The sequence below is a fragment of the Maritalea sp. YIW29 genome (assembly GCF_057219265.1).
The window spans coordinates 401,503-457,873 of sequence record NZ_JBXVVF010000001.1 but is presented as its reverse complement, the minus strand read 5'-3'; the positions used below and the strand labels follow the sequence as shown (position 1 = coordinate 457,873).

General features: G+C 48.9%; 61 protein-coding genes and 1 other RNA gene (2 of these 62 running past the window's edge). 22 read left to right on the top strand and 40 right to left on the bottom strand.

Annotation, left to right across the window (positions count from 1 at the left end; all coding sequences use genetic code 11):
- Window positions 1-159, bottom strand: partial view of an acetate--CoA ligase gene (acs, locus tag AC2D8L_RS02285; protein WP_484683834.1) — the 5' portion only. Its footprint begins 1,785 nt before the window's first position; 159 of the gene's 1,944 nt are visible here — the first part of the coding sequence; it begins with the start codon at window positions 157-159; the stop codon falls past the left edge of the window.
- A 276-nt stretch (window positions 160-435) separates the two neighbouring features.
- On the opposite strand from acs, the gene AC2D8L_RS02280 reads away from it, so the two are divergent.
- Both AC2D8L_RS02280 and nrtS read left to right on the top strand, forming a co-directional pair.
- Window positions 436-1,035, top strand: coding sequence for a GNAT family N-acetyltransferase (locus tag AC2D8L_RS02280; RefSeq protein WP_484683833.1), 600 nt, complete (start codon window positions 436-438; stop codon window positions 1,033-1,035).
- Between the two features lie 6 nt (window positions 1,036-1,041).
- Window positions 1,042-1,269: a nitrate/nitrite transporter NrtS gene (gene nrtS, locus AC2D8L_RS02275; RefSeq protein WP_484683832.1), complete on the top strand. Its 228-nt coding sequence runs from the start codon at window positions 1,042-1,044 to the stop codon at window positions 1,267-1,269.
- Here nrtS and AC2D8L_RS02270 read toward each other — a convergent pair.
- From AC2D8L_RS02270 to AC2D8L_RS02255, 4 genes are all read right to left on the bottom strand, one after another.
- Complete coding sequence (locus AC2D8L_RS02270) at window positions 1,266-2,393, bottom strand: lipid II:glycine glycyltransferase FemX (protein ID WP_484683831.1); 1,128 nt, start codon at window positions 2,391-2,393, stop codon at window positions 1,266-1,268. The genes nrtS and AC2D8L_RS02270 overlap by 4 nt on opposite strands.
- A gap of 172 nt (window positions 2,394-2,565) precedes the next feature.
- Complete coding sequence (gene nagB / locus AC2D8L_RS02265; protein ID WP_484683830.1) at window positions 2,566-3,348, bottom strand: glucosamine-6-phosphate deaminase; 783 nt, start codon at window positions 3,346-3,348, stop codon at window positions 2,566-2,568.
- Window positions 3,349-3,411: 63 nt separating this feature from the next.
- The gene (locus AC2D8L_RS02260; protein WP_484683829.1) at window positions 3,412-4,200 is read right to left on the bottom strand and encodes a GntR family transcriptional regulator; all 789 of its coding nucleotides are present in this window, start codon (window positions 4,198-4,200) and stop codon (window positions 3,412-3,414) included.
- A gap of 147 nt (window positions 4,201-4,347) precedes the next feature.
- Window positions 4,348-4,989: a helix-turn-helix domain-containing protein gene (locus AC2D8L_RS02255; RefSeq protein WP_484683828.1), complete on the bottom strand. Its 642-nt coding sequence runs from the start codon at window positions 4,987-4,989 to the stop codon at window positions 4,348-4,350.
- A 188-nt stretch (window positions 4,990-5,177) separates the two neighbouring features.
- Here AC2D8L_RS02255 and AC2D8L_RS02250 point away from each other — a divergent pair, with 188 nt between their 5' ends.
- The 4 genes from AC2D8L_RS02250 (at window position 5,178) to AC2D8L_RS02235 (ending at window position 8,023) form a co-directional block, all read left to right on the top strand.
- Window positions 5,178-5,645 carry a GAF domain-containing protein gene (locus AC2D8L_RS02250; RefSeq protein ID WP_484683827.1) on the top strand — a complete coding sequence of 156 codons (468 nt, stop codon included), beginning with the start codon at window positions 5,178-5,180 and terminating at the stop codon, window positions 5,643-5,645.
- Window positions 5,646-5,735: 90 nt separating this feature from the next.
- Window positions 5,736-6,590: a mechanosensitive ion channel family protein gene (locus AC2D8L_RS02245; protein WP_484683826.1), complete on the top strand. Its 855-nt coding sequence runs from the start codon at window positions 5,736-5,738 to the stop codon at window positions 6,588-6,590.
- Between the two features lie 75 nt (window positions 6,591-6,665).
- Window positions 6,666-7,043 (top strand): MerR family transcriptional regulator, encoded by a 378-nt coding sequence (locus tag AC2D8L_RS02240; protein ID WP_484683825.1) that lies wholly within the window; start codon window positions 6,666-6,668, stop codon window positions 7,041-7,043.
- A 2-nt stretch (window positions 7,044-7,045) separates the two neighbouring features.
- On the top strand, window positions 7,046-8,023 hold the full coding sequence (locus AC2D8L_RS02235; protein ID WP_484683824.1) for an aldo/keto reductase: 978 nt from the start codon (window positions 7,046-7,048) through the stop codon (window positions 8,021-8,023).
- Between the two features lie 44 nt (window positions 8,024-8,067).
- Here AC2D8L_RS02235 and msrA read toward each other — a convergent pair whose 3' ends face one another.
- The 5 genes from msrA to AC2D8L_RS02210 form a co-directional block, all read right to left on the bottom strand.
- Entirely contained in the window at window positions 8,068-8,667 is a 600-nt protein-coding gene (gene msrA, locus AC2D8L_RS02230) for a peptide-methionine (S)-S-oxide reductase MsrA (protein ID WP_484683823.1), read from the bottom strand.
- A gap of 124 nt (window positions 8,668-8,791) precedes the next feature.
- Complete coding sequence (locus AC2D8L_RS02225) at window positions 8,792-10,351, bottom strand: 2-isopropylmalate synthase (protein ID WP_484683822.1); 1,560 nt, start codon at window positions 10,349-10,351, stop codon at window positions 8,792-8,794.
- Between the two features lie 380 nt (window positions 10,352-10,731).
- A complete protein-coding gene (locus AC2D8L_RS02220) occupies window positions 10,732-11,163 on the bottom strand; it encodes a hypothetical protein (protein ID WP_484683821.1) in 432 nt (143 codons plus the stop codon).
- A 67-nt stretch (window positions 11,164-11,230) separates the two neighbouring features.
- Window positions 11,231-12,136, bottom strand: coding sequence for a PhzF family phenazine biosynthesis protein (locus tag AC2D8L_RS02215; RefSeq protein ID WP_484683820.1), 906 nt, complete (start codon window positions 12,134-12,136; stop codon window positions 11,231-11,233).
- A gap of 96 nt (window positions 12,137-12,232) precedes the next feature.
- A complete protein-coding gene (locus AC2D8L_RS02210) occupies window positions 12,233-12,835 on the bottom strand; it encodes a TetR/AcrR family transcriptional regulator (protein WP_484683819.1) in 603 nt (200 codons plus the stop codon).
- A 121-nt stretch (window positions 12,836-12,956) separates the two neighbouring features.
- Between AC2D8L_RS02210 and AC2D8L_RS02205 the strand changes: the two genes are divergently transcribed.
- Window positions 12,957-13,706, top strand: a complete 750-nt coding sequence (locus AC2D8L_RS02205; protein ID WP_484683818.1) for an SDR family oxidoreductase — start codon at window positions 12,957-12,959, stop codon at window positions 13,704-13,706.
- 81 nt (window positions 13,707-13,787) lie between these two features.
- On the opposite strand, the gene ilvC is transcribed toward AC2D8L_RS02205, so the two are convergent.
- The 9 genes from ilvC to AC2D8L_RS02160 all read right to left on the bottom strand — a co-directional run bounded on the left by ilvC (window position 13,788) and on the right by AC2D8L_RS02160 (window position 21,869).
- Window positions 13,788-14,807, bottom strand: coding sequence for a ketol-acid reductoisomerase (gene ilvC / locus AC2D8L_RS02200; RefSeq protein WP_484683817.1), 1,020 nt, complete (start codon window positions 14,805-14,807; stop codon window positions 13,788-13,790).
- A 53-nt stretch (window positions 14,808-14,860) separates the two neighbouring features.
- Complete coding sequence (locus tag AC2D8L_RS02195; protein ID WP_484683816.1) at window positions 14,861-15,487, bottom strand: TetR/AcrR family transcriptional regulator; 627 nt, start codon at window positions 15,485-15,487, stop codon at window positions 14,861-14,863.
- A gap of 151 nt (window positions 15,488-15,638) precedes the next feature.
- Window positions 15,639-15,923 (bottom strand): putative quinol monooxygenase, encoded by a 285-nt coding sequence (locus tag AC2D8L_RS02190; protein ID WP_484683815.1) that lies wholly within the window; start codon window positions 15,921-15,923, stop codon window positions 15,639-15,641.
- 78 nt (window positions 15,924-16,001) lie between these two features.
- A complete protein-coding gene (locus tag AC2D8L_RS02185; protein ID WP_484683814.1) occupies window positions 16,002-16,322 on the bottom strand; it encodes a DUF1801 domain-containing protein in 321 nt (106 codons plus the stop codon).
- Entirely contained in the window at window positions 16,323-16,712 is a 390-nt protein-coding gene (locus tag AC2D8L_RS02180; protein ID WP_484683813.1) for a VOC family protein, read from the bottom strand.
- 77 nt (window positions 16,713-16,789) lie between these two features.
- Window positions 16,790-17,554, bottom strand: a complete 765-nt coding sequence (locus AC2D8L_RS02175; RefSeq protein ID WP_484683812.1) for a helix-turn-helix domain-containing protein — start codon at window positions 17,552-17,554, stop codon at window positions 16,790-16,792.
- Between the two features lie 50 nt (window positions 17,555-17,604).
- Entirely contained in the window at window positions 17,605-18,873 is a 1,269-nt protein-coding gene (locus AC2D8L_RS02170; protein WP_484683811.1) for an O-acetylhomoserine aminocarboxypropyltransferase/cysteine synthase family protein, read from the bottom strand.
- 142 nt (window positions 18,874-19,015) lie between these two features.
- Window positions 19,016-19,804: an MBL fold metallo-hydrolase gene (locus AC2D8L_RS02165; RefSeq protein ID WP_484683810.1), complete on the bottom strand. Its 789-nt coding sequence runs from the start codon at window positions 19,802-19,804 to the stop codon at window positions 19,016-19,018.
- A gap of 124 nt (window positions 19,805-19,928) precedes the next feature.
- Entirely contained in the window at window positions 19,929-21,869 is a 1,941-nt protein-coding gene (locus tag AC2D8L_RS02160) for a putative bifunctional diguanylate cyclase/phosphodiesterase (RefSeq protein ID WP_484683809.1), read from the bottom strand.
- 264 nt (window positions 21,870-22,133) lie between these two features.
- Between AC2D8L_RS02160 and AC2D8L_RS02155 the strand changes: the two genes are divergently transcribed.
- Complete coding sequence (locus tag AC2D8L_RS02155; protein ID WP_484683808.1) at window positions 22,134-23,054, top strand: DMT family transporter; 921 nt, start codon at window positions 22,134-22,136, stop codon at window positions 23,052-23,054.
- Between the two features lie 3 nt (window positions 23,055-23,057).
- On the opposite strand, the gene AC2D8L_RS02150 is transcribed toward AC2D8L_RS02155, so the two are convergent.
- The 3 genes from AC2D8L_RS02150 to AC2D8L_RS02140 form a co-directional block, all read right to left on the bottom strand.
- Window positions 23,058-24,545, bottom strand: a complete 1,488-nt coding sequence (locus tag AC2D8L_RS02150; RefSeq protein ID WP_484683807.1) for a carboxypeptidase M32 — start codon at window positions 24,543-24,545, stop codon at window positions 23,058-23,060.
- 101 nt (window positions 24,546-24,646) lie between these two features.
- On the bottom strand, window positions 24,647-25,846 hold the full coding sequence (locus AC2D8L_RS02145; protein ID WP_484685138.1) for a multidrug effflux MFS transporter: 1,200 nt from the start codon (window positions 25,844-25,846) through the stop codon (window positions 24,647-24,649).
- A gap of 223 nt (window positions 25,847-26,069) precedes the next feature.
- On the bottom strand, window positions 26,070-26,903 hold the full coding sequence (locus AC2D8L_RS02140) for a universal stress protein (protein ID WP_484683806.1): 834 nt from the start codon (window positions 26,901-26,903) through the stop codon (window positions 26,070-26,072).
- Window positions 26,904-27,035: 132 nt separating this feature from the next.
- Between AC2D8L_RS02140 and AC2D8L_RS02135 the strand changes: the two genes are divergently transcribed.
- Both AC2D8L_RS02135 and AC2D8L_RS02130 read left to right on the top strand, forming a co-directional pair.
- A complete protein-coding gene (locus AC2D8L_RS02135) occupies window positions 27,036-27,425 on the top strand; it encodes a VOC family protein (protein ID WP_484683805.1) in 390 nt (129 codons plus the stop codon).
- Window positions 27,422-27,946 carry a methylated-DNA--[protein]-cysteine S-methyltransferase gene (locus AC2D8L_RS02130; RefSeq protein ID WP_484683804.1) on the top strand — a complete coding sequence of 175 codons (525 nt, stop codon included), beginning with the start codon at window positions 27,422-27,424 and terminating at the stop codon, window positions 27,944-27,946. Before AC2D8L_RS02135 ends, AC2D8L_RS02130 begins: the two co-directional genes overlap by 4 nt.
- Before the next feature lie 135 nt (window positions 27,947-28,081).
- Here AC2D8L_RS02130 and AC2D8L_RS02125 read toward each other — a convergent pair whose 3' ends face one another.
- Complete coding sequence (locus AC2D8L_RS02125; RefSeq protein WP_484683803.1) at window positions 28,082-28,831, bottom strand: pyridoxine 5'-phosphate synthase; 750 nt, start codon at window positions 28,829-28,831, stop codon at window positions 28,082-28,084.
- 179 nt (window positions 28,832-29,010) lie between these two features.
- Here AC2D8L_RS02125 and AC2D8L_RS02120 point away from each other — a divergent pair, with 179 nt between their 5' ends.
- Window positions 29,011-29,592, top strand: coding sequence for a histidine phosphatase family protein (locus tag AC2D8L_RS02120; RefSeq protein ID WP_484683802.1), 582 nt, complete (start codon window positions 29,011-29,013; stop codon window positions 29,590-29,592).
- 3 nt (window positions 29,593-29,595) lie between these two features.
- On the opposite strand, the gene AC2D8L_RS02115 is transcribed toward AC2D8L_RS02120, so the two are convergent.
- Window positions 29,596-30,000, bottom strand: coding sequence for a winged helix-turn-helix transcriptional regulator (locus tag AC2D8L_RS02115; RefSeq protein WP_484683801.1), 405 nt, complete (start codon window positions 29,998-30,000; stop codon window positions 29,596-29,598).
- 111 nt (window positions 30,001-30,111) lie between these two features.
- Between AC2D8L_RS02115 and AC2D8L_RS02110 the strand changes: the two genes are divergently transcribed.
- Complete coding sequence (locus AC2D8L_RS02110) at window positions 30,112-30,996, top strand: SDR family oxidoreductase (RefSeq protein WP_484683800.1); 885 nt, start codon at window positions 30,112-30,114, stop codon at window positions 30,994-30,996.
- A 60-nt stretch (window positions 30,997-31,056) separates the two neighbouring features.
- On the opposite strand, the gene ilvN is transcribed toward AC2D8L_RS02110, so the two are convergent.
- Both ilvN and AC2D8L_RS02100 read right to left on the bottom strand, forming a co-directional pair.
- The gene (ilvN, locus tag AC2D8L_RS02105; protein WP_484683799.1) at window positions 31,057-31,608 is read right to left on the bottom strand and encodes an acetolactate synthase small subunit; all 552 of its coding nucleotides are present in this window, start codon (window positions 31,606-31,608) and stop codon (window positions 31,057-31,059) included.
- Complete coding sequence (locus AC2D8L_RS02100) at window positions 31,583-33,340, bottom strand: acetolactate synthase 3 large subunit (RefSeq protein WP_484683798.1); 1,758 nt, start codon at window positions 33,338-33,340, stop codon at window positions 31,583-31,585. The genes ilvN and AC2D8L_RS02100 overlap by 26 nt, the downstream gene beginning before the upstream one ends.
- Before the next feature lie 360 nt (window positions 33,341-33,700).
- Here AC2D8L_RS02100 and AC2D8L_RS02095 point away from each other — a divergent pair, with 360 nt between their 5' ends.
- From AC2D8L_RS02095 to AC2D8L_RS02080, 4 genes are all read left to right on the top strand, one after another.
- Complete coding sequence (locus AC2D8L_RS02095; RefSeq protein WP_484683797.1) at window positions 33,701-35,098, top strand: dipeptidase; 1,398 nt, start codon at window positions 33,701-33,703, stop codon at window positions 35,096-35,098.
- Between the two features lie 10 nt (window positions 35,099-35,108).
- Window positions 35,109-35,585, top strand: coding sequence for a YbaK/EbsC family protein (locus tag AC2D8L_RS02090; RefSeq protein ID WP_484683796.1), 477 nt, complete (start codon window positions 35,109-35,111; stop codon window positions 35,583-35,585).
- Window positions 35,586-35,716: 131 nt separating this feature from the next.
- Window positions 35,717-37,675, top strand: a complete 1,959-nt coding sequence (locus tag AC2D8L_RS02085) for a serine hydrolase domain-containing protein (protein ID WP_484683795.1) — start codon at window positions 35,717-35,719, stop codon at window positions 37,673-37,675.
- Between the two features lie 169 nt (window positions 37,676-37,844).
- Window positions 37,845-38,366 carry a DUF4329 domain-containing protein gene (locus AC2D8L_RS02080; protein WP_484683794.1) on the top strand — a complete coding sequence of 174 codons (522 nt, stop codon included), beginning with the start codon at window positions 37,845-37,847 and terminating at the stop codon, window positions 38,364-38,366.
- Here AC2D8L_RS02080 and AC2D8L_RS02075 read toward each other — a convergent pair.
- Window positions 38,363-38,677: an ArsR/SmtB family transcription factor gene (locus AC2D8L_RS02075; protein WP_484683793.1), complete on the bottom strand. Its 315-nt coding sequence runs from the start codon at window positions 38,675-38,677 to the stop codon at window positions 38,363-38,365. The two genes, AC2D8L_RS02080 and AC2D8L_RS02075, sit on opposite strands and share 4 nt — an antisense overlap.
- Before the next feature lie 46 nt (window positions 38,678-38,723).
- Here AC2D8L_RS02075 and AC2D8L_RS02070 point away from each other — a divergent pair, with 46 nt between their 5' ends.
- On the top strand, window positions 38,724-39,179 hold the full coding sequence (locus AC2D8L_RS02070; protein WP_484683792.1) for an SRPBCC domain-containing protein: 456 nt from the start codon (window positions 38,724-38,726) through the stop codon (window positions 39,177-39,179).
- A gap of 2 nt (window positions 39,180-39,181) precedes the next feature.
- On the opposite strand, the gene AC2D8L_RS02065 is transcribed toward AC2D8L_RS02070, so the two are convergent.
- Window positions 39,182-40,393, bottom strand: coding sequence for an MFS transporter (locus tag AC2D8L_RS02065; RefSeq protein ID WP_484683791.1), 1,212 nt, complete (start codon window positions 40,391-40,393; stop codon window positions 39,182-39,184).
- A gap of 60 nt (window positions 40,394-40,453) precedes the next feature.
- Window positions 40,454-41,344: a tRNA (adenosine(37)-N6)-dimethylallyltransferase MiaA gene (miaA, locus tag AC2D8L_RS02060; protein ID WP_484683790.1), complete on the bottom strand. Its 891-nt coding sequence runs from the start codon at window positions 41,342-41,344 to the stop codon at window positions 40,454-40,456.
- A gap of 23 nt (window positions 41,345-41,367) precedes the next feature.
- Between miaA and serB the strand changes: the two genes are divergently transcribed.
- Window positions 41,368-42,243 carry a phosphoserine phosphatase SerB gene (serB, locus tag AC2D8L_RS02055; protein WP_484683789.1) on the top strand — a complete coding sequence of 292 codons (876 nt, stop codon included), beginning with the start codon at window positions 41,368-41,370 and terminating at the stop codon, window positions 42,241-42,243.
- Between the two features lie 146 nt (window positions 42,244-42,389).
- On the opposite strand, the gene AC2D8L_RS02050 is transcribed toward serB, so the two are convergent.
- The 9 genes from AC2D8L_RS02050 to AC2D8L_RS02010 form a co-directional block, all read right to left on the bottom strand.
- On the bottom strand, window positions 42,390-43,847 hold the full coding sequence (locus AC2D8L_RS02050) for a Do family serine endopeptidase (protein ID WP_484683788.1): 1,458 nt from the start codon (window positions 43,845-43,847) through the stop codon (window positions 42,390-42,392).
- 47 nt (window positions 43,848-43,894) lie between these two features.
- Entirely contained in the window at window positions 43,895-44,080 is a 186-nt protein-coding gene (locus AC2D8L_RS02045) for a DUF2065 domain-containing protein (RefSeq protein WP_484683787.1), read from the bottom strand.
- Window positions 44,080-44,970, bottom strand: a complete 891-nt coding sequence (hflC, locus tag AC2D8L_RS02040) for a protease modulator HflC (protein ID WP_484683786.1) — start codon at window positions 44,968-44,970, stop codon at window positions 44,080-44,082. The genes AC2D8L_RS02045 and hflC overlap by 1 nt, the downstream gene beginning before the upstream one ends.
- A gap of 2 nt (window positions 44,971-44,972) precedes the next feature.
- Window positions 44,973-46,043, bottom strand: coding sequence for an FtsH protease activity modulator HflK (gene hflK, locus AC2D8L_RS02035; RefSeq protein ID WP_484683785.1), 1,071 nt, complete (start codon window positions 46,041-46,043; stop codon window positions 44,973-44,975).
- 77 nt (window positions 46,044-46,120) lie between these two features.
- Window positions 46,121-46,633 (bottom strand): dihydrofolate reductase, encoded by a 513-nt coding sequence (locus tag AC2D8L_RS02030; protein ID WP_484683784.1) that lies wholly within the window; start codon window positions 46,631-46,633, stop codon window positions 46,121-46,123.
- A complete protein-coding gene (locus AC2D8L_RS02025) occupies window positions 46,623-46,952 on the bottom strand; it encodes a phosphoribosyl-ATP pyrophosphohydrolase (RefSeq protein WP_484683783.1) in 330 nt (109 codons plus the stop codon). The genes AC2D8L_RS02030 and AC2D8L_RS02025 overlap by 11 nt, the downstream gene beginning before the upstream one ends.
- Window positions 46,949-47,743 carry a thymidylate synthase gene (locus tag AC2D8L_RS02020; RefSeq protein WP_484685137.1) on the bottom strand — a complete coding sequence of 265 codons (795 nt, stop codon included), beginning with the start codon at window positions 47,741-47,743 and terminating at the stop codon, window positions 46,949-46,951. The genes AC2D8L_RS02025 and AC2D8L_RS02020 overlap by 4 nt, the downstream gene beginning before the upstream one ends.
- Window positions 47,744-47,800: 57 nt before the next feature.
- On the bottom strand, window positions 47,801-48,259 hold the full coding sequence (locus tag AC2D8L_RS02015; protein WP_484683782.1) for a YHS domain-containing (seleno)protein: 459 nt from the start codon (window positions 48,257-48,259) through the stop codon (window positions 47,801-47,803).
- 140 nt (window positions 48,260-48,399) lie between these two features.
- Entirely contained in the window at window positions 48,400-48,717 is a 318-nt protein-coding gene (locus AC2D8L_RS02010) for a DUF2853 family protein (protein ID WP_484683781.1), read from the bottom strand.
- Window positions 48,718-48,823: 106 nt separating this feature from the next.
- Here AC2D8L_RS02010 and ssrA point away from each other — a divergent pair.
- The 3 genes from ssrA to AC2D8L_RS01995 all read left to right on the top strand — a co-directional run bounded on the left by ssrA (window position 48,824) and on the right by AC2D8L_RS01995 (window position 50,056).
- Window positions 48,824-49,179, top strand: a transfer-messenger RNA (tmRNA) gene (ssrA, locus tag AC2D8L_RS02005).
- Window positions 49,180-49,297: 118 nt separating this feature from the next.
- A complete protein-coding gene (locus AC2D8L_RS02000; RefSeq protein ID WP_484683780.1) occupies window positions 49,298-49,816 on the top strand; it encodes an SspB family protein in 519 nt (172 codons plus the stop codon).
- Between the two features lie 9 nt (window positions 49,817-49,825).
- Window positions 49,826-50,056: a ribbon-helix-helix domain-containing protein gene (locus AC2D8L_RS01995; RefSeq protein ID WP_484683779.1), complete on the top strand. Its 231-nt coding sequence runs from the start codon at window positions 49,826-49,828 to the stop codon at window positions 50,054-50,056.
- Here the strand turns inward: AC2D8L_RS01995 and AC2D8L_RS01990 are convergent.
- On the bottom strand, window positions 50,053-53,739 hold the full coding sequence (locus AC2D8L_RS01990; protein ID WP_484683778.1) for an AsmA family protein: 3,687 nt from the start codon (window positions 53,737-53,739) through the stop codon (window positions 50,053-50,055). The genes AC2D8L_RS01995 and AC2D8L_RS01990 overlap by 4 nt on opposite strands.
- A gap of 216 nt (window positions 53,740-53,955) precedes the next feature.
- Here AC2D8L_RS01990 and AC2D8L_RS01985 point away from each other — a divergent pair, with 216 nt between their 5' ends.
- Window positions 53,956-55,590: a chloride channel protein gene (locus tag AC2D8L_RS01985; RefSeq protein WP_484683777.1), complete on the top strand. Its 1,635-nt coding sequence runs from the start codon at window positions 53,956-53,958 to the stop codon at window positions 55,588-55,590.
- Between the two features lie 2 nt (window positions 55,591-55,592).
- Here the strand turns inward: AC2D8L_RS01985 and AC2D8L_RS01980 are convergent, their stop codons facing one another.
- Window positions 55,593-56,371: the 3' portion of an NAD(P)-dependent alcohol dehydrogenase gene (locus AC2D8L_RS01980; RefSeq protein WP_484683776.1), read on the bottom strand. It continues 193 nt past the right edge of the window; only the last 779 of its 972 coding nucleotides appear in the window; the start codon falls outside the window, past its right edge — the gene reads right to left on this strand; it ends in the stop codon at window positions 55,593-55,595.

The following is a 56,371-nucleotide window of genomic DNA, read 5'->3' as shown; positions in this document are numbered from 1 at the left end:
TTTCGTGGGCGTCTTCATCCAATCAAGACGCTGAGCCGCCTCACCCCAAAAACCTTCTGGGTCGCTGACGGAGCGCTCATACATTTCTTTGTATTTGTCTGCGTCAATTTTGGCGTGTGAGACGATATTTTTAGGTGGATGATAAATGTTGTCACTCATCGAGCCACTCCTCCTCATTTTAAAGTCTACTAACAAGGGCATCACTGCCGGACTTACGGTTGGCGGCAAAAAAACTCGTACCGCACGTTGTCCCCACAACACCGTGATCAAATGGCTAAAGGGTTGCTCGCTCCGGGTCAATATCCTGAATTGGTTTTTTAGCCCCCAATACGACATTTGCGCAATTTAGCGACGATTTGCCCAAGCAAAGATTGTGGAAAGAATTGTGAAAGACACCTGCTGTAAGATGCGATGCGAATAGATGAGGAACATGCAATGCAAACCGCCTCGACGGACCAAACAGCAAATGAGACCGTAGCACCCGCGGAATTATCTGACTTGGGCTGGTTGCACCAATATGTGCACCAAGCAATTGATGAGTTGGATTTTTATTGCGACGAGTTCAAAGCATTTGAAAAAGCTCGGATTAGCCCGAATTTCCTGCGCGCCTTGTTCGATTACAATCCTGATCACCTCACCATCCTGAAAAAGGACGGTGTTCGAGCAGGCTTTATGGTCACGGGACCAGATAATGGCGTCGTGTTCCTTTATTGGAGCTATATTTTGCCGGAATTCAGGAAATCCAAACTCGCCATCTTGGGCAACAAGTACATTGTCGACCTTTTCAACAATGGCAATTGGCACAAATTGGTGACCTTCACCAGAACAGACAATCGCGGCGCTCTTTTGCTGCTCAAACGATATGGCTGGACCGAGGCCGCTCATTTGGAAAAACACATTTTTGGCGAAGACTACAAAATGTTTGAGGTCCAATATGAGAAAACGGTGCCCGGCTATCGACCTTTTATCGTAACCGGCCGTGTGGGACGCGCAGTTAAGCAAGTCAAAAACTGGATTTCGCAGTCCAAAAGGTAGATAGAAATGGCTGAGTTTATCAATATCGCCTTGCGTCCCATGGTTGCCAAACGCGCAGTCATCATCGCCCTAATTGTGGGAACAATCATTGCGATCATCAACTATTACGACAAAATGATGGGAGCTAACCTGTCCGCGAGCGACATTATCAAAATTGGGACGACATTTCTGGTGCCGTATGCTGTTTCAACAATATCATCAGTGCTGGCGATTAAAGAGAATGACTGCTCTTAGTCTTGAGGACCGGTGGTCTTAAGTGATTTTATCTTGCGCAAAATGTTGGCGCGCGCATCACGGATAAAGAACAAGCCATTGCCCAAAATACGCGGCAGCATCCAATGCGCATAATTCATCACTTTTGGCACAGTCGACACCACACCAGCTTTGCCCACCATCCCATTTTTGAATTGGTGTAGACCTAAAAAGCCATCGGTTCCGCCAAGGTCATACCATTTAATGCGTTTTTGTTGGGCCAACCATTTCATGATTTCCCAATGCATAAAATAGCCTGCGCGAAGCGGCAATGCCTTATCGTTGGTCGCGCCATAAAGATATACAGCAGTATCACCAGCGGTGAAAATCACGCCACCAGCAACAGGTTCGCCTTCATGGTGAACAAGGAAAAATTCCGGGCGTGCGCTTGGATCAATATTTTCCATGAGATGATGCAAGGAATTGAACGCAGAATAGTCTGGGAATTGCTTCCGATCCGTCATTTCTTTGTAGAGATCATAAAAAACAGGCATGCGGGAAACATCACAATGCTCAAACACTAGCCCATGTTTCTCACTTTTTTTGAGATGCGCCCGCCACTTTTGATTAAAACTGGCTCGCATCGCATCATCATCAATATGCACATTGACGAAATAGCGGTTTGGGTAAGGTAATCCAGAACCGGGTTCAAACCCGCGGGCACGCAACTGCTCTTCAGCAAAGTTGGTTTCTGCAGGCCGTGGGCGCGGCAAAATTGACAACATCATGCGTTTTTCAACCGCATAGAGCTGATTGAGTTTTTCAATTACGGCGTTGTGGATTTCTTCAGCATCCTCAGCACCAGCTTCCCGAACCATTGGGCCCCACTTGCAAACTGCGAGGCCACCAAGGCCCAACGGCGCGGCGCGGTACATCATCAAACATCCGGCAACCAACTCGCCATCGCGTTTGAAATGCAAACAATCAATTTGCATTTGTGGCCAACGTTCAGCCGCAAAAACATACATTTGCTCTTGGCAAACATTGTCAAACAGATGTGCAGTTTCATCCCAATGTGTGGCCGCGACTATTTCCATTTCAAGCTGATCGCTTGAGATGTGCGCCAACTGTTTTTGTGCCATCATGTCCGCAGTCATATCTGCCATAAATACCAAAGTGTTGATCAAATTTTGTTTTGGGTACTAATGCTCAAACAAATGAAGAGCTTAAATTCAGTATCTATCCAAATCACGAAAGACATAATTTGGAGTAAATCAAAAACAAAAACCCCACACTACTTCTAGCGCGGGGTTTGAAATGGTTGGCAAATTGTTAAAACTACATTTGTTCCAGCGCCTGATGACGCGTTTCCGCCCAGATGGCGTAATCCTTCATCGTCAAATCTTTGGCCGCGGCCTCATCCGCCACAACAATTGCATGTTCATGCATCTGTAATGCAGATGCCGGGCAAGATGCAGTGACTGGTCCTTCAACACATCCCCTTACCGCTTCGGATTTATGTTCACCAGTTGCCAGCATAACCACCTGCTTGGCATTCAAAATGGTGCCAATCCCCATGGTCATGGAGTCTGTTGGTTGAGACTCGTCTGGACCAAAGAAACGAGAATTAGCTTCGATCGTCGATTTGGTAAGCGTCTTCACGCGAGTTCGTGACGCAAGACTGGACAATGGCTCGTTAAAGCCGATATGGCCATTGATACCGATGCCAAGCAATTGCAGATCAATGCCGCCAGCCAGCGCAATCATCTCTTCGTAACGCACACATTCGTCGTTCGGGTTATCTGCAATTCCATTGGGCACAAAGGTCCGTTTCAAATCAATATCAATGTGATCAAACAAAGCTTCATTCATGAAATATCGATAGCTTTGGTTGTGATCGCCGCTTAGCCCCACATATTCGTCCAAGTTAAAACTCGTCGCTGCTGAAAAGCTAACTTCGCCCGCTGTCTGACGCTCAATAAGTTTTTTATAAAGCGTGGTAGGTGAGGAGCCTGTTGCTAGGCCTAAAATGCTTTGGGGTCTATCTTTGAGCTGTTGGACAAATAGATCGCATGCGAATTCTGCAACATCATCAGAATTCGGTAAAATAACTAGACGCAAGGAATTGCTCCATTAGATGATTGTGAACGTTAAAACGCCAAGCGATACATCGCCGCCTGATCGTTATATTTTGCTCTCGTCTCCAACCTCGGTCGAATAGACATATCTATCGCCGCGATAATAGGAGTGAGTAAATTCTACTGGCTTCCCGTCACGATCAAATGACGTTCGCTCCATATCAAGAATGGCAGATCCAGTTTCAACACCGAGATAACCTGCTAATTCTTTGTCGCAGTTGGTCGCCTTAATCGACTGCCGCGCCTTCACGGGGCGAAACCCGCTTGCATCCAAACAGGCGTAAAGACTGTCGCCCTCGGCCACGGCTTCAGCGTCAATCGCTTCAAGTGGAAAATAGGCAAGTTCATAGGCCATGATGCTGCCATCGGCAAACCGGATACGGCGAAAACAGGATACCCGGGTGTGCGGTTCAACGCCGAGCGCTTCGCAAACTTCTGAGATTGGTGCAACAAGCCCTTTGAAAACCAATTGCGAGCTCGGCTCCATGCCACGATTGCGGATATCTTCGGAAAATCCGTTTAGAAATTTCAGCGACTTTTCAAGGGATTGTGGCCTATTGCGGGGAACATATGTACCAAGACCACGTTTTTGAATGAGTTGGCCATCATCCAAAAGCGGCTTAAATGCGCGCCTGATGGTGACACGGCTTACACCTAACTTGTCGGAGAGCTCACGCTCTGCCAGCAAAAACTCTCCAGCGGACAGAATGTCATGATCAATTGCGTGTCTCAATGCTTCAGCAAGTAATTCATACCGAACACCAGGCCGCGCCAACGCTGATCTGAGGTGGACAATCAAATCCGCTTGCGAGACTTCAGACCCAACATTAACCACAGACACCACCACTTTTTTCTAGAAACAAGACTTTGCAAATTGGATTCGCACAGGACCATACACTAACCGGCATACCGATCAAATACCAATACAGCACCATACCGTCCACAAACAATACCAACAGGTCGTGTTTGTTAAAGTCCTGTACTATTTTGCAGAGGCACCGTTTCTAAAAAGTGGAATTGTTCCCGTCCAGAGGATGCGACATTGCTCGCTTCCTTTGTTGGTCCAGCTATGGGTTCGTGTGGAGCGAAAATGTAAGCTGTCGCCTTCATCCAAGACGATCTCTTCATTCTCAACGTAGGTCGTAATAGATCCTTCAAGAATGTAGATCACCTCTTCCCCTTCGTGGCTAACCCGTTCAGAGACATAACCAGGTGGCACAATTACGATGAAAGAAGACAACGACTTTCCTGCGAAATCAGCGCCAAGTCTTTCATATTTAAGAGAAGATTCGTCTACTGAGAAACTTTCGCGATCGCCCTTTTTGGTCCGTCCGCGATGAACCGCAGGCGAAGAAACAAAGAACTCCATTTCAACATCGAGCCCTTTTGAGATCATCGAAAGCGCGCCCAAGGAAGGCGTTGCCTGATCACGTTCGACTTGTGATAGAAACCCAACCGACAGCTTTGCCAACTCGCCAAGTGTCTTCAATGTCATATTCAACGCGCGACGGCGTTCGCGTATCAATCCACCTACGAGAGGTGAGCCCGAAGCACCATTTTTTCGCGTACTTTCAGCCTCATTCTCGAAATTTTCTTGGGATTGATCCAATTCAACATTGATCATTGTTGCATTTCCTGTCAAAATTTTTTCGATGGCGTAAAATAATTTTCACAACCATTGAACAGCCTACCTAAATTCGCTGAAAATCTCAAATTTTCGCTCATCAAATGTGAATAACTGTGTTTGCTCATACTAAGCTGAAACATGACGCACCAAAAAACAGTAAAGATCGCCAGATTTGAGGAATATTTGTGACAAGTTCGAGCCAAAAGTCCCGGATAACCGATGCACAAGCCTTTCAAGACTGGATTGCCGCAGCAAAATTGTCGCCGGGCTACAAGTTATTGACCATCATGGAACTGGATTTTGACGCCGGATTAGCCCGCCGCAGTTTTTCCTCAAACGAAACTGTGTATCCATCAGGCGGCAACAATCCTGGCGAATACAAACCGATCAGCCGAAACCAATGGTATGAAGATACTGTTGTTGGGCAACAGCCTTTCCTGGCGAACAAAGCGAGTGACATGGGCGATCAATTTCCGGATCTTTCAATTATTGAGAGTATTGGTTGCGGCTCTGTTGTGAACGTGCCGGTTGTAAAAGACAGTAAAACAGTCTCGGTCATCAATATTTTGCACGAAGAAGATTATTTTACACCAGAACGTTTTGCTGAAGCATGTGCATTGGCGCAAAAACTACTCGAAGCCAACATTCATTAAACTCCACTCTCGACGAACTTGATTTATGTGCCAATGCTGGTGCAAAAGAGGGTGGAAGTTTGACCCCAACAATCAATTTATGAGAATTTCGTGGACGCTGAAAAAATTATCGACGAAGCCGTGCAATTTCAAAATTACGCGATGTCCTTTTTAGATTGGGGAATGGCCCACGCTCAGACCTGGCTGGTTGCTTTAGTCGTGCTTGTACTTGGTTGGTTCGCCTCCAAATGGCTTTCCGCAATGGCTGGCAAGCTTATGCCCCATTCCAAAGCGCTCGACGAAACAGTCACCCCGATGATTGTCCAGCTCCTCAAATATATGATTTTTATCACCTTTATCGTTATTGCCCTTGGGCAAATGGGCGTGCAAACCAATTCAATCATTGCGGTAATTGGTGCGGCTGGTTTGGCTATCGCGCTGGCATTGCAAGGCACATTGTCAAACATCGCGGCTGGCGTAATGATTATCTGGCTGCGCCCGTTCAATGTTGGAGACTATATTGAATCAAGCGCCGTATCGGGAACGGTCAAACAGGTTGGCCTTTTCGCGACGCGCCTTAGAACGCCGGACGGTCTTTATGTTTTTACCCCAAATGCCAAGATTTGGGATGCAACGATCACCAACTATTCCAAAGAACTGACCCGCCGGCTCAACTTTGATGTTGGCATTGATTATGCGGCGGACATTGACCTTGCTCGCAAAACACTGATTGAAACAGTGAAGGCTGATGAGCGCGTGCTCAGCTCACCAGAACCCGTTGTCTATGTGATGAATTTGGGCGCCAGCTCGGTTGACCTTCAGCTCCGCGCATGGACACGTACGTCGGACCATTGGGAAACCCGCATGGCGATGAATGAAGCCTGCAAGAAGGCGCTGGACGCCGCAGGCGTAGACATTCCCTACCCCCACGTTCGTATTTTGGCGCCGGAGCTAAGCACAAAATAATTTATCCGCTGCCCTTGACCTGGAGCAACTCCAACACCCTATTAAACTGAGATAGTCAGAAGAAAGGGTGACCAAATGAACATTGGTGAAGCAGGAAAAAAGAGCGGACTTTCTCCGGACACTATTCGGTTTTACGAAAAACGCGGACTGATTTTCTCCACAAAGCGAGATCAAAAAGGACACCGTTATTACGCAGATAGCGACGTAAGTTGGCTAGGCCTTTTGGCTTGTCTGCGCGGAACCGGCATGCCCCTCTCTCACACTGAGACATTCACAAAGCTGGTCCAAGAGGGCGATCAAACAATTCCTGACAGGATCGACCTGTTGGAGGAGCATCGGATACATTTGCAAAAGAAACGCGCAGAACTCGACAAGTTCGAAAATCACCTGAATGAAAAAATTGCGTACTACACCGAGTTTTTGGACAAACAAAACAACCAAGCGGCGGAATGAACATGGAAAAAATTACACTTTGGGATGACAGAACAATACCGCGCCTTGGTTTCGGATGTTGGGCAATCGGTGGCCCGTTTTGGGCTGACGCAGTGCCGGTCGGCTGGGGTGTTGTCGACGACAATGAATCAAAGCGTGCAATTGCGGCGGCCCTTGATGCGGGCATCAAATTCTTCGACACCGCAGACGTTTATGGCGCGGGGCACTCTGAGATTGTTTTGGGTGAAGCCCTAAAGGGGCGAGATGATATTGTGGTCGCCACAAAATTTGGCAATCAGTTCAATCCTGAAAACAAACAAATTACCGGCCAAGCGACAGATCGGGCCTATATCCGATCAGCAGTTCAAGCTTCATTGAAACGCCTAAACCGCGATGTCATCGACCTCTATCAAGTCCATATTGAAGATTTAGAGGGCGATGCAGCAAAAAAGACTCAATCTGCATTGGAAGAATTGGTCAGCGAAGGGCTGATTGGCGCTTATGGTTGGTCAACCGACTATCCGGACAAAGCCAAGCAGTGGCTTGGCGGCAAAAACTATCGCACCGTTCAGCACGATCTAAACCTCTTCACACCAGCCACGCAAATGCTCGAACTGGTCAATGCAAACGAGATGATTTCCATCAACCGAGCACCACTCGCGATGGGGATGCTCGGCGGGACCTATAAGATCAATCATGCATTTGGCGAAGACGATGTACGGTCTGCCGACCTACCTTGGCTAGACAAAATGACAGGGATAAGTTCCTCAGAAGACGCGCAACAACGTCTTGATGGTGTACGCGAGTTGCTGACAACTGGCGGTCGAACGGTGACCCAAGGCGCACTAGGTTGGATTTGGGCACACAATGCAAGTGCCCTTCCGATCCCCGGCTTTAGAACCGTCGAGCAGGCCGAGAAGAACGCGCAAGCACTCGACTTTGGCCCACTCTCAGTCGAAACCATGCATGAAATCGACTTGGTCATTTCTGGCGAAATTTAAGATCGGCCGGGGCAATGGAAGTTGCCCCGGCGCTGCCACTCGGCTTAGTGGTCGGAGATGCCCATGTAAGCTCCTGAGCCCCAAATGCGTTCAACTTGCTTATTGCGGCCGCAAGTGAAGCGATAGAAATTATATTTCAGGCTGTTTTTCTTGTAATAATCCTGATGGTATTCCTCAGCTGGAAAAAAGGTCATTGCTGGCTGAATGACCGTCGCAATATGTTTGCCTAGTGTCGTTGCAGCTTGTCGTTTTGCAGCAACGGCGATTTTGGTTTCCTCGTCGTTTGCCGGGAAGATGGCTGTTCGATAGCTGTCACCACGGTCACAAAATTGCCCGCCAGCATCAGTCGGGTCGACCGAGCGGAAAAAGATATCAACCAGCTGACTGTAAGCGACTACCTTCGGATCGTAAGTAATCTCAACGGCTTCAAAATGGCCAGAATTACCTGCAGTGACTTGCTTATATGTTGGGTTGTCCAACGTGCCGCCCGTATAACCAGACTTGGCCTCAACCACCCCGGTGACATGTTCGAAGTCTTTTTCGATGCACCAAAAACAGCCACCAGCAAAATAGGCTTTTTCAGCCGCAAGGGCCGTTCCACCCCAAGTTGACACCAACATCACAATCGCAAAGATTAAACGCATTTCAATTCCTCATTTTGTTGATTGCATGCAATCAAACCTCGTCTTCACATTCAACTCACATTGGCTTGTGCCACAAAAAAGGGCGCCCAATTGGACGCCCCTTAGTTCAATTTAGTTAGCGGTCTCAACCAGCCATAGCGCCCTGAGCTGCAGCACCGCGATCAACTAACAAACGGTTGTATGCATTCAAGTATGCACGTGCTGACGCCACCAATGTATCAGGTTCGGCAGTGCGTCCAGAAGCAATTTTGCCGTCCATTTCCAACCGGACATGGGCGTTAGCTTGTGCATCGGTTCCACCGGTCACCGCATCAACCCCGTAATGAACAAGATGAGGATCAGCGCCGACGGCTTGTTTGATTGCATTGAAAATCGCGTCAACTGAACCGGTTCCCGAAACCTGAACTGACTTCTCTTCGCCTTCGATTGAAATTTTTAGATCGCAAATGTGCTCGCCACCTATGGTCGATGAAACACTCATGCCGACAAGTTTGATCTTGTCTTCGATTGAGCCCATTTCATCATCAACCAAGGCGATCAAATCGTCATCGTAAACGTTCTTCTTCCGATCAGCCAGTTCCTTGAACCGTACAAATGCTTCTTGGAAAGCGTTGTCGCCCAACTCGTAACCGAGATCTTTCAACTTGTCTTTGAATGCGGCACGGCCGGAATGTTTGCCCATGACGAGAGATGTTTCTTTGATGCCAACGCTTGCTGGGGTCATAATCTCGTAGGTTTCGGCATTCTTGAGCATGCCATCTTGGTGAATACCGCTTTCATGGGCGAAGGCATTTTTGCCAACAATCGCCTTGTTGAACTGCACAGGCGTGTTGCAGGCCGCAGATATAATTTTTGAGGCCCTAGCCAAATGGGTGGCATCAATTTCAGTGTGGAACGGCAGCGCATCGCCGCGTGTTTTCAATGCCATCACCAATTCTTCTAGCGCTGCGTTACCAGCCCTTTCGCCCAATCCATTGATCGTACACTCAACCTGACGAGCACCTGCTTGGACGCCAGCAATTGAGTTGGCTACGGCCAAGCCCAAATCATTGTGACAATGCGTGGAGAAAATCGCCTTGTCAGAATTCGGCACGGTTTCGATCAACGATTTGATCATCGCATAATATTCTTCAGGCACTGAAAATCCGACAGTGTCCGGTATATTAATGGTCGTCGCACCAGCATTAATCGCCGCTTCGACACAACGTGCAAGAAACTCAATCGACGTCCGTGTTGCATCCATTGCTGACCATTCTACGTCATCAATCAAATTGCGCGCTTGGGTCACTGAACTGATGACCATTTCAAACACTTCGTCTTCTGTTTTGTTCATTTGATATTTCAAATGAAGCGGTGACGTTGATACGAAGGTGTGAATACGTCCACGCGCTGCTGGACGAATAGCCGCCCCTGCCCTGTCAATATCCGCTGGAATTGCGCGCGCCAACCCGGCAATGACAGAGTTTTTCGAACGACGTGCAATTTCGGATACAGCTTCAAAGTCACCATTGGAAGCAATTGGAAAGCCAGCCTCAATAATGTCCACGCCCATATTGTCGAGCAACTCGGCGACCTGCAGTTTCTCTTCATGTGTCATTGTCGCGCCGGGAGCTTGTTCCCCGTCGCGCAACGTCGTGTCAAAAATAAAGACGCGGTCAGTATTGGATGTTGATGTGGTGCTCATGATTTAGTCCTAATGTGGTCGACCCCAAATAAAACAATTGCGGGCCGGAAATTTGCAATCTCTGGCTTTTGTTTTACTCCCCTAAACACCCGCTCTCACGCTGAGAACTGCCGGTACTCAGGGGCAAATAAGGAGTAGGTCTAGAAGGAGTGGGAGCTGTTTGCGCGCGCATGACAAATCACGTGCGGCGGCATTTGCCTGCACTCCCGTGAAATCTCTATGTAAAACCGCGTTTCGCATGATGCGACAACAACTCCAACGGTGCCAAATCGACACTTACAAAATCTATGTTCTTAAAACGCATAACAAAATTTTGCGCGCATGCAAACGCCAAATTTTAACAATTCAGTTCGCATGCCCTTATTTGGCGGCCAAACCGATCAGCTCGAAAAAGTAAGCACCGCAAAAACAATCACGAGTGTGGCAAAGCCTGCATTGATTATTCCGATCTTTTTGCCCATTGCACGCGCTGTCTTGTCTCCGGTCGCAATTTTGGGGCCGAGTGTCTTTGCATAAAAAACTGAAATTGTGAGCAGAACCACAAAGGAGAGCTTGGCAAAAAACGTCCAGCCCAGTGCCATAGGGTTAGGATATCCGAACACAAGCATCAAAATGCCTGTAAGCCACAAGAACGCAATCGCCATTCGAGCCAATGCAGATAGTTTTTTCACCACACCAAGCAGCGCGCGACCGGCATCACTTCCTATGTCTTGAATTTGCGTGCTTGTCACAAGGACAGATAAGCCAAACCCAATCCCCATGCACATGCAAAACAAGTGGATCATCAGCAAGATATTGGACAAAGTGGTCATCGCATCACTCCAAACGTTAAAGACAGACGATAGGCATCAGGCATCGGTAACACAAGCGCCTGCGTAACTACTCGCTCTCTTCGTCGAAAAACAAAGTCCCATTGGCCAGAATAACCGCATGTCCACCGATGCCGGCATGCACCAATTCGCCATTTTCATGCTTAATCTGCGCTTCAATTATGCTCGGGCGGCCCATGTCGTGGCCCTGTTTGATTGAAAAATCAGTCAGACCCTCAGTGCCCTGATAATATTGCTCTGATAACAATCCACATAGTGCCGCAGCCGCGGAACCAGTAGCAGGGTCTTCCTTAATGTCGCCCAAATCAACGAATGCGCGACTTGCAAACTGGGCGTGCCGATCACCTTCAATTGGTGCGAACGCATATACCTCATGGCTTTCGCCATTAAAAACGTTATGCCAGCCCCGGCGCTCCAGCTTGATGGAGGAAAGTACGGACGCGCTTTTGACAGGCACCAACACAAACGGAATGCCCGCGCTGAAAATTGCAGGGGAAAGTTGATCGGTTCCAATATCCTCAACTGCAAGCCCAAGCACTTTCGCCAAGTCTTCTGTCGATGGTGCTTCCCCAATCCGTTCCGGTAATTTGGGAAGACTAAATCGGGAGTGCCCCAAGCTTTTACTTTTTGGCGTTGTAAGGGCAACAATTGTACCCACTTTTTCTTCAAGTCGAATTGCTGTGACTTTTTGCCGTAAACCAAGCAAGACGGCGGCTCCGATTGTCGGATGTCCCGCAAATGGCATTTCACCCGCAGGGCTAAAAATGCGCAACTGTGCAACATGTCGTTCATTATCTGGGGATTGAATGAATACTGTTTCGCTAAGATTGAATTCTCTAGCAATGCTCAACATGGTTGCATCTGGGATCATATCTGCGTCATGCACTACGGCTAGAGGGTTTCCTTGCAGTCGTTTTTGCGTAAAAACATCTACAATGGTGTAAGATAATTGCACGGAACTTCCCCTTTGTCGCCTGATGCACCAGCACACCGTGACAGCATGACTTAAAAATACCGTTACGATGTCCGGGCTGTGAATGTTGAGCGTAAATTAAACCCGCAGATAGCCTTTTACGGCATTGACGATATTTTGTTGAAGCTCGTTATTCTTAGGCGCATTTTTCGACGCAGAAGCGTGGATAAGCGCATCCACAATCGCGATGACATCGCGTGCAGCTTGCCGCGGCTGTTCAATCTGGAAATGCTGTAAAACGTCAATCAAGGCATCCGCGATTTGAGCTTTTAAGTCACGTCCTGTTGCTTCGACAGGCAGGTCATGTTCCGCCAATGCCAATGTTTTGGCCAATCTGGGCCATTCCCCCTGCGCTTCGAGCGTTGCGCGAACAAGGCGGTTCATTACTTGTGTCAGGTCGTCATTGCGCTCCAACTTTGCCACATGACTGAAATCGTGAAGTAGCTTCTCGCGTTTTTGGCGCAGGATTGTCATCAATATCGCTTCTTTTGAAGGAAAATATTGATAGACCGATCCAACACTTACCCCGGCGACTTCTGACACCCGATTTGTGTTGAAGGCGGCGTATCCTTCACGATCCAGAATGCGAATACTGGCCTGCAATATCGCTTCAACCACCGCCTTCGAGCGAGATTGAACGGGCGATTTCCGGGGCTTTAGGTCGTCTGTTTGACGTGTCATGGAACGCGAGTTGTAACGTGAGCAATTACTCGTATCTTAAGTGAAATACAGCAAATGCACAACGGCCAGCGCCTAATTCATCGGCCAAATGAGCATACCAACTTTAAGACGGAGCTTTGCCATGGCAAAACCAACAGCCAAAACAGCAATCATCACTGGTGGCACAAGAGGCATTGGCCAACAACTGGCAAAATTGCTGGTTGAAAACAGCTACAAAGCGATCATTGTTGGGCGCAGAACCGATGCTTTTTTTGCCGAACATCTGGACTGGAAGTCTGAAGTCACCGGAATAGATTGCGACCTGTCAGACCCAATTTCAATCCAGTCATTACTCAAGGATGTGAAAGCCAACGACAAATCAATCGATTTGCTGGTCAACAATGCGGCTAGCCAAACCGAAATGGATTTTTTCGACTTCGCAAAATCAAAAAAGAACACAGACATCTCCATGAAGGAAATTGCTTTGAACTTGAGCGCACCGATCGCGCTAACGCTTGGTTTGCTGAAAGAATTACAGCTTTCACCCAACGGCACTGTGGTCAATATCAGCTCAGGATTAGCCCTAGCGCCCAAAACCTCGGCTCCCACCTATAGCGCGACAAAGGCCGGTTTGAGCTCATTTTCCAAAGGCTTACGGTATCAATCTGCCGCCAACGGCTCGCCAATAAACGTTGTTGAAGTGATGCTGCCAATGGTTGCAACCGACATGACCAAGGGGCGTGGTGAAGGCAAAATCTCGCCGGAGCAAGCCGCTCTTGAAATCTTCAAAGGCATCGAAAATGGAAAGTCTGAAATCTGGGTTGCGAAGGCTAAGCTATTGCGCATCATCAATCGGATTGCGCCTGAAATAGCTGCCAGAATTTTGCGATAAAAAAAGGGGTGCTAAAGAAGCACCCCTCAAGTTAGCTCTGGGAGAGCTAGGGTTTATTAGTTTGAAAGCTGGGGCTAAGCCCTAGTTGCGCTCTTTATCAACAAGTGCGCCAGCTTTAATCCATGGCATCATATCGCGAAGTTTTGCGCCAACTTCTTCGATTTGGTGCGCGTCATTGTTACGACGAGTCGCTTTAAACTTAGCAGCACCCGCACGATATTCCTGCATCCAATCTGAAGTGAATTTACCAGATTGAATATCATCAAGCACGCGTTTCATTTCAGCTTTTGTTTCTGAAGTAATGATGCGTGGACCAGTAACATATTCACCCCACTCAGCAGTGTTTGAGATAGAGTAGTTCATGTTGGCGATGCCGCCTTGATAGATCAAGTCAACAATGAGTTTTACTTCGTGCAAGCACTCGAAATAGGCCATTTCAGGTGCATAACCAGCTTCAACAAGTGTTTCGAAACCAGCGCGGATAAGCTCAACAACACCACCACAAAGAACAGCCTGCTCGCCGAACAAATCAGTTTCGCACTCTTCTTTGAATGTTGTTTCGATGATGCCTGAACGACCGCCGCCAACGCCAGAAGCATACGCTAAACCGATGTCTTTTGCATTGCCGGTAGCATCATGGTGGATCGCGATAAGGCAAGGCACACCGCCGCCTTTTTCATACTCGCCGCGCACTGTGTGGCCTGGGCCTTTTGGTGCAACCATAAGTACGTCAACGCTTTGTTTCGGCTCAATCAAGCCGTAATGAACGTTCAAACCGTGGGCGAAAGCAATTGCAGCGCCGTCACGAATGTTTGGTGCAATTTCGTCAGTGTAGATGTCAGCTTGCAACTCATCAGGCGTCGCCATCATCATCACATCAGCCCAGGCAGCAGCTTCGGCAACTGTCATCACTTTAAGGCCGTCTGCCTCAACTTTTTTCGCAGTGGCGGAACCAGGACGAAGACCAACAGCCAATTCTGTTGCGCCTGAATCTTTTAGGTTCAACGCATGCGCGCGCCCTTGGCTACCATAGCCAATAATTGCAACTTTTTTTGACTTGATCAGATTTAGATCTGCGTCTTGATCATAATAAACACGCATTGGTGTTATCCCTCTTATTTTCTTAATTCTGACGAGTTATCTCGCCGCTTAATTCATCGAATGCCGTATAGTGTCACAAATTGTTCGACTGCCCTTTTGGCATCGCGCACAACGTCTGTTTCGCTTAACACCAGTTCTTCCCCAAGCAGTAGACGGATTTGCACATCTCTGATCACTAGACCAAAAAAAGTTCGAAAAGCTTCTTCTTCGTCAGTGAAATGCAACAGTCCTGCACCCCGACCTGCTTTAAGAAGTGGCTTTAGCCGATCCCCTACTGCAAAACGACCATTCATCAAAACTGTTGTGCCAAGATTGCTCAATGGCCCAGCATGAGTGATTGCCAATCGATTTAGGGCAACTGAAATGTCACCGGAGATGACTTTGAGCCAATCAAAAGCAAACTGCTCCAAGTGCGACTGCAATGTTTCTTTTGACATGCGCTGTGGACCAACGGGTACTGTGCGTACCTTTGCCGCCTGCCACTGCACAATGGCAGTCAGAAGACCATCACGATCACCAAACCATTTATATAGCGACTCTTTTGAACATCGAGCACGACGCGCAACGCCGGTCATCGTTAGCTTGTCGCCAACCTCCACCAATAGCGATAGTGCAATATCTAGAACATCCTGCTGGCGTGCAGTTAGTTCTTCATCGCCTAGTCTTACCGCCTGAGCCACTACAATTCTCCAATGGTTAGATAATCATTAAGGAACCGTACCGTACGGTACTGAAGAATGCAAGCAAAAAGTGAAATTGAATGGGAATCGGCGGTTTAAGGTGAAAAGCCCTTAGCGTCCATATTGGTGACAACGCAGCCGTGCAAATGGACTATTCGCCTTCGCGAACTGTATATTCCCGCGGAATGTCTTTTGTAATTTTTGCCCACTCCGAAGCCTTGGTTCGTTCTTGATGCGCATCAAACGCCTTGCGGTCAACGAACATTTCGGCGACCTTTAACCGACCCTCAATTTGGGTCGAAGGCACGACTTCAAACGAAATACACCCCGGCTCCGCACGCGTTAATTCGATATGACGCGGCAGCGCAGCTTCAACGGCGCTAAGACGATCAAGCGGCACATCGATATGGCCGTTAAGGTATATTATGCCTGTCATCTGTTTCTTCCGGTTTGGTGTTGGGAACAAACACAAACTATGTTGGCCGTCACAAACGATCAATGGAAAAATTTGTCTCTACTCATCCCGCAATTGTTGGATGAAGAATGCCACTTGCTTGCCGGCAACATCACCCACATGCCTGAGTTTTAGGTGACGTCTAAACTTGCCCGTCCCTTCCAGCAAGCCATCGGGGTCTTGAAATTTTGCCCCAAACGAAAACTCAATTGAAACATGAGCCGTGTGGGCAAAATACCCACAAAGCCGGGTCGAATGTTCACCCGGCACGAGCTCAAGCATGATGCCGCCATACATTTCTCTGGCGACCCCCTCAGGAAGCAATTCAAGGATCAACTCTTCAAGCGCGGCGACAATCGCTTGTGGTTCGAATTCTGTCATCTACGTCGCCATTGGTGATGCAAGTTCGACAAGGCATCCGTTTAGATCCCGAACATAGGAGACGACCTGCCCCCAAGGCTTATCTACCGGGGCCAGCACTGGCTTGGCACCAGCATTCAAGGCGTTGGCATATGCAGCCTCGACATTTTCCGTCAGCAAACAGATTTCCCAACCTGCAGGAAGCTCTTTGCTTTTGTTAGGATAGATGGCGATGTCATTGTCTGTCGCAGCATCTTCGGACGCGAATGTAAGCGCAGTGGCGCCTGTTTCCATTTCAGCATAGGCGTTGCTCTCATGAATGAAACGTCGCTCTAGTCCAAACGCATTTTCATAAAACTCAACGGTTGAAACCACGTCTTCAACGTAGATTATTGTATAGCCAAATTTCATTTTTCAAATCCTTCCACCATTCGTTAGTATCAGAATAGGGAAACGGGTTGATCTGTTCTTGAACAAATCGGACATAATTAAATCGGCAAGCCGGGTAGCGAAAGCTGTTCGGGAATTTGGTTGGGTGAAAACCCACCAAACTGCTTAAAGGCACGTGTCATGTGGGACTGATCGGCATACCCAGCTTCAAACGCCGCATCTGAAATGCACAACCCGCGAATTGTTATCAAACGCAACGCCCGATGAAAGCGAATGATCGCGCCATATTCCTTTGGCGAGACGTGCACCGCCCGAACAAATTCGCGCCTGAAATGCCTGTCCGATACACCATTTATCGCACTAAGTTGCGCAACGGTGACGCGTCCGCCAGAAAGATGAAACTGGTCAATCGCATTCACCACCCATTTGGGGAAACTGACAATCGGCAGTTTTGAGATCGCAATCTCCAATGCATCTTTGAAATCTGCAACCGTTGCGAGGGCAGCGAGATCAACAGATTGCTTTTGGAAGAAACTGACCGTCTCATCCGTTCCAACCCTGTCTTGTTCAAACAACGCTGGCAAAAGTTTGCAAATAGCAGATGTCTGCTCAGGCCTAAGCCGAACACCAACCCAACTGTCCATCGCATTATATGAAATCTCAAACGACGTATTTGAAGGAGATGTGATAATCGGCTGAAGATCCTTGATCCGCAAGCCGTCCTTTACATAGCGAAAAATTATGTCCGACCGAGCATCTGGCAAAATAGTCGCTTGCCCGGAAGTTGTAGCCTCGAACGTCCAAAATTGCTCTGCCCAACGTTGATACTTTCGCGTCGGTGCATTTTCTAAATATGCTTGCACATTGCACCAAACAGTTCGGGCCGCACATAAACGCGGCCCGATGAAGGTAATTAGACGTTGGCCAATGCCTGCTCGATATCAGCAATGATATCGTCAGCATGTTCAATACCGACAGAAATCCGCACCAAGTCCTCTGAAACACCCGCAGCTTTCAGTTCATCCGCGCTGAGTTGACGGTGGGTGGTTGAGGCTGGGTGACATGCCAATGACTTAGCGTCGCCAATATTCACCAAGCGCAAAATCATCTGCAATGCATCGATGAACTTACCGCCATTTTCGCGATCGCCCTTGATGCCAAAGCTCAAAATGCCCGAAGCTTTGCCGTTTGAAATTTTGTCCGCAAGCGCATTGTAAGGAGATGACGTAAGCCCTGCATAGTTGACCCAAGCCACTTTGTCGTGTGCTTCTAGATATTCAGCAACCTTTTGCGCATTTTCACAATGGCGTTCAATACGAAGGCCAAGTGTTTCAAGACCCTGCAAAATCAAGAACGCATTCATCGGTGAAATGGCAGCGCCAGTATTGCGCAACGGCACAACCCGTGCACGGCCGATAAAGGCAGCTTCGCCAAGGGCTTCTGTGTAAACAACACCGTGATATGACGGATCAGGCTCGTTCAGAAGCGGGAAACGCTCTTTATTCGCGGCCCAATCGAATTTGCCGCTATCAACAATGATGCCGCCAATTGAGGTGCCGTGACCGCCGATATATTTCGTTAGCGAGTGCACGACTATGTCGGCGCCATGCTCGAATGGACGGCACAAATATGGCGTTGCAACGGTATTATCCACAATCACAGGCACGCCATGTTTATGGGCGATTTCGGCTAACTTTTGAATATCAACAATATTGCCCGCAGGGTTGCCGATGCTTTCGCAGAACACTGCTTTTGTATTCTCGTCAAATAGCTTTTCAATACCGTCAAAGCTGGCATCCACCATGCGTACATCAATGCCCTGACGTGGCAATGTATGTTCGAACAGATTGTAAGTGCCGCCATAAAGCTGCGCGACAGAAATAATATTATCGCCTGCTTCAGCGATTGTTTGAATCGCGTAGGTGATCGCCGACATGCCTGAGGCAAGGGCCAAACCTGCAATACCGCCTTCCATCTCGGCAACACGCTGTTCAAGCACCGCAGTGGTTGGATTCATGATGCGGGTATAGATGTTGCCCGCAACTTTAAGATCAAACAGATCTGCGCCATGCTGCGTGTCGTCAAACGTGTAAGAGGTTGTTTGATAAATCGGCACGGCCGCCGCTTTGGTGGTTTCTTCTGACGTATAGCCATGATGAAGCGCTAATGATTCCAGTTTCATCTGTTTGATCATCCTAATTTTTCACATTGAGATTGGGTCCGATGAAAAGCCTAGCAAATCCATTGCCCGGACGGCCAGCCAATTTCCACCAAATCCGGTCGGGTGACCAAAACATTGCAATAGAAATTATCAATCCCTCACGCTACTCGCTGATCGCTTTGAGATAACGCGTCATAGAGACATCGAAAATTTCCCGCGCATTTTCCAAGATCTCACCGGCAGGAAATCCCGCATAAATCTTTCCAAATTCGACGTCATTCAAAACCCGGATGATCTCTTTGATGCGTGTGGGTCCAAGAGGAATACGGTTGGGGTAGCTCCGCATAACAGAAACACTTTGCCGATCAGCGCCCGGAAAAATCGTATCTCCGACGAGAAGTGACTTTTGAGTTGCTTGATCAATATGCATCACCGAAGAGCCATCGAAATGTCCGCCGCACCGGATGAGTTGCACACCCTGCCCCAATGATGTGCGATCACCATGCCAAAACTCCTGACGCGGAAACTGTTCGCCTACCCATTGCTTGTCTTGCGCATGGATATAGACAGGGGCATCCAGTGCGTCGGACCAATTGCGCATGGTGGAATAAAAATGCGGATGCGATACCGCCATCGCGCTCACCCCGCCATGGTCAGCGATGAAATTCAAAATGCTCTCATCAACGAGAGGAACAAAGTCCCAAGTATGATTACCTGATGGCGTTGTTACAAAGAACATTCGCTGCCCGATGCCGAACTCTGGTTCAGCACGAAACTCAAACAACCCTTCTTCCCGCTCTAGAACGACTACTTTTCGCCCCTCAGATATTTGCGACAAACTCGTCCACCGCTGACCATCGGCTGGCAAATATTGACGTTCGTCAACACAAATCGAGCAAACGGCCAAGTTGGCATTTTCACTATATTGAACACCGCAAGTTTCACAAATCATCAGAACACCTATAAAGAAAGATTTTTCTTTCTTTATGAAGTTTTGTTCAAAATGTCAAATACATGCGTACAACACGAAGGGTTGCGAGGCGGACGCAGAACATTGATAGATCTCATTGATCTAACTATGCGGCAACCTCGTCATTCGCCTCAGATCTAGAGTTGAGTTTGGCTTTCAAGTCAGCAAACTCAAGTGGTTTGGAAAAGTAATAGCCCTGCAATAAATCGCAACCCAAATTGTCCATCGCGGATTGTTGACCGGCTGTCTCGACGCCTTCGGCAACGACACTCATATTCAACGTATCGGCTAAGCCAACAATTGAGCCGACAATGTTGCGCGTCCTGGCATGCAGCTCCACTTCAGAGATAAAGCTTCTGTCCAGTTTGATGCGATCAAGCGGTAGCTTTTGCAAATAGCTAAGGCTTGAAAAGCCTGTGCCGAAATCGTCAAGCGCGATCTTGCAACCCAAGTTCTTGAGCATGTGCAAGGAGTTCGCCGCGATTTCAAAGTTCTTCATAATCGTGGTTTCAGTTACTTCAAAAGTTATCCGCTCAGCGGGAAAATCAGACTGTTCCACCAGCGAAAGAATTCGCGCCATTGCGTCAGGCGAACCAATATCCAACGCAGAAAGATTAAATGACAAATCCACATCATTTGGCCACGTAGTCGCCGACTGCAACGCGCGCGTCAGAAGACTAAACGTCAATTCGTTCATTAATCCCAAGCGCTCGGCATGAGCGATAAATATATCTGGTGGTACCATGCGACCATTGGGTGTACGCCAGCGCGCAAGCGTTTCGATCGCCTTGATTTTGGATGTGAGCGTATCAACAATCGGCTGATAAACAAGATGGAAATCATCATCAAAATTCGCGCCACGTAGCGCCTGTTCAATTCCACTTGAATCGCGAATGATATCTTCGTGTTCGTGAGAAAAGATGACCGTTGTACCGCGCAACTCTTGCTTCGCGTAATAAAGCGCATAATCTGCTTGCTCAAACAATTTGTGCGCGCCCTCAACTTTCTCAGAATTTGACAAGACGATGCCAATAGATGTTGACGTTTGAATTGGCCCCTCATCCAGCACGAATGGCTCGTTGAAGGCCTCGCAAATCAACTGACCAAGATCACGAGCACATTCTTCACTCATCTCGTTGTGAGCAATGAAGCCAAATTCGTCGCCGCCGAGGCGGGCAAACGAAACCCCATGTTCTTCAAACTGGACCAAACGGGCCGCAACGGCTTTCAGCAAGCGATCCCCACATGGATGCCCATAGACGTCATTCACCAACTTAAACCCATCCAAATCAAGCAAGCCAACGACAATACCTTCCCCCCTATCAACCGTTTTGAAGCGATTATTAAGGTGGGTGAAAAAGCAGCGACGATTTGGCAGGCCGGTCAGACTATCTTGGTTGGCCAACCGTAAATTCTCATCGCTGAGTTTTTGGGTCATACGCTGATTTTCGATCATCTGAGAGAAGTCGTCATTATAAGTCAGCATCGAATAGGCAACGGCGATTGAGATCGCTAAAGTGTTACCAGCCACAATAATTTGTGTCATCTCGCCGCTCGCAAGATAAAAAATCACAAATGGCCCAATGACGCTGGTGGCCGTGGCAAAAGCTGCGGCCCGCAAATAGAGCAAGCAACAAGTTATGCCAATCGCAGTGATCGCAACAAAAAATGGAAACCCAGCCTGCGTCGCCTCATCGCCATAAGGAAATAGGCAGATGGCCCAAGTGACATATCCAAGCGCGATAAGCGCAGACACACGCACCGCCTTCCTCAGGCGGCGCACCGAATCCTTGATACCGTGTTTCTTGTTCTTTTGGCGAAGCCAATAAAGTAAACGCAAACAGCAAATAAAACTTAGCGCAGCCGGCACGGCGATTGTCAAAAACGCGGGGGCTTGGCCAAAGAATGTAAAGGAAAGTGCCCAAATGTTTATGCACGTAATCGCATAAATTAGCGGCGTCCTTCGCGTTAATTCCGCCAACTGAGCGCGCACCAATTCCGGGTTCTTCACCGACACCTGATAGAGTTGCAAGAATTTGTGCAACATACGATCTCCCCTAGTTAACCCATAAGCGATACAACCCAGAATTGAAGAAATTGTTAGATATCATGGTTAAGGTTTGACCTCCCTGCCCAAAAATGCGCATCGGATTCACCCCGCCAAGGGGGCGAAACAACAACATATTGCTTTGTCTGACATCCATGCTAGGCTCACCCCGTAAAGAACCGAAATTCGCGGACAGACCCCTGCAAACCTTAATATCCAAGTTTCGGGCGCGGTCGTTCGCGCTTCAAACAGGACGCGCCCGAAATGGATGACCAACAAGCCTTTGCAGCTGAGCACAATAATCCCAAACTCGGCATGACGCTGATGATTTCCATGGCGTTATTGTTGCCCGCTATGGACGCAATTGGGAAATATCTGACAGACTTTTTGTCGCCGGGCGCAATCGCTCTATTTCGATTTGTCGTCCAAACTGTTCTGTTCATGTGCCTACTTGCCGTTCGGCGAAAGCTTCAATTTCCAAAAGAGCATTGGCGCACAATTTTGTTGCTGGGTGCTTTCATTTGCGTGGTCATGCTCACGCTAATGCTCGGATTGAGTGTGCTGCCATTAGCCACGCTGATTGCGATTTTCTTCGTTGAACCACTAATCCTCGTATTCTTTTCCATGATTTTCCTAGGCGAAAAGGTTGGATGGAGAAGGATCACTGCGTGCTGCGTTGGCCTTATGGGCGCACTAATCATCATACGTCCCAACTATGCAACCTTTGGCATTTACGCCATTACGCCAGTAATTATGGCCGTTTGCATGGCAGGCTATTTCACGGTGACAAAACGCCTCCAAGGCAAAATGGACGGCATAGCAGTGCAGGCATGGGCCACATTATTTGGCACAGGGTTCTTGTTGGTCGCGACCACATTAGGACACAATATCGGCCTAACCGATTTTCAACTGAGCATGCCCACCATTGGCGAATGGGGCTGGCTTGCGCTTTCCGCCACCATGGGTTGTATGGCATATGTGTTGATTGCCGAAGCGTTCAAGCGCGCACCAGCGAGCCTGCTCGCGCCATTTCAATATGTTGAAATTATCGCTGCAACGATCTTAGGATATTTTGTATTCGGCGACTTTCCGGATGCGCTAACATGGCTCGGGATCGCTATCATCCTAGGATCTGGTCTATATGTGTTCTATCGCGAACAGCATACAGACCAGAGTGGTTTGTGATCGCTAGTCAGCAAGATAACGCGCTTTTAGGTGTGCTTTGAAAACACCTACATCAAGAGGCTTGCCAGTTGCTTGGGTGATGAGTTCGGGCGTTGAGTAAAGCGACGCTTTGTGGTGCACATTTTTACGCAACCAAGCAAACACTGAAGTGAAATCACCTTTTTGGACGTCATCTGCCCAGTTTGGCACTTGCGTTTTCAACGTATCAAACAGTTGCGCGGCAACCATGGCGCCGATGGTGTATGTCGGGAAGTAGCCGATTGCGCCACTTGGCCAATGAATATCTTGCATGCAACCATTGCCGATACGGTCTGGGACCACACCAACCGACTTTTTCATCTCGTCGTTCCACGCTGCTTCCATATCGTTGATCTGTAGGTCACCAGACAGCAATGCTTTTTCCAAACGATAACGCAGCATAACGTGCAGCGGATATGTTACTTCGTCAGCATCTACGCGGATAAATCCGCGTTCAACTTTGAGGAGTGATCGGGTGAAGTTCTCCGCTTCCCAAGTTTTGCCAGAAACACCAAATGTGTCCCGGACGATTGGCAACGCATAGGCCAAGAACTCGTCTGAGCGACAAAGCTGCATATCTAGGAATAGCGACTGGCTTTCATGCATGGACATGCCGCGTGCTTCGCCAACCGGCTGGCCGCGCAATTCCTCAGGCAAGCCCATTTCATACATAGCGTGACCGGTTTCATGCAAAACGCCATAAAGGCTTTGGCTGAACGCATCTTCGTTATATCGGGTTGTCAAACGCACATCACCTGGCACACCACCGCAAAACGGGTGAGCGGACACGTCGATACGGCCGTGATTGAAGTCGAATCCCAACGCGGTCATGAACTTTTTGCCAAGTTCTTCTTGGGCACTAACGGGGGTTGCGCCTTCAAGCGGAGCAAACGTCTTATTGTTTGCTTGATGGTCGACCACTTGATCCAAGAATTCTGGCAAGAAGGCCTGAAGTTCGCCAAAATACTGATCGACCTGCGCTTCGCGCATCCCGGGATCAAACTCATCCAACATCGCATCATATTGCGACAGGCCAAGCGCCTCGGCTTTTGCAACCGATGCTTCACGCACCAGTTTAAGAACCGGCTCGAACGCCTTGGCAAAGGATTCGAAATCGTCTTCCCCGCGAGCAGTTTGCCAAACATGGGTACAATGCGTCGTCGCTTTGGTTAGCGCGGCAACCAAGTCATTTGGTAATGCACTCGCGTGATGAAAGCTGCGCTCCATCTCAGCTAAGTTCGCAGCTTCTGTCCCTTGAAGCCCCTCGCCTTTCGCTTCTTCAATCCAGTCGCTTAAAGCCGTGTCTGTGATTTTTTCGTGGGCAACCGATGCAAGCGCAGAGAGCTGTTCCCCGCGCACGCCGGAAGCACCATCAGGCATCATTGTTTCAGCATCCCAACCCAACATGGCAGAGGCACCACGAATGGCAGAAATTTGATCAAAGCGATCAACAAGTTGACGATATGCAGACATATTTTCCATCATTTTCTAAAATCAATCAGAGGTGTGAGCGCCGAGTAGAGCGTCTGAAGAAACAACTGTCAAACGCCTTTATCGTCCCTCGTCAAATTATTCTAATTGGCGGCAGCAGTCGCCCGTTTTGCTTTCAGATTGAGCAACGTGATAATCAGACCAATGGCCGAACATGTCGCAATCACCGCAACCATCGGCATAGGCGTCCCATCAAATACCGCACCTGATACAGCCATCGCACCGGCCGCGGTTACAATTTGCAACGTGCCCATGAGCGCAGATGCGGTGCCGGCATTCGAACCGTGATTATCTAGCGCCAGAACAGCAGTTACCGGCACCACAAGACCCAAAAATCCGTACCCGATAAACAAGAATGTTGACAGAACCGGCCAACCATTAAATCCAGCTGACATGACCACGAACATCGAAATCATTGTGAATGCAAACCCAAACACGCCGAAACGGATTAGAGGAATTAGGCCATACTTTTTCGACAGAACACCGTTCAGCTGTGACATCGCAAAGAACGAAACCGCATTAATCGAGAACGCCAAGCTATATTGCGTTGGGTTTAGGCCGTAATGATCGATAAACACGAACGACGAATTCGCCAAAAACACCATGAAAGACGACATGCCAAAGGCACCGACAAAAGTCATGGCCAAGAACGATCGGTCCTGCATTACCTTCCAATAACTGGAAAATATCGCGCCGACCTGCGCGGGAATGCGCGATTCCTCTGGATGACTTTCCTCCATGAAGAACATGATCATCACAATGCCAAGTGCCCCGATGATTGTGACAACCCAAAAAATCAAGCGCCAATCGCCAAACTGAATAATGCCCGAACCAACGAGTGGCGCCAAAATCGGCGAAATCGAAAAGACCAGCATCAACAAAGACATTAGTTGTGCGGCTTCTGCCCCTGTGTGTAAATCACGCACCACCGCACGGGCGATCACGCCACCAACACATGCACCAAGCCCTTGGAAAAACCGCAGCCCAATGAGCCAATTGATGTCGGTAGCCATCGCGGCGCCCACGCCACAGATCACAAATAGAACCATCCCGAAATACAAAGGCTTCTTGCGTCCATAAATATCGGAAATTGGGCCATAAATAAGCTGACCAAGCCCCAGCGCGAGGAAGAAGGACATCAAGCTGGCTTGAACTGCAGCTGTATCCGCGCCCAGATCTTTCGCAACGGCTGGCAAAGCGGGCAAATACATATCGATCGCAAACGGACCAATCGCTGTAATCAAACCCAGAATCAGGGCGTTTTTGAGCATTCTCGCATTAATCATCAGATCACCAAATGTTCGCGCCCAAAGGCACGCCAAAGAATTAGGAATTTTTGAAGGTGCAATACACCAGATAAGCAGAACGGCGAGTAGGTTGAGCCCGCAATGGTTTTTTATTGGTTCTACTTTTCTTAGCCGTAACCGATTTTTCGAATATTGCAAACAAAAAAAGAGGTCGACAATTGTCGACCCCGTTAAGTTAGGCGTCTGTGTGTGGATTAAATTAGTGCGCCATTAGCACAGGCACTTCGGCTTTTGTGAGCACCGCCCGTGTTACACCGCCAAGCACCCACTCGCGAAAACGTGAATGTCCATAGCCACCGATCACAAACATATCAGCGTCAGCCCGCTCAATCTCGTTGAGCAAAGCGTCCGCTGCATTGTCCCAACCAGTGATGTTACGCAATTCAACATTCACCCCATGTCGATCTAAGTGACGCGCCATGTCCGCGCCGGGCTCAATGCGCAACTCTTCATTCGAGTCTCCTTCATGCACCATGGCCAGTGTGACTTTATCGGCACGCTGCAAAAATGGTACGGCATCCGCTACCGTGCGGGCTGTTTCGCGCGAGTTGCGCCAACCAACGACAATCCGGCTAAATGGTTTTTGAGCAGGAATAGCAGGCGGCACGAACAAGCATGCAAGGCCTGAGCTAAACAAAATCTTTTCCAACAATTCAGGCTGCTCGGTGAAATGTCCATATGGACGTGTCGCAACGAAAATATCGGCAACGCGCGCCTCCTGCGCAATCGCCTCGCCCATCTGTGCACCCACCGTGTCGATGCGGCGCAATTCTGATCGGACATCAAGCTTCTCAAATACGGCCTTTAGCTTGGTTTCTGCCTCATTGCCTTGTGTTTCGGCTTGAGACCGCAATTCTGCAGCAACTTGCCCAACAGAAAATACCCCACCTCCAGCGCTCACTACATCCGGAATTTCAACACACAGCAAGCCGACAAGCATCGCCTCGTGGCGCTGAGCGATTGGAACCGCATAGGAAAGGCGAATTTCGTCTTCCTTACTGCCGTCAAGATGCACTAAAATGTCTTTGATCATGATTATCTCCCCGTTGAAAAAGGTGAAACAGAACTTGTAAATATATGATGCACCTAAGTGCGGTCCGTTGCGTTGATCTTAATCAACGAGCGCAATAGGCTAGTGCCAACAAAGAGACATAGGGAGAGAGCAATGGAAAAAGTGACAGGCATAGGCGGCATGTTTTTCCGCGCAAAAGACCCAACAATGTTGGCCGATTGGTACGAGCAGCATCTGGGTATCGGCAAGACACCACAGGAATATGGCATTATTGGCTGGCGACCCAAAGGCGGCACAACGGTGCTTCAACCCTTTGACGACGACACAGACTATTTCAAGAACAAAGAAAAACAGTTCATGTTCAATTTCCGGGTCGCCAATCTGGATGCGATGGTGCAACAGTTGCGCAACGCTGGAATAGACGTTGAGGTTCAGGCAGAAGCAGAACCGAATGGAAAATTCGCACATCTATTTGATCCTGAAGGCAACCGACTTGAACTGTGGGAGCCAATAGGGATCGACAAAACCGAAGAAGAAAAATGAGCGCAAGATATACCGATCGATTGGAGAACCTTTCTTACACCTATATGGATGGTCCATTGGGTAGAATGATGTTATCCGGCGATCAGGACGCACTGTTCTATCTGGATATCTCGGTTCATAGCAAATTGCCCACGCCGCTTGAAACCTGGACGGAAGATCACAACCGGTTTGCGGGTGAAATTGAGCAATTAGAAGAATTCTTCGCCGGTGAACGCAATAGTTTTGACATCGACATCAAGCTGATCGGCACGGACTATAACAAACGGGTTTGGGCGCAATTACAAAAAATTCCATACGGCGATGCAATAACATATGGGGAGTTGGCTAAACGCATTGGGCAGCCAGAAGGTGCGCAAGCCGTTGGCAATGCCAATGGGCAAAACCCAATCCCCATCATTGTGCCATGCCACCGCGTCATTGCTGCAAAAAACAATCTTGGCGGCTTCACCGGTGGTGTCGAGAAGAAGCAATATTTGCTTCAACTCGAAAAAACCAAAAACGTGCAGTTCAACCTATTTTGAGATCTGAGCCAAAAGTAAAATCAGCAGTTTTGGTGAGCTGGTGGGGAATACACGATTTCGAGCACTGGATAATATTAAACATATTTGAAGCGCGCAGAAATTGTGTATTCGCCAACAGGGCACAAAAGAGCGATTTTAATGCGGCTCAGGCTTACCCAATGCGATTTGATACTGACGAACCGCTTCCGCAAATCCCATCAGCAAAGCATCGGCGGTGATGCCGTGGCCAATTGAAACTTCTGCGACGTTGGGCACAGCTTGCATGAATGCCGGTAAGTTTTCCAATGTCAGGTCGTGCCCCGCATTGATCATCAGCCCAGCAGCACTCGACGCATGGGAAGTAACCTGCATCCGTTGCAAATGGTGATCCCCTTCGGGCGTGCCAAAAGTGCCACCAAATGGCCCAGTGTAAATCTCAATCCGATCAGCGCCAACTTCTGCCGCATCTGGCGGGATGTTTGGATCTTCATCAACAAACAAAGAAACACGAATGCCCGCATCTTTCATGCGCCGTATTGGGTCCGCCAAGACGTTGTGGGAACCTTTTACGTCCCAGCCATGGTCAGATGTGGCCTGGTTTGGATCGTCAGGCACAAAGGTCACTTGATCCGGCTTATTCTTTAAAACCAATTCGACGAATTGTTTGTCCGGATAGCCTTCAATATTGAACTCTTTGTCTGGATATTCTTGTTTGACCAAAGCGGCCAAATCATATGTATCAGCACGCCGAATATGGCGTTCGTCCGGACGGGGATGCACTGTAATCCCATCAGCGCCCGCATCCAGCACCACACGCGCCATACCCACAACACTTGGCCACGGAAGATCGCGTTGATTGCGCAAAAGCGCGACTTTATTCAAATTTACAGAGAGTGCGGTCACCATAATCTCCCCACACTTTGGGTTTGAACCCCTAAGAAACGATTATTTCAAGCGTTAAGGCAAATCCCACGCACTGGCAACATCAAGAACAACGAACTAAGACAAAGGGATGACAATTTTTGCCAAATAAGACATAAGAACCTCACCTTCCACACGTTTTTCAAAATCAGGACTAAGTGCAAATGGACTATCCACGCCTCATTTTCATGCGCCATGGCGAAACTGAATGGAATGTTGCAGGCCGCACGCAAGGGGTTCTCAATTCACCACTTACCGCCAATGGTCGGGACCAAGCAGAAAAACTTGGGCTGATTTTACGCCGTGAACTGCAAACACCTGATGGATTTGACCAATTTGTTAGCCCGCTCGGACGCACGCTTGAAACCGCAGACGGCATCAAAAAGCATTTTGCCTTTGCGCCGACACACGAAAAACGGCTGATGGAAATAAATCTCGGCCAAATTGGCGGCATGACGCGCTTTGAGGTTGAGCAGGAATATCCAGAGCAAGTGGCCGGAAAACAGCGCTACGACTGGTATTTCGGCGCACCTAGCGGCGAGACATTTGAAGATGTTTATGAGCGCTCGAAAAGCTGGCTTGAAAGCCTAACCGGACCAACGATTGCTGTTTCGCACGGCCAAGTCGGCAAAATCATCCGCGGCATTTATTGTGGTCTATCAACAGAACAGATGCTCAGTTTGGGCGAACCACAAGGCGTCGTGCATGTGTTGGAAGATAGCTGCGAAACAATCTGGTCAGCCTGACATTTAGGCCCTATCAAATTCCTTGTGTGAGGCTTCAATATCGTCAGCGTTCGCATAACTCCAATCAACCAATACCTTAATCGGATTTAGCAAAGTCTTGCCTCGTTCGGTTAAACTGTACTCAACGGCGGGCGGGCGCGTATCGTAGACTTTGCGATTGACTAACCCGTCGCGTTCCAATGATTTAAGGGTGACGGTCAACATCCGTTGCGAAATGCCATCAACTGTGCGCAACAGGGCAAGAAAGCGCACGGGCCCTGCCCCAAGTCGCAAAACCACGAGCACCGACCATTTGTCGCCAATTCGGTCCAGCGTATTACGCACCGGACATGGCACTTCATATCCCGCATTTTCCCAAGCTTGATATTCATCACAAAGGTTTTTGGTTTGGTTTTCTTCAGCTGACATATGGTTACCTCAAAGTGCCTACCAGAGTTCAAAATGCCTTCTTTCGCGACGACAAGATGTGATTATATATAGCAGTTCCTAAAGGTAACCAACACACAATCAGGAACTATCATGACCAAAACTGTTGCGATATTTAACGCCAATTCCGCCCAAGCCGCGCCTGTCGCTGCCCAAGCAATACATCAAGGCCTGGATGTTCGCGCCCTTGTTCGAAATGCAGATCAAAAAAAGCCGACAAAAAATCTCACATATCAGTCTACAGACCTGTTGAAAAGGGATCAGGTGGTTGAAGCATTGAGAGGTGTGGATGCCGCATTTTTGCACCTCCCGGTCCCAAAAGATTTTTCACACCCTCAAATTTGGCTGACCAATTTCATTGAAGCAGCTCACGAGACAAAACTGCCGCTTATGGTCTTCTCTACATCGGGGCCTGCTGGCAATGAATATGCCTCAACACCCATGATCGATGGCGTCACGGCTACTGTTGAAGCTGTCCGTTCAAGTGGGTTGAATGCTATCATATTGCAGCCAACTATTTATCTTGAAAATCTCTTTGTGCCACCATTTGTGCCAAAATTGCATGACGCAGGCATACTGAATTATCCACCAATGCCTGAGACACGCAAAATCCCCTTCGTCTCGCATAATGACCAAGCAAAGGTTGCCGTAGCGGCATTGCAACGGCCAGAACTTGCCGGACAAAGCTTCAAGATCGGCTCGCCAAATCCACTTACTGGATCTGAGCTTGCCGTGGCACTTTCGGGATGGATTGGTAAAAAGGTAGAATTCAACCCTCAGACACCCGAAGAGTTTGGCGCTCATATTGGTCAATTGTTTGGCAGTGAAGCCGTTGGCGATGGTTTAGCGGGGCTATACCAATCCTTGAACAGCGCAAATGAGAATTACGTAAACATCCAAACGGATGAGTTGGAACGAATATTCGAGGTGCAGCTAACAAGCATCGAGCAACATATTGCGTCTTGGCCAAAGCCATAAACAAAAAGGCCGCATCAGTTTAACGATGCGGCCTCTTTCAATTCACAAAAGCAGTGCGATCTACATACCTTCTTTACCGCGAGAAATTGCGGTAAGGCCGGTGCGGACCACTTCAACTAAACCGAGTGGTTGCATCAATGCGATGAACTGCTCGACCTTGTTTGGGCGACCTGTGATTTCAAACACAAAGCTTTCAATAGACGCGTCAACGACATTGGCGCGGAATGCTTCTGCCAACCGCAGGGTTTCGACACGATTTTCGCCTTTGCCTGCAACCTTGACCAGCGCAAGTTCGCGCTCAAGCGCTTTGCCTTCTGCGGTCAAATCATGCACGCGATGAACTGGTACCAACCGCTCCAATTGAAGCTTAATTTGCGACAGCACTTTTGGCGTTGCAACTGTTACAATCGTGATGCGCGAACGGTGACGATCATGCTCTGTTTCAGAGACAGTTAGACTGTCAATATTGAAACCACGCGCGGAGAATAGCCCAACCACGCGGGCCAAAACACCTGGCTCATTGTCAACAAGAACAGTCAATGTATGGCGTTCAACCAACTGGTTGCGCTCTTTATCCCAACTTGGCTTAAACAAGGGCTTTCCCCTTTTCATCAATAATATTGCCGATATCTGCGGTGTCGGCCAAAATCATTTCATTGTGGGCTTTGCCCGATGGGATCATCGGCAAGCAGTTTTCTTCCTTGGTCACACGGCAATCAAACAGCACAGGTTTATCGCTATTGATCATTTCCATGATCTTGTCGTCCAATTCTGCCGGGTCGTCGCACATTATGCCGTGCCCGCCAAATGCTTCGGCCATTTTAACAAAGTCCGGTAAGCTTTCGGAATATGAATTTGAATAACGCCCACCATGCAGCAATTCTTGCCACTGGCGCACCATGCCCATCCGTTCATTATTCAATATGAAGATTTTGATCGGCAGTCCATATTGAACAGCAGTCGACATTTCTTGCATCGTCATCTGCACACTGGCTTCCCCAGCAATATCAATCACCAAAGCATTTGGGTGTGCAACCTGCACGCCAACAGCCGCCGGCAAACCATAGCCCATGGTGCCCAAGCCACCGGAAGTCATCCAACGGTTTGGCTCATTGAAGTGAAAATATTGGGCCGCCCACATCTGATGTTGACCGACTTCAGTGGTGATATAGACGTCTTTTTCTTTGGTCAGTTCATACAACCGCTCAATGGCATATTGCGGTTTGATATGCTCTTGTGACGGCTGATATCGAAGCGATTTCACATCGCGCCATTCACCAATTTCTTTCCACCAGCCAGAAATCGCCTCTGTGCGCGGCTCGTTGGTGCGAGATCGCCAAATGCGCACCATCTCCTCCAAAACCAAACCGCAATCGCCGACAATAGGTAAATCAACTTCAATGTTTTTGTTGATCGATGAAGGATCAATATCAATATGGATTTTCTTCGAATTCGGCGAAAACCCATCGATCCGGCCAGTAATTCGGTCGTCAAATCGCGCGCCGACACAGATCATCAAATCACAATCATGCATCGCCATGTTGGCTTCGTAAGTGCCGTGCATACCGAGCATGCCGAGCCACTTCTCGTCAGACGCTGGGAATGCGCCAAGGCCCATCAATGTTGAGGTGACTGGAAAACCGGTTAGTTCCGCCATTTCGCGCAACTCGTTTGCCGCTTCGGGCCCTGAATTCACTACACCGCCACCTGTATAAAGGATTGGCTTTTCCGCCTTCAACATCATGTCGACGGCCATTTTGATAGCTTCCAAATCACCGGACATTTGCGGCTTGTAAGTTGGGTGCGAACCAGTGTTGGGCTTAAAATAATTCCCCAATGCAAACTGAACATCTTTTGGGATATCAATGACAACCGGTCCGGGTCGACCACTTGTTGCGACAAAGAATGCTTCGTGCAAAATGCGCGGCAAATCTTCAACAGACTTCACCAAATAATTGTGCTTGGTGCAGTTCCGCGTAATGCCAACTGTATCACATTCTTGAAATGCGTCCGAGCCGATCAATGGTGTCGGTACTTGCCCAGTGATGCAGACCATGGGGATTGAATCAAGCAATGCATCTGTGAGACCTGTGACAGCATTTGTGGCCCCTGGGCCAGATGTCACAAGTACGACGCCACATTTTCCAGTTGAACGTGCATAGCCTTCTGCTGCGTGTGTAGCACCTTGTTCGTGCCGCACCAGAATATGCTCAAGCTTGTCCGTTTGGAAAATTGCATCGTAAATCGGCAAAACAGCGCCGCCGGGATAGCCAAACAAATGTTCAACTTCCTGATCGATCAACGCTTGAATGACCATTTCTGCGCCGGTCATTTCCTGAGCCATCTTTCTCACTTCTCCTCAATTGGCGTACCCAAGGTTACCTTAGATACGTTTTAGACATAAAAAAAGGCCCCGTTTGGGACCTAGACATGCACCGACACTCGCAAACTTCCTTAGATGTTTGCGCCGCCGGTGCCACTAATCACGAGTACGAGAACGGTCCGCATGGGACTCCCTTACCAAAATTCAATTGTTGGACAACATTGGTAAGGGGCAGTTTTTTATCGGTCAAGCCCCTAATTGCATCAAAACCGTTCGGTAGGACATTTTTACTTGACGGGTACATATGAATTTGAAAGCTCTAATTAAAATAAACATCTCAGTTTTGGCGCTCCAACTGCCCATAAATATCCGGAACAAAAAATGACTTTAAATCAACTTGATGCGGTTACCTCTTATGTAAATGAAAACTTTGACCTCTCGGTCAACCGGCTCATTGATTGGCTAAAAATCCCATCGGTCAGCACCGACCCGCAGTTTGACGAAGAGGTGTTGCGCGCAGCCAACTGGATGGGCGAGCAACTGTCGGCTCTAGGTTTTGAAATCGAACTGATTGAGACAGCGGGCCACCCGGTGCTTTTTGCGGAACGCAAATCTTCAAATCAAGATGCACCGACAGCCCTTTATTACGGGCATTATGATGTGCAGCCCGGCGATCCGTTCGAATTGTGGGAAACCGCGCCGTTTGAACCGGTGATCAAAGACAGCAAATATGGCAAGAAGCTCGTCGCTCGCGGCGCACAAGACGATAAGGGCCAAGTCATGACCTTTATTGAAGCGTTCCGCGCATGGGTTGAAGTTGCCGGGGATTTGCCGTGCAATGTCAAAATCATGCTGGAAGGCGAAGAAGAAACCGGCAGCCCAAGCCTCGCGGGTTTCCTCGACGCCAACAAAGATCGTCTGACGGCCGACGTCTGTGTGGTTTGCGACACAGGCATGTGGGACATTGACACCCCAGCCATCACCTATTCACTCCGCGGCCTTTTGGACGCAGAAATCACAATCACCGGCCCAACGCGCGACCTTCATTCAGGCATGTATGGTGGTGCGGTGGTCAATCCGTTGCACGCCCTATCATCCATCGTTGCTCAGCTGCATGATGAAAATGGCAAGATCCAAATCAAAGATTTTTACGACGGCGTACCAGAAATCACCCAAGAAGAACGCGCAGAGTTGGCCGCACTTAAACATGACGATGACGGGTTTTTCGGCGAAATCGGATTGTCTGGCCCGGCAGGTGAACCCGAATTCACCGCCCTTGAGAAGCTTTGGGCACGCCCGACATGCGACGTGAACGGCATGTGGGGTGGCTATATTGGCGAGGGCCATAAAACCGTCATCGCATCACAAGCCAGTCTAAAACTCTCATGTCGTCTCGTCGGCAATCAAGATCCACATACAATTTTGAAGAACGTCGAAGCCTTCTTCAAAGAGCGTTTGCCTAAAGACTTCACCATGACCTTGAAGAACCATGGAACTGGCGTTGCCGTAAAATTGCCCGTGGAAAGCGCATTCTTGAAGGCGGCTAAAGCTGGTTTGGACCATGAATTCGACAATCCAACAAAACTAATCGGCATGGGCGGCTCCATTCCTGCCGTCGGCCAGATCAAAGAAACACTTGGGCTTGATAGCGTCATGGTCGGTTTTGGCCTTTCAGACGACAATATCCACTCGCCAAACGAAAAATATGAGCTGACTTGTTTGCAACGCGGCATCCGATCTCATGCTGCGATTTTGGCCAAAATGGCCGAGGTAACATAATTGAGGCGACATGACCCAATTTACTGCGTCTGAAACCCGGGTACACGATGTCCTTCGTGCTTCCGGGTCCACTGCACAGATCAAGCAACTCGATGAACTCGCTCACACGGCGCAGCAAGCCGCAGATGCTTTGAGCATCGAGGTGGCCCAAATCGTCAAGTCCCTCGTGTTCAGGGGCGCGGAAACAGACAAGGCCTATTTGCTACTCGTGTCCGGCAACAATCGCGTGCATGAACGCAGGGTCGGTCGCCAACTTGGTGAAAAACTTGCGCGGGCAGACGCCGACTTTGTGCGAGAACACACTGGATTTGCGATAGGCGGTGTCTCGCCACTTGGCGCCGTCGGGGACGTTGAAATCTTTATTGATCAAACGCTGATAGGGTTAGGCGAAATCTGGGCCGCGGCGGGCCACCCTCGCTCAGTATTTCCAACAACAGGCGAAGAATTGAAAGGGCTTACAAACGCGAAGTCGATTTGCGTGACCTAAATGCCGAAAATGTAGCAGATACTTCTTGATGTTCACTTTTTTGTGAACACCAGTCTTGCAATGAAAACCACACGACTTACGTCTGCGGGGCCAATTCAGCCCCAGGACCAATCAGCCCAGGACTATTCGTCATGTTTTCAGCTTCAGTTTCCAATTTCTTTAAGACCACAATCCTATCGTTCACTTTGGCGGCATCCACCAGTGCCGCATTCGCGCAAGACAGTTCAGCCAATGCCAACAATCCCAACACTGCCCCAGACCTAACCCCGGCAGATGCGCTCCATTGGGCAGATGAATTGCTACCGTCCGCACTTCAAAAAGGTAAAATTGCTGGCGCAGTTGTGGTCATTGTCAAAGATGGCGAATTATTATTCGACAAGGGATATGGCTTTGCCGACCTTGCAAACAAGGTCCCAGTAAACCCAGAAGACACAATGTTTCGCATCGGGTCGGTCACAAAACTCTTTACGTGGACAGCGGTGATGCAATTGGTCGAAAGTGCGAAAATCGACCTTGATGCAGACATAAATCTATATCTCGATTTTCCAGTAAATTCACCGTCAGGCAGCCCGATTACGATGCGCCATTTGATGACACATACTGCGGGATTTGAAGATAAGTTCAAAATATTGGCCGTCCGTGATATTGATCAAATGCCAACGCTTGAAAACTATCTCAAAGACAATTTGCCCGCGACCATTTTTGAACCCGGCAGCACACCAGCCTATTCAAATTATGCAACCGCGCTGGCCGGATACATCATTTCCCGGGTCTCAGGCATGCCGTATGAGGCCTATATCATTCAGAACATTCATTTACCGCTCAATATGAGCAATTCGACATTAAGTCAGCCGGTTCCCGCAGCCCTCATCTCGAAATTATCCAATGGATATCAAATCTCGTCGGATCAAACGCCTTATCCATTTGAATTGATTCCAATGGGGCCTGCTGGCGCTCTTTCAGCCACTGGCAATGACATGGCGCGGTTTATGATCGCTCATCTGAACAATGGCGCGGGCTTGTTCTTGGCAGATACAGCCAATTTGATGCACACCAGCGCCGACGTGCATATATCACCACTAAACAGTATGCTTTTGGGTTTCTATCAACAGGATCGCAACGGGCATCGCATCCTCGCGCATGGTGGCGATACCGAAGTTTTTCACACGAGTTTGAGCCTGTTCCCCGATCAAAATGTCGGCATATTCGTTGCCCTCAACAGTAAGGGAGTTAAAGGCGCGCATGCCGGAATCCGGGCACAAATATTCGATCAATTCACTGACCGATATTTTCCCTCAGTCGAAAAATCAGTCAGCCCATTCTCCCCCATTCCAGAACAGGCCGCCCAACTTTCCGGTGCTTACGAGAATTCAAGAGGCTCAAGAACAAGTTTTATGGCTTTCAAGAATTTTGAAGGTCAAATGAACATTTCGGCAAACCCGGATGGCAGCTTACTGACCAAAATTGGTAAGCATCAACGGAAATGGGTACAGATCGCGCCATATGTATGGCAGGCTGAAAACAGCAAGGATCGCCTTGCGGCCCGTGTTGAAAACAACCAAGTGACAGCCGTCGCATATGAGCCCTTCGCCGCCTATTCGATAATGTTGCCGGTGCCACAATGGCGCGCATTCTCAGTGCTCGATCCGTTGCTGCAAATCACGCTGATCATATTGTCATTGACCGTTATCGCGTGGCCCTTGGCTGAACTCGTCCGTTGGAAATTTGCAACGTCCGGAAAAATTCCGCAATCGCTATTTGGCGGCAATTTCACTGCCCACCGTGCAATGTTCCTGCTGTCAGGTCTTGTTCTTTTGTACCTATTGGCCTGGCATGAATTCTTTGATTGGAGTTTTTCTGACCTTTTGAATTTGGATGGATCGGCAGATCCAGCATTGATCGGATTGCAGGTAATGGCCATTTTCCCGATTGCAGCACTTATTGCGTCGCTTGGGAATTTGGGCCTATCGCTGCGTCATGATGGCATTTGGGTGACAAAAATATGGGCTGTGCTCATATGCGTGTCATCTTGCCTAGTGGTTTGGTATGTATGGAATGCCGGTTTCCTGAACATCGGTTTGTCATATTAACGAGCTGAAATTCGCCGATCTATCGACGCAATCTCCACAAATGGGCAAAATGGTAATTACTTGCCATTTTGCCCAATTGAACAATCGGACAATTTCAAATTTTTGAAGCCAAATACTAGCGCAAACCCAATGCACATGCTCTACTTGCATTAGATATTGGAGAACCAAAATGCGCATAATCTTGATCACCATTTTCGCGCTGTCCAGTTCGGTGACAATGGCGCAGGAAATCACACAACAATATCTGGCTGAGTTCTTTGCCGACATCCAAGTAAAGTCCATCGCCAATAAGCGTGAATATTGCGGCTATTTCGGCTTGAATGAAGATGATGAGTTGATCGCAACCGAGCCTGTGAAGGGCGGGGAAGACAGCTGCCAAGCTGAGCCAAGCGACGACATGGTTGAACTGATCGCTTCCTACCACACCCATGGCGCATTCCACTATGAAGCGGACGCGGAGACGCCTTCGTCAACCGATCTAGCCGCAGATATAGATGAAGAAGTTGATGGCTATGTCGCAACGCCCGGTGGTCGCATCTGGATGAACGATTATGAAACTGAAAAAGCAATTATGCTGTGTGACCGCAACTGCACAGTTTCAGACCCCAATTACGACAGTGAAGCATTTCCGCCTGTTGAGGGGTCTTATGACCTAGATGGCTTATATGATCGAGATGACGCCGACTATTAATCGTCTCCCAATGAAGCGATAAAATTTGTGGCGTTCTGTTCGTAGTTTTTGATCCATCTGCCATAGATTTGTTGGATGGGAACGGTATTCAACACATTCCACCGAACCCGCCCTTCTCGTTTCACAACAATCAAGTCAGCTTTTTCAAGCACCTTAATGTGCTGCATAACCGTGCACCGATCCACCTCCGGTAGTTTGAGACATAACGCCCCGGTCGTTTTTGGGCCTGTCTGTAACAGATCCAAAATTGCGCGCCTTTTTCCATTGGCTAACGCCTTAAAAATTCTATCCAAATTGGCATCATTTGACATGTTATATTTTTATAACATATTATGAAGAAATACAAGGAGGGAAATAATGGATATTCAATTTGAAGTAGCAGGACAGGTCGAAAAGCAGGTTAGTGAAGTATTTGATGCGGTGATCGATCCAGCAAAACTGTCCCAGTATTTCACAACCAAGGGTGGTGCATCTGGCCCCTTGCACCCGGACAAAACCGTTACGTGGTGGGGCAACATAGATGTGCATGTGGATGAAGTGATCAACAACCAATTGATCAGATTTCGCTGGGGCAAAAAGAGCGCACAAATAGCGCCGGCCCCAACAACCGTCATTATGAAATTCACAGCAGTGGGCAGCACACGCACCCTAATTGAAATCAGCGAAGGGCAATGGACTGAAAGTCAAAAGGGTTTGGACGACAGTTACTCCCATGCGGAAGGTTGGATGAACATGTTGTGCTGCCTAAAAGCTTGGGTGGAACATGGCATCAATATCCGCGAAGGCTTTTATCCTAACGAAAACGACGCATAATTTTACGAAATCGATTTTGGCCGCAACAACAAAACCGCGACGGCGCAAACAAGCCCGATCACAAGCACAGTCGGCCAAATCGCCTCTATCCCCCAACGCTCAATAAATAGCCCGCTCAAGAGAGGGCTCATACCATAGCCGGCGCCGATGAATAGATTGACAGAGCCAGACAATCGGCCGCGAAAGTTTTTGGGGCTTTCGTTGGCGATGTGGGCGGGCATGTTGGACGCCATCGTCACCTCACCTAGGGTGAAAACAACAATGGCGACAGCCAAAATCCAAATACTGATGGTGCTGCCGAACAGCCAAAATCCAAGCCCATAACAGATACCGACAATTGCAATGTTGAAATAGGTTGAAAACCGACTGAGAAAACCAACGGCTAGCGGCGTAAGCACAAGCACCATAAATGCATTAAACGACCACAATTGGCCATAAATAGCAGCGCCGCCTTCACCAAAAGCTGCATTGAGATGCAACGGAACGGTGAATGTCATCTGGCCATAAATGACATTGAGGAAATAGCCGACAAGCGCAAATAGCAGCAATCTGGGGCGCTGGGCAAATAAAGACCAAATGCTGCCTTTGTGCTCTTTCTCCGCTTCCGGTTCGTCGGCAATCTCTTCTTCGGTTTGCTCAGGCTTTTTGCTTGGCAGCAAGAACAAAACAATGATTACCGCTATCGAGGTGGTGAACGCATCTCCCCAAAACATGAATTGAAAATAGTCATTGAACAGCAGGCCAGCAATTGCAGGTCCAATGGCAAACCCTAAATTCCAACCGAAATAGGATGTCGCAAATACCATCTGCCGATTCTTCGGCGTCGAATAGTCTGACTGCCACGCGTTTATGACGGGCGCGACAATGCCATTCATAAAGGCGATGCCGAAAAGGAAGTAGAGCAGCACAAATTGCGCCGCAAAGAACCCGGCACTCGCCGTCAAAACAATTTCAGCAGATATGGCGGCAACATAGATGGGTTTTCGGCCAAAACGATCAGTCAGCCAGCCCCCGAGAATCTGCGCGGGCACGTGCGCAAAAAATACGATATTGACGTAAAACGCGGCTTCCAGCGTCGACATGCCGAGCTTGGAGGTCAGCATGAAAGTGAGGAACGGCATCACAAAGGCGCCGACCGCAATCACAAAGTTTGCGAGGCCAAATATGTACGCAATGCGTGGCAAGTCTCGCCACTTTTCAATCAGTGATTTCATCGTAATTCTCGAACAGGATAGAGGCCAAGCTAAGCACAAAAGCAAATAGGCACAACGCGCTTATTGGTTAGCGAGTGGGTCAATCCAGGTCCAATCCTTCATGCGATTTCGGAACCATGTACGCTGACGTTTAGCATATTGATGGGTGGCAATGATCGATTTTTCAGTCGCTTCGTCCAATGTCATTTCATCCCGTAGATAGGCAGAAATTTCCGGCACGCCGATAGCTCGCATGGCTGGTAATGTCGGATCAAGGCCCAATGCATTAATCGCTTGCACTTCTTCGATAGCACCAGCCCGCATCATCATATGGAAGCGTTTGGCAATCCTGTCGCGCAACACATCTCGTTCAGGGTTTAGAACAATTTTCTCAATTTCAAATCCTGTCAAAATGGACGGGGCCGCGGGTTCATCTTGCCAAGACGCTAACGATTTGTTTGTAGCTTCCATGACAGATATGGCACGCGCAACGCGTTGCGGATCTGGTGACTGTAAGCGTTTTGCCATTGCCGGGTCGCGATCCGCCAACAATTCAGCCCTTTGATCCGCATCCAAGGGTTGAATCAAAGCTTCAACTTCTTGAATCACTTCTTTAGGAACCTCGGGGATTTCCGCGAATCCATTTATCAACGCATCAAAATAAAGCCCTGTTCCACCAACAAAAATTAGCGTTTCACAATCTTGCCCCTCACCTTGAATCAAAGCTTGAACATCGCGCAACCATGCCCCTGTCGAATATCGGGTTGATGGATCAACATGCCCGTACATTCTATGGTCAGCCAGCGCCAATTCCTCAGCATTTGGGCGCGCAGAGATCACATTGAGCACGTCATAGACTTGCATAGAATCTGTATTGACGACCAACGCCTTCTCACCCGCCGAACGGGCAATCGCCATTGCCGTCTTGCCGCTTGCGGTTGGACCCGCTATCAACAAAGCGCGTTGTGCCATATTAGCTTCCCCAAAGGATCGACATGCCAATTCTTGTCTTAACGACCAACCCAGCAAGCCCGAAACTTGAAGCTGAATTGGTGGCCGCCATACATGCTGAAATTGGCGGCAGCGTCAACTGGCTACACCAATCCATTGCCGTTGAGTTCAAAGACCCAAAAGCGCCAGAAGCATTGCAAATTGCAAGAGATATAATCGGTGAGGGAAAAGTCGACGCGAATTTGGTGCCAGACCAAAAGCGACGAAAGAAGCTTTTGATCGCGGATATGGACTCCACCATGATCAACGAAGAGTGCATCGACGAGCTCGGTGCAGCCCTTGGGATCAAGGGTCAAATTGCCCAAATTACCGAACGCGCCATGCGCGGCGAGTTGGATTTCGAACAAGCATTGGACGAACGTGTGTCGTTGCTCAAAGGCCTTCACCTTGACGCCGTAAAAGAGGTGCGTCGCGAGCGCATTACTTACGCACCCGGCGGCCGTGTTCTGGTGCAAACGATGAAAGCTTACGGCGCATATACCGCTCTGGTTTCTGGTGGCTTCACCCTGTTCGCGGACTATTTTGGCAAGCGCATCGGGTTTGACGAGGCGACCGCGAATGTTCTCGAATTTGACAGGGATGTGCTGACCGGCACTGTGGGAAGACCCATCGTGGATAAAGACACAAAACTGGCCAAACTGAAGTCGATATCGGCGGAAAAGGAAATTGGCCTTGAAGACACAATGGCGGTCGGCGACGGCGCGAATGACCTGATGATGATCAAAGCCGCTGGTATGGGCGTTGCGATCCACGCAAAGCCCGTTGTGGCTGCAGAGGCAGAATATCAGTTTAACCATTCAGACCTGAGTGCCCTGCTCTATCTGCAAGGTTTTGAGGAAGCTGAACTCGTACGGCAATGATTGGCCTTCACGAAAAGTCATGCAAAGCCTTGGAATGCGACATAATCCGCTCAAAGATTTTGACCATCCTAATTTGAATTGGGACAGCAAAGTGCTGCCCCATGTTCTATATTCAATCAAAAATCCAAACTAGCCCATGTCTCCAGCTATTTGGGCAACCGCACTGCAACAAACCTGCGCGCGCCAGCGGGATCTGACAATTTAAGCAAAATGGCTTCTCGGCCAATTTCAGCCGCAGTGCCCACGATCGTTTCAACATCCCTGGGCGTCAAGATTTGCTGTTGGTTGACTTCCAAAATTGTATGCCCAATGCGAACGCCCTTATCGGATGCATCTGAGTTCTGCTCGACCTCAGTCACCACAACGCCTTCAATATCGGATGCAATTGCAAATCGATCACGCAACTCGTCGCTCATTGCTTCAACCGTCAGGCCCAGCAGCGCGTCCGCGTTTACCGGCACCTCAATGGGCGGCAATCTATCAATACCCGCAAACTGATCTACTTGTTCCAGACGGCCCAATTTGACATTGACTTCAATTTCATCCCCGCGACGCAACACCAACACTTTAGTGTCTTTGCCAATGGCAGTCTCGGCGACAATCCTTGGCAAATCACGCATCTTATTGATCGGCTTACCGTCGAATTTCAATATCAAATCGCCCTCTTCAATCGCCCCATCACTTGGGCCTTCCGGCTCAATTGAAAGCACCAACGCGCCCATATTGTCTGTTCGGCCCAGGCTAGCAGCAATGTCGTCGCTTACATCTTGAATGCCAACACCAAGCCAGCCGCGCCGTGTTTCACCGAACTCGCGAAGTTGTTCAATTACAGGGCGCGCCAAGTTGATCGGAATAGAAAAACCAATACCAAGCGAGCCGCCAGATTGGGAAAAGATGGCGGTATTAATACCGATTACGTCGCCATCCATATTGAACAAGGGACCACCAGAATTGCCCTGATTGATGGCAGCATCGGTTTGAATAAAATTGTCATAGGGTCCCGAACGGATATCCCGATTTCTTGCCGAAATCACACCCGCACTTAAACTGCCGCCCAAGCCAAATGGATTGCCAATCGCAAGGACCCAGTCCCCGACCAAAGCGGTATCAGAATCGCCCAAATCAACATAGGTGAGTTGGCGCCCGACATTCACGCGTAAAACGGCCAAATCAGTCTTCTCATCGGCACCGACAAGCGTTGCTTCGACACGGCTGCCGTCAGTAAACGCTACAAAAATCTCATCCGCATCTTCAATCACATGAAAATTGGTAATGATGATCCCATCAGGATCAATAACGAAGCCAGAACCAAGCGAGCGGCTTTCACGCGGCGCTTGATCTTCAGGAGGTTGTTCAGGTTGCAATTGGTCAAAGAATTCGCGGAACGGTGAACTCTCTGGAACGTTTGGAAAAGGAAATCCGCGCCCACCGGAACGAACGGTTCTAACGGTAGAAATATTGACCACAGCACCCTGCAACTCAGCGGCAAGTGGCGCAAATGAAACAGGCCCCTTAGCGAAGGTCGCAATCGCGCTGGCCAACAACAAAATAATTGCCAACGTAATGCGTAGGCATGCGCGCATAGGTGTTTTAAGAACCGGCATATTTCCTCCCTGTATGCGCCTTCTTCGGCGCATCTCTCGCAGCCAAGTTAGCTGCGCAACCAGAAAAGTACAATAAGACCTAAAATGGCAGTTGTAAGCCCAATCACGCGAAGTTGCGCATCAGGTGAGGCCAAAATACTTTGCAATGTTCGCTTCATAAAAGCAGGAAAGGCTGCGTAAAGCAGCCCTTCCAAAGTTATTGCTAATGCAAGTGCAATAAAGAATTCTTGCATTACTGTCCTGACGGCACAGCTTTTGTATCAGACTGGAAATACTGGAAGAATTCCGAATCTGGTGAGAGGACCATAGTGGTACCATCACTCTGCAAAGCTGCTCGATAAGACTGCATTGAACGATAGAATTCGAAGAATTCTGGATCTTTACCAAATGCTTCCGCAAAGATCTTGTTTCGCTCACCTTCACCTTCACCACGCAAGATGTCTGAATCTCGCTGTGCAGTCGCAACAAGCTCAACCGCTTGACGGTTTGCTTGCGCACGAAGTGTTTGGGCTAACTCTTGACCACGCGCTCGCAAACGCGCAGCTTCCGCCAAACGTTCCGCTTTCATTCGATCATAAGTTTGTTGCGATACTTGAGCCGTCAAATCTGTACGCGTTACACGCACATCAACAACAGCCAAACCAATGGTTACCAAGGCTGGCTCCACCTGATCACGAACTTCACGCATCATTTCAGAGCGTTGCTCAGAAAGCGCAGCGTTAAAGTCACGCAAGCCGTAAACATCACGAAGCGCATTTTCTAATGCTGTATCAACACGATCTTCGGCAGTTGATATACGGCCAAACACAGATTCACGGAACCGAACTGGATCAACGATCTTGTACGTCAAGAACGCGTCCACAACATAGAATTTACCGCCCTTAACCTGCACACGCAGATCATCAAGTTCGAACCGCAACACACGGTCGTCAATGATTTGAACGGTTTCGACAAAGTCAGTTGGAATTTTGAAGTTTAGACCCGGCTCTTTTTCGACCCGAACGATTTCCCCAAAGCGCAACACAATAGCTTGCTGGCGTTCAGTCAACACAAAGATTGATGACATGAACACATAGAAACCAGCGACAATGAGTACGGCGAGAATTGCTAAACGATTATTCATGATTAGTTCCCCGCATTCGAGTTAGACCGAGAATTGATTTCCGGCAGTGGTAGATATGGAACCACACCCGAACCCGCACCGCTTTCAATGATCACTTTCTCGGAGCTTCCGAGCACGGTTTCCATTGTTTCAAGGAACAGACGTTTCCGCGTCACTTCTGGCGCTTTTGCATATTCGTCAAATACTGAAACGAAACGTGCGGCTTCACCTTCGGCCTGCTTTACGATCTGATCTTTATAAGCTGCGGCTTCTTCGCGAAGCTGTGCGGCTTGACCACGTGCCTGACCCAAACGTGTGTTTGAATATTGGCGCGCTTCTTCTTGGAAACGATCTTCGTCTTGCTCAGCACGCTGAACTTCATCAAATGCGTCGGCCACCTCAGTTGGTGGAGCAGCATCTTCGATTGAAACACGAATGATGTTGATGCCAGTGCCATAACTATCAAGAATAGTTTGAGTGATTGTGCTGACTTCCAAGGCGATTTCAGCCCGTTTATCACGGAACACATCTTGAGCCGGACGACGACCAACAACTTCACGCATCGCGCTTTCTGAAGCTGCACGAAGAGTTCCTTGAGGATCTTGCACATTGAACAAGAAATCTGAAGGATCACCAACACGCCAAAGAACAGAGAAACCAACATCAACGATGTTTTGGTCACCTGTCAGCATCAAACCTTCAACATTTTGCGCCGAACGTGAACCACGAACAGAACCAATACGTGTTTGGTTTTGCGTTGTGTTGACCTTTTCAACCGTCTCAATTGGCCAAAAATGGAAGTGAAGACCCGATTGAGAAAACTCGGCTTTTGGTTTTCCGAACAATAGTTCTACGCCAACTTCTTGCGCATCAACTGTATAAACAGCTTGAAATAGCCATGCCACGACAAGCAATATTGCGCCAAGTCCAAACGCCCAACGGCCGCCAGGAATGCCACCTTTAAACTGATCGCGCCCTTGCGACAAAATTTCTTCTAATTTTGGAGGACCGCCTGGACGTCGAGGTCCACCACCGCCACCACCACCGGGTGATTGGCCCCATGGACCACCGCTATTATTGTCATTCCGAGACATTTGAGACCTTTCAATTGATCTAAACTTTGTTGCCTATATAGGAAAACCACGACGTAGGATCAATGCACGCGCGGATATTATCTTTTTTCGTATACCGAAATCTGGTACTTTGCCGTGTCTTTTTCGCTCGGCACCACGTCTGGCTTCTCCACACAGATCCATTGCGCACCTATTTCGGGAAACATTGTGTCCCCCTCAGGTTCTGCATCAATATGGGTGATGTAAAGCCTGTCAGCAAGCGGCATCGCGAGTTTATAGATCTCGCCGCCACCAATAATCATCACTTCTTCGTGCCCATCTACCAGCGCAATTGTCTTTGCATGATCTATTGCAGCGCCAAAATCATTGATGACGATAACGCCATCAGGCTGGTAATCTTTTTGGCGGGTCACAACAATGTTAACACGGCCCGGAAGAGGCTTGCCAACTGTTTCGAACTGTTTGCGCCCCATAATCATGGGCTTACCCATGGTCGTGGATTTGAAAAACTTAAAGTCTGAAGGCAAATACCAAGGCATATCACCGTTTGCCCCAATAACATTATTATTGGGTACGGCGGCGATCAGCGAAATTTTGACATCACTCGTCATCATCTTGTTCCAATCGAGATAACCACTTGGCCTGCAACTCTTTTTCCAAATCGATGCCATTGCGTTGTGCGAACAACAACAGATGCGCAAATACATCGGCAAATTCTTCGCCCAACGCGGCCTGCACCTGTTCTTCGCCCATGTTCTTCTTGCGCGCCCTACCCGTCATACGTAGATATTCGGCGATTAGTTCACCCAACTCTTCATTTAGCTTAAGCGCATACCAATCATCGTCGCGATTTATGTCGCATTTATCCGCATAGATATCGCTGACTTCACCAACTTTTTGGGTGAGCAATTTCAATGATTGCCCGCTCATACGGCAATGGGCGCTTTGATCGTTGGATAAGCCTCGTAATTCTCAAACGAGAAATCATCGAACTGAAAATCAAAGATCGATGTGCGCTCTTTGTTCATCACCAATTTTGGCAAGGTTTTTGGCGTGCGGGTTAGTTGCAGCCGCGCCTGCTCAAAATGATTGTGATAAATGTGAGCATCGCCAAATGTATGCACAAACTCACCCACCTCAAGCCCTGTGACTTGGGCGACCATGTGGGTCAAAAGCGCATATGAAGCGATGTTAAATGGCACACCTAAAAAGATATCCGCGGAACGCTGATATAGCTGGCATGACAATTTGCCGTCTGCGACGAAGAATTGAAACAAACAATGACATGGCGGCAGCGCCATATCTTCTATTTCAGCCGGGTTCCATGCAGAAACAATGTGTCTGCGCGAATTTGGATTATTCTTGATCCCATCAACCAAACGTTCGATCTGATCAATTGTTTGACCATCGCCAGCAGGCCAAGAGCGCCATTGCGAGCCGTAAACGGGACCAAGGTCGCCATTTTCATCCGCCCACTCGTCCCAAATTCGAACGCCATGCTCTTTCAAATAAGCGATATTGGTTTCGCCCATCAAAAACCACAAGAGTTCATGCACGATTGATTTGAGATGTAGCTTTTTGGTGGTCAGCAATGGAAAACCTTGTTGCAGGTCAAATCGCATCTGGTAGCCAAACACGCCGCGCGTGCCAGTACCTGTGCGATCGCCGCGATCAACACCATTTTCCATCACGTGACTAAGTAAATTCAAATAGGTTTGCATGGGATATGGATATATGATTCTCAAATCAAACCACAGCCCACCTGCATTAATTCCGGATCAATTGTCCACAAGTCCAGGGAACTTCGCGTCTGCCTTTTCGACGTTGCCTGGAATGTCTTGTCGCCAAATGCCACGAACAGATTTGGAAAAGTTGAGATAGAGCTTGCCGTTATGCACAGTCCAAGCTTCAGGATCGCCCTTCGCCAACGCGCCTTTTGAAGCCGCATACGCGCAATACCCGCCATATTGTGGTGCATATTTTTCCGGGTTTGCTAAGAACAAGTCCAAGTTCTCTTGGCTGGAAAAATGCCATGTGGCCCCTTCATAAGAAGTGGCGAATGCTTCGTCGCCTTTCACAGCCTCTTCGCGAGTGAAATAGGCCACGCTATCATATCCACCAACAGCAACACCTGGAACCAATCCAGTATAAATCTTTGCCGCAGCAAAAGCCGGGTTTGTAAAAATCGCCGCGCCAACAAAGGCTGCGCTGGAAACAAGAAAGGTACGCCGTTGCATAAAAAAATCTCCGATTGAATTTGGCTTCACAATAGCAAACCTGCCAAATATGTCATTTCAACTGACGATCACATTGGCGCGACGAAAAACGGCGCCCAAAAAGGCGCCGAAATTCATCTGCAATAAATAATGCGAACTTATTAGGCGAATACTGAAAGCTTGCCCGCCTTTTTGGCACACAAATAGTAAAATGTGAGCCGCTCTTTCATCCGGTCTGCTTTCATGTCATCAGCGACGCTTGCAATAATTGCATCCAACTTGTCGTCGCTATCTGATAGACCAAGCTTTTTCTTCAAGAAATTCTCGCGAACTGTTTTCAATTCACTTTCGTCGCTGACCGCAACAAAGGCACTGTCCCGTTTGCTTAAAACCAAACGATAGGTCTTTGCCATATTTTCGACAATTGCCGGATCGGCCTTTGCATCATATTTTTGAATTTCTTCTAAATGCTTGCTCATCAGTTGTTCTCCCATTCAAATCCGCCGCCACTTCCAAATATGTGACTTTACCAGTGTAACGATTCCACAAGCATCTTCCCCTGTAAAGCGATTTGGCATCAACCAATGGATTGCAATTTCGCATTTTGCGCTTATATTAGAAGGGCTGGAAACAGCTACGGCGATAAACTGCAATCGTAATAAACCATTCGGACCCGGGGGCGGTACCCGGCGCCTCCACCATTCATCTTTTGCTTGCTAGGGCATGGATTTGGGGGGCGAAATAGGATCGACGAGGGTGTAAAGGGTTAGCTTTCGCTCGGCATGGTACCACCGCATCGGGCCATTATGATAGTTGCAAATGACAACTTCGCTGAGGCACGTTTGGCTGCGTAATGCGGTTCGACACCTCGAATTGAAGTCCTTTTCCCCTAGCAGGGTCTAGGCGGGGTTCGCAGGTACCTGGCAACAGAAACCTGCACTAAATTTTTACCCCACCTCAAGTTTTGACCATCTATCCTTACCTATCCCCTTGCAATCACCTAAATTTTAGGGCTGTTATGGGCATCAATTGGATTCGAAGTCACAATAAGGAAACGCGATGTCCGAAGACCTCATTCGCTATGATGTACTGGCACAAGAAGCGCTACGCGGCGTGGTGAAAAAAGTGTTGAGTGAAGTAGGTAAAACAGGACTTCCGGGCGAACACCATTTTTTCATTTCATTTGTAACCACTGCGCCTGGCGTGCGGGTTTCTGAGCGTCTGCTCAAACAATATGAGAATGAAATGACCATTGTGTTGCAGAACCAATATTGGGATCTAAAAATCAACGATACTGGTTTTGAAGTTGGCCTTTCATTTGATGGGCAGCCAGAACATCTCGTAGTTCCTTATTCAGCCATTAAAGGTTTCTTTGACCCATCTGTTCAGTTCGGACTTCAATTTGATGTCATGGACGAAAATGGTGACGCCGTTGCTTCCGCCCCTGCGGACGATGAGGCAGATAATGGTGATGACGATGAGGCAAAAGCTGAGAGCGTCGAACCCGCCACAGAAAAAGCGGATGACGACGAAACTGAAAATGTCGTCAGCCTTGATTCGTTCCGCAAGAAACCCTAATCCAGCATCATGAAAAAACGATCCATTACGATTGCCGGGCACCGCACCAGCGTGGCGCTTGAGCAAGAGTTTTGGACTGAGATTGATGAATTGGCGAAGCAGCGCCAATTGAGCCTAACCCAATTCATCGAGACAATTGACCAAAGCCGCGCAACGACAAATCTCGCCTCCGCACTTCGGCTATATGTACTCGAGAATTTAAAAAGCTCAGCAAACAGTGATGGCGACGGGGCCAGTTAGTTGCCCTCAATCAAATCAATCGGCTCTTGATCCAACTGTTCGGGCGTAAACAACAACTCTGGATCCAACAAAAGAATTGGCGCCTCACCATCATTCAATGCAGGCAGCTCAATCACGCTGTTATTTTCATTCGAAGAATTCAGCGCCTCTGCCGCCGCCCGCGCTGCCGCTTCTTCCTCTAACCGCTTTTTGCGTGCTGCCTCAGCTTTAGCTGCTTTTGCGGCCTCTTCTTTTGCCAACTGCGCCGCTTGCTCTGCCATGCGTCTTTGTTGTTCTTCTGCCTGGGCCAAGGCGCGCGCTTCTTGCTCGGCTCGCAATTTTTCAAGCCGCTCCAACTCCAACTCAAATGCTTTCACTTGAATTGAATCAACCATTTGCTGAATATCGACTTTGTATGCTGGTTCAACAAGCGAACCATCAATCTGTACATCTACACGACCGGTTGCCTCGTTCAGAACAGCACCATCTCCAACATTTTGGGTTGGGGTCAGCGACCAATTGCTTTCCAGCGCAAAGTCCATCAAATCTAGACTGATGCCACCAAACAAACGTGTCTGCGCGTCTTCCATTGAAATGTTATTGACCAGCATTTTCCCCGCCGCCATGGAGAATAGGCCTTCAAGACCCGGCGTGAAATATGGCGCACCAGCGAGGTCGCGGATAACTTGCTGCTCCAAGTCCGTGGCTTCAAGTTCCAGCACATTTTGAATGGCAATAATTTTGCCAAAAATATTTGGATCAAAATCTTCAATGGCCAACCCATCAACGGAAAAACTGCCGTCGCCGCCAAGACTATTGATAACCTGAACGAAGTCTTCGCCAGAACCCGAGAACCGGCCACTGCCAGAAAGTTCGCCTGAAATCCGTGACGTAATTGCACGAGGGAATACATCTTCAATCGCGACACCATCGATGCCAAATCGGCCAGAAACCTGTTTTGACACAACTCCGCTATGGCAACATATCGAAATATCCGCCGAGATCTCACCCTGCCCGCGACCACCAACAAGATTTCGGATGCGATTTTCCGTAGCTGTCCACGTCAGATCAAAGCCAACATCATTAATCAGCGCATCGCCATTAAGCAGAACAAGCGGCGTCTCAATATGTACGCGTCCACGACTATTGCGGGCGCCTCGAGCGACACCAAAAGGCCCATCAGGCCAAATCGCTGCGCCAGACGATATGGTGGACGCAGTGCCGCCCAAAAATGCAGCCAACGCATTAACATCCAAGCGGCCAATATTGATTTCGCCTGAAAGAACCTTCTGCGCCCCTAATTTCTTAAGCGTTAGGTCACCAGCAATATCTTCCCCGCCAGCACGGACTTGAATTGATGTGAGTTCAACGTCATCTGCGCCAACAAACTTCAATTTCGCTTTGCCATCCGGCCCCGGCAGTGGAAAGCTGTCGAGACCAAGAAACTTGGAAAACCCACTTGACTCGTCAAGGCGCATTTGCAAATCGCCCCGGCCGCGCAACTTATCTAAATCAGAAACTATCAAAGAGCCGCGATAACCAAGCGCGTTCTCTGCACTCGAATAGAGCGCAGAAATATCGACGCTATTGAAAACAGTTCCCTGATACTCGACCGCCAATTCAGCTTCGATATTGCTGTCAAACCCCGCATCTGCAACACCCAATTGTGAAAACAGGGCGTTGGTTGAAGGCGCATTGATTTGCAGCGTGCCACTTGATGGCGCAGTGAATGCAGTCGCTAGACCTTCACTCATGCCAATTTGTGCATTCATGCTCAAATCGCCGGCGCTACCGGTTAGCAACAATTGCTGAATACCGTCGCCACCCGGTTCCGATAGATCAAAATCAAACCGCGCTGGGCGATTGGCCGAAAAGACGTTCTCCACCGATGTGTGCAATTCTGGCAGCGGTAAGATGGACCATAGCGCTGCAACATCTGCGTTGGGCTGCAAATCCGCTCGCAATGCCCCACGCACCAATTGAGGCGCTTGAGTTGTGCCCTGCAGCTGCCCATTCCCATCAAGACGAATATCCGCAATATTGCCAATTCGAATGTGCTCAACATTCACGCCGTCGCCAGACCATCCCGCTTCCAAAAGAACATCAGTCGCGCGTTGCCCGGCAAGCCCCAAGCTTTTGGCGCTCAATTCAATCCGGCCAACGGGAAAGCTGTTCAAAGACTTATTGGCGCGATTTGGGTCCGGCAGCAAACTAACCAATTGATCGGTTGCCTTTTGGTCAAACTCGCCAATTTGGGCGGTGACACTTAGACGTCGCATATCCTCTTCACGCCAATCGACGCGGCCCTGAATTGTATAGCCGTCCAGGTCGAACTCTAAATTTTCAAAGGTCGCGCCTGAGGATGAAAAATCAACGTCCCCAACTAAGTTGGCCTTGACGCCAAACAACGGATTGCTATCGCCGAATGCGCGCCAAGAACGTGCCAGCGCGTCGAGCCGTTCTGTGTCCATGGACATTTTACCATCAAAGGCTGCAAATCCCTGCGCACCGATCAATCTTCCCGACAGGTTCAACGCACTGTCGCCGGGCAGTTTGGCGCTAAAGGTTTCGATTTGCCAATCGGTACCATCGGTTGTCGCGTCCAGAAGCACATTTCTAAGTGCAATCGAGCGAAGCCCCAACTCGGTTATATCTACCGAAATCGAGCCGGTTACATTGCCCAGCGCAGGCGGTGCAGGCAGCTGCGTGATCAGGGACACAAGAGCATATGGATCGTCTTCACTGACATTCAGTGCATCGTCTGGTAGCAAATTTACAACGCCACCAGAAATCACCGCATCGAATTGCCGACTTGCACCCAATCGCACATCAACTGCCCCGGTCAAGCGGGTTCCAGCCCGATTCTCATCTGGCTGCAGGGCATATTCGGTCAGCTTAAAGCGCTCCGGTTCTAGCTGAACTTTGGCTTCTAAAATTGCGTCGCCCCGCACTTCATTTTCAGCCAAATTTTGCGGCGTCATGCGAAGGGTTAGTTCACCATCATAAAATGGCGACAAGGCAGCGGTCGTTAAAAGACCTTCGCTCGAGAGCGAAAAGCTTTTATCTAGCGGCGTCAAAAACGAACTAATCCGGATGTCACCGCGCTCGTTGAGGTCCGACGTATTCACCCGCAAATTCAGTTCTTTTTGATCAAGTTTCCCTGACCCGTTGAACGCAAATGGTCCCCTAAGAGCGGTAACGCTTAAATTGCCTTGGATGTCATCAACGCGCCAATGCTCATCTGAGCGCATATCGCTCAGCAAAAAACTACCATTGCTGATCTGCGCGTCTTGGATTGCCACATTGTCGCGCCCACCGGTTTGGGCCAACGAAATGGGCATATCAAACCCACCATCTTGCGCGACCTTTAAATGAAATTTGGGCGTATGTAGAACCAGCTTTTGCACTTCATAAAAGTCGCGCAAAAATTGCATAAGGGCGAGGTCAGCTTCGATCGCCTCAATTTCAACGATGGGCGAAGCTTCAGGCCCAACAACAACTTTGGACATGCGCATTTGGGGTTGAGGTAGCAGGGTAAAAGACAAATCGCCGTTAATCGCGACCGGCGTGCCCAGCGCTTCAGATGCAATTTCTTCCATCCGGTCCCGATAAGGTGACCAATCATAAAGCCGAGGCACGACGAAGGCTGCTGCGAGCAGCAGAATAACAACAACGCCAACAACAATATAAAGCCGATTTAACAAGGAGCTAACCGCAGCACGTCAAAGTTCATGTAAATTTCCAAATTCGTGAGAAACTCTATGCCTTTGTAAGCCGCTCGTCACCATAAATTGTCACAAGATTGGGCAATTCGTATGTGAAATCACAGCTTTAGACTATTTCCCCTTGCGCAACTGCGCCAAACAGGCCTATCACAAAACATGGATATGGTGCGATTTTAAGGGGGATCGCGCGTAAAAATGGCAAAAAATGCACGCCTAATATACCGTGTTGTTTATCGCTGGGTGCACCCACACCTTGCGTCATTTCGAGCTGCCCAACAGCCAAAAATGTGGCTCCTTTCCATTGGCGCTGGTGTTGCTGGCGGTGTGGTCGCAATCCTATTTCGCTCCCTTATCGGTTGGCTGCAATTCCTATGGCTGGGCACCACTTCAGAACGTTTTCTTGATAAACTTGCAGGCATGCCTTGGTGGTTCACCTTTGGCGGTCCGCTGATCGGCGGTTGCCTCGTCGGCATTATCTTATATTTCCGCCGCCGTTCGAGGCATGGCGGCGTTGCGGATGTCATCGAGGCCCGCGCACACGACGGCAAGAAACTATCCCTCAAGGAAGCATTGATCGGCACAGCGATCTCTGCCATCACTTTGGGGTTTGGCGGTAGCTCAGGCCGTGAGGGACCAGTTGTTTACTTTGCTGCGTCTGTTTCTAAAGCCCTGTTTCGATTTTTCGAGCTGCCCCCATCTGCGCGCAGGATCATGCTGGGTTGTGGAGTGGCAGCGGCGATTTCAGCTAGCTTTAACGCGCCGATTGCAGGCGTTTTGTTTGCCCATGAAGTCATTCTTGGTCATTTTGCCATGTCCGCATTTGTACCCGTGGTCATTGCGTCTGTCATCGCCTCCACCATGTCCCGTGGCTGGTTTGGCGACAATCCAGCATTCTTGGTGCCGGATTTTCAAATTACATCATATTGGGAAATCCCAGCCTTCGCACTGTTGGGCGTTACCTGCGCGATTGTTGCCATTTGCTTTCAAACGTCACTGATCGGGAGTGATTGGGTCGCGCGGCATTTCAAAATCAAGGACTATTTCCGCCCGGTAATTGGCGGCGCGGCCGTCGGGTTCATTGCTTTGTTTTTCCCGCAGGTATTAGGCGTTGGCTATGAAGCAACAGACGCGGCATTGACCAACCATTGGTCACTGCAAACTATGCTGGCACTTATCATCGCCAAAACTGCCGCAACAGCCATCACCCTTGCCTCACGCATGGGCGGCGGTATATTTTCCCCTGCCCTATATTTGGGCGCAATGACGGGGGGGGCGTTTGGATTGATGGCCGCGGCCGTGTTCCCGGAGATGGCGTCATCTGAGGCGCTCTATGCCATAATTGGCATGGGCGCAGTCGCGGCGGCGGTGCTGGGCGCACCCATATCCACCACAGTGATGATTTTTGAACTTACCGGCGGTTTTGCGTTTTCGATTGCCCTACTGTTCGCCGTGTCGATTTCCACAGGCATCAGCCAGGCGGTCATGGGGCGGTCATTTTTCTATTGGCAGCTCTACACCCGCGGCATCATGCTCGAAGAAGGGCCGCATCGACATTTCGTGAAATATTTCCGCGTGCGCGACTTCATGAAACCGTTTGATAAAGATGGAGACGAAGAACCGTTCGACATCCTGTCCGGCAAACCATGGCTCAAGTCCAAAGATACATTGGAAAACGCCTTACGCGCGTTCGACGCGACCCATAAATCACGACTGCCTGTGATGGAAGGAACCGGGAAACGCATGCGCCAAGTCGGCTGGGTTACCCATGTGGATGCCCTTGCCAGTTTCAACAAAGCACTTGTCGAACAAAGCCGCGAAGAACACCTTTAACACTACATTGTCACGACGACCGAACCTACTTTGCGCCCTGTATCCACTCGATTATGTGCATCCACAATTTTGTCCAATGCATATGTGCTGTCGATGACTGGCGTGAGAACCCCATCTGCTGCCAACTGCATTAAACGGCCATACATTTCAGGGCCCATCGCCATCTTCTCGTCAGCACTGGTCAAAATAAACGCTCGCTTGTTGAAGTTGTTTTTGATCATCTCCAGCGCGCTCTTAAAGATGATAACCATCAGTTTGCCGTCAGGTTTCAATAGATGTTTAATTTCGGAGAATGGCGCGTTACCCACATTGTCCATTACAAAATCAAACTTTTCGCCATGCTTTTTGAAGTCTTCTTTCTTGTAATCAATCACCCGGTCCGCACCAAGCTTTGTCACCAGATCAACATTCTTGCCACTACACACGGCCGTAACGTTTGCACCCATATGTTTTGCAAGCTGGACCGCAGCAACGCCAACAGCCCCGGATGCGCCATTGATCAAGATGTGATCACCAGATTTTAAACCAGACGCGTCAAAAAAAGCCTGTGCAGTAGAGCCACCAAATAGAACAGAAACCGCTTCTTCGTGGGACAATTCAGATGGCTTGATTGCCAGCGCACCAGCTGCATCAAGGCACACATATTCTGCATGACACCCAAATTTAAAACCCGATGAACCAACTACAGCGTCACCAACTTTGTAGTTTTGAACATCATCACCAACGGCTTCGATAACACCTGATAGCTGCAGGCCTAGCACTGGACATTTTGGATTAAATG

Excerpts from the sequence above, each read along its gene's own strand:
- AC2D8L_RS02280 (WP_484683833.1), top strand. The coding sequence starts at position 436 with ATGCAAACCGCCTCGACGGACCAAACAGCAAATGAGACCGTAGCACCC.
- nrtS (WP_484683832.1), top strand. The coding sequence starts at position 1,042 with ATGGCTGAGTTTATCAATATCGCCTTGCGTCCCATGGTTGCCAAACGC.
- AC2D8L_RS02270 (WP_484683831.1), bottom strand. The coding sequence starts at position 2,393 with ATGGCAGATATGACTGCGGACATGATGGCACAAAAACAGTTGGCGCAC.
- AC2D8L_RS02255 (WP_484683828.1), bottom strand. The coding sequence starts at position 4,989 with ATGATCAATGTTGAATTGGATCAATCCCAAGAAAATTTCGAGAATGAG.
- AC2D8L_RS02240 (WP_484683825.1), top strand. The coding sequence starts at position 6,666 with ATGAACATTGGTGAAGCAGGAAAAAAGAGCGGACTTTCTCCGGACACT.
- AC2D8L_RS02235 (WP_484683824.1), top strand. The coding sequence starts at position 7,046 with ATGGAAAAAATTACACTTTGGGATGACAGAACAATACCGCGCCTTGGT.
- msrA (WP_484683823.1), bottom strand. The coding sequence starts at position 8,667 with ATGCGTTTAATCTTTGCGATTGTGATGTTGGTGTCAACTTGGGGTGGA.
- AC2D8L_RS02225 (WP_484683822.1), bottom strand. The coding sequence starts at position 10,351 with ATGAGCACCACATCAACATCCAATACTGACCGCGTCTTTATTTTTGAC.
- AC2D8L_RS02220 (WP_484683821.1), bottom strand. The coding sequence starts at position 11,163 with ATGACCACTTTGTCCAATATCTTGCTGATGATCCACTTGTTTTGCATG.
- AC2D8L_RS02210 (WP_484683819.1), bottom strand. The coding sequence starts at position 12,835 with ATGACACGTCAAACAGACGACCTAAAGCCCCGGAAATCGCCCGTTCAA.
- AC2D8L_RS02205 (WP_484683818.1), top strand. The coding sequence starts at position 12,957 with ATGGCAAAACCAACAGCCAAAACAGCAATCATCACTGGTGGCACAAGA.
- ilvC (WP_484683817.1), bottom strand. The coding sequence starts at position 14,807 with ATGCGTGTTTATTATGATCAAGACGCAGATCTAAATCTGATCAAGTCA.
- AC2D8L_RS02190 (WP_484683815.1), bottom strand. The coding sequence starts at position 15,923 with ATGACAGGCATAATATACCTTAACGGCCATATCGATGTGCCGCTTGAT.
- AC2D8L_RS02185 (WP_484683814.1), bottom strand. The coding sequence starts at position 16,322 with ATGACAGAATTCGAACCACAAGCGATTGTCGCCGCGCTTGAAGAGTTG.
- AC2D8L_RS02180 (WP_484683813.1), bottom strand. The coding sequence starts at position 16,712 with ATGAAATTTGGCTATACAATAATCTACGTTGAAGACGTGGTTTCAACC.
- AC2D8L_RS02170 (WP_484683811.1), bottom strand. The coding sequence starts at position 18,873 with ATGAAACTGGAATCATTAGCGCTTCATCATGGCTATACGTCAGAAGAA.
- AC2D8L_RS02165 (WP_484683810.1), bottom strand. The coding sequence starts at position 19,804 with ATGATTTGTGAAACTTGCGGTGTTCAATATAGTGAAAATGCCAACTTG.
- AC2D8L_RS02160 (WP_484683809.1), bottom strand. The coding sequence starts at position 21,869 with ATGTTGCACAAATTCTTGCAACTCTATCAGGTGTCGGTGAAGAACCCG.
- AC2D8L_RS02155 (WP_484683808.1), top strand. The coding sequence starts at position 22,134 with ATGGATGACCAACAAGCCTTTGCAGCTGAGCACAATAATCCCAAACTC.
- AC2D8L_RS02150 (WP_484683807.1), bottom strand. The coding sequence starts at position 24,545 with ATGTCTGCATATCGTCAACTTGTTGATCGCTTTGATCAAATTTCTGCC.
- AC2D8L_RS02140 (WP_484683806.1), bottom strand. The coding sequence starts at position 26,903 with ATGATCAAAGACATTTTAGTGCATCTTGACGGCAGTAAGGAAGACGAA.
- AC2D8L_RS02135 (WP_484683805.1), top strand. The coding sequence starts at position 27,036 with ATGGAAAAAGTGACAGGCATAGGCGGCATGTTTTTCCGCGCAAAAGAC.
- AC2D8L_RS02130 (WP_484683804.1), top strand. The coding sequence starts at position 27,422 with ATGAGCGCAAGATATACCGATCGATTGGAGAACCTTTCTTACACCTAT.
- AC2D8L_RS02125 (WP_484683803.1), bottom strand. The coding sequence starts at position 28,831 with ATGGTGACCGCACTCTCTGTAAATTTGAATAAAGTCGCGCTTTTGCGC.
- AC2D8L_RS02120 (WP_484683802.1), top strand. The coding sequence starts at position 29,011 with ATGGACTATCCACGCCTCATTTTCATGCGCCATGGCGAAACTGAATGG.
- AC2D8L_RS02115 (WP_484683801.1), bottom strand. The coding sequence starts at position 30,000 with ATGTCAGCTGAAGAAAACCAAACCAAAAACCTTTGTGATGAATATCAA.
- AC2D8L_RS02110 (WP_484683800.1), top strand. The coding sequence starts at position 30,112 with ATGACCAAAACTGTTGCGATATTTAACGCCAATTCCGCCCAAGCCGCG.
- ilvN (WP_484683799.1), bottom strand. The coding sequence starts at position 31,608 with ATGAAAAGGGGAAAGCCCTTGTTTAAGCCAAGTTGGGATAAAGAGCGC.
- AC2D8L_RS02100 (WP_484683798.1), bottom strand. The coding sequence starts at position 33,340 with ATGGCTCAGGAAATGACCGGCGCAGAAATGGTCATTCAAGCGTTGATC.
- AC2D8L_RS02095 (WP_484683797.1), top strand. The coding sequence starts at position 33,701 with ATGACTTTAAATCAACTTGATGCGGTTACCTCTTATGTAAATGAAAAC.
- AC2D8L_RS02090 (WP_484683796.1), top strand. The coding sequence starts at position 35,109 with ATGACCCAATTTACTGCGTCTGAAACCCGGGTACACGATGTCCTTCGT.
- AC2D8L_RS02085 (WP_484683795.1), top strand. The coding sequence starts at position 35,717 with ATGTTTTCAGCTTCAGTTTCCAATTTCTTTAAGACCACAATCCTATCG.
- AC2D8L_RS02080 (WP_484683794.1), top strand. The coding sequence starts at position 37,845 with ATGCGCATAATCTTGATCACCATTTTCGCGCTGTCCAGTTCGGTGACA.
- AC2D8L_RS02075 (WP_484683793.1), bottom strand. The coding sequence starts at position 38,677 with ATGTCAAATGATGCCAATTTGGATAGAATTTTTAAGGCGTTAGCCAAT.
- AC2D8L_RS02070 (WP_484683792.1), top strand. The coding sequence starts at position 38,724 with ATGGATATTCAATTTGAAGTAGCAGGACAGGTCGAAAAGCAGGTTAGT.
- AC2D8L_RS02065 (WP_484683791.1), bottom strand. The coding sequence starts at position 40,393 with ATGAAATCACTGATTGAAAAGTGGCGAGACTTGCCACGCATTGCGTAC.
- miaA (WP_484683790.1), bottom strand. The coding sequence starts at position 41,344 with ATGGCACAACGCGCTTTGTTGATAGCGGGTCCAACCGCAAGCGGCAAG.
- serB (WP_484683789.1), top strand. The coding sequence starts at position 41,368 with ATGCCAATTCTTGTCTTAACGACCAACCCAGCAAGCCCGAAACTTGAA.
- AC2D8L_RS02050 (WP_484683788.1), bottom strand. The coding sequence starts at position 43,847 with ATGCCGGTTCTTAAAACACCTATGCGCGCATGCCTACGCATTACGTTG.
- AC2D8L_RS02045 (WP_484683787.1), bottom strand. The coding sequence starts at position 44,080 with ATGCAAGAATTCTTTATTGCACTTGCATTAGCAATAACTTTGGAAGGG.
- hflC (WP_484683786.1), bottom strand. The coding sequence starts at position 44,970 with ATGAATAATCGTTTAGCAATTCTCGCCGTACTCATTGTCGCTGGTTTC.
- hflK (WP_484683785.1), bottom strand. The coding sequence starts at position 46,043 with ATGTCTCGGAATGACAATAATAGCGGTGGTCCATGGGGCCAATCACCC.
- AC2D8L_RS02030 (WP_484683784.1), bottom strand. The coding sequence starts at position 46,633 with ATGACGAGTGATGTCAAAATTTCGCTGATCGCCGCCGTACCCAATAAT.
- AC2D8L_RS02025 (WP_484683783.1), bottom strand. The coding sequence starts at position 46,952 with ATGAGCGGGCAATCATTGAAATTGCTCACCCAAAAAGTTGGTGAAGTC.
- AC2D8L_RS02020 (WP_484685137.1), bottom strand. The coding sequence starts at position 47,743 with ATGCAAACCTATTTGAATTTACTTAGTCACGTGATGGAAAATGGTGTT.
- AC2D8L_RS02015 (WP_484683782.1), bottom strand. The coding sequence starts at position 48,259 with ATGCAACGGCGTACCTTTCTTGTTTCCAGCGCAGCCTTTGTTGGCGCG.
- AC2D8L_RS02010 (WP_484683781.1), bottom strand. The coding sequence starts at position 48,717 with ATGAGCAAGCATTTAGAAGAAATTCAAAAATATGATGCAAAGGCCGAT.
- AC2D8L_RS02000 (WP_484683780.1), top strand. The coding sequence starts at position 49,298 with ATGTCCGAAGACCTCATTCGCTATGATGTACTGGCACAAGAAGCGCTA.
- AC2D8L_RS01995 (WP_484683779.1), top strand. The coding sequence starts at position 49,826 with ATGAAAAAACGATCCATTACGATTGCCGGGCACCGCACCAGCGTGGCG.
- AC2D8L_RS01985 (WP_484683777.1), top strand. The coding sequence starts at position 53,956 with ATGGCAAAAAATGCACGCCTAATATACCGTGTTGTTTATCGCTGGGTG.